Annotated in this window: 40 protein-coding genes and 1 tRNA gene (1 of these 41 cut by a window edge); 23 read left to right on the top strand and 18 right to left on the bottom strand. The window is 48.3% G+C overall.

Annotation, left to right across the window (positions count from 1 at the left end; all coding sequences use genetic code 11):
* Window positions 1-535 (top strand): T9SS type A sorting domain-containing protein (locus tag IEY24_RS26875; RefSeq protein ID WP_188938346.1); only part of this gene is annotated, 535 nt, incomplete at its 5' end.
* Between the two features lie 191 nt (window positions 536-726).
* Here IEY24_RS26875 and IEY24_RS26870 read toward each other — a convergent pair.
* Complete coding sequence (locus IEY24_RS26870; RefSeq protein ID WP_188938342.1) at window positions 727-1,341, bottom strand: response regulator transcription factor; 615 nt, start codon at window positions 1,339-1,341, stop codon at window positions 727-729.
* Between the two features lie 277 nt (window positions 1,342-1,618).
* Between IEY24_RS26870 and IEY24_RS26865 the strand changes: the two genes are divergently transcribed.
* Entirely contained in the window at window positions 1,619-2,305 is a 687-nt protein-coding gene (locus IEY24_RS26865) for a response regulator transcription factor (protein ID WP_188938339.1), read from the top strand.
* 75 nt (window positions 2,306-2,380) lie between these two features.
* Here IEY24_RS26865 and IEY24_RS26860 read toward each other — a convergent pair whose 3' ends face one another.
* The gene (locus tag IEY24_RS26860; protein WP_188938335.1) at window positions 2,381-2,938 is read right to left on the bottom strand and encodes a hypothetical protein; all 558 of its coding nucleotides are present in this window, start codon (window positions 2,936-2,938) and stop codon (window positions 2,381-2,383) included.
* Window positions 2,939-3,218: 280 nt separating this feature from the next.
* Between IEY24_RS26860 and IEY24_RS26855 the strand changes: the two genes are divergently transcribed.
* Window positions 3,219-3,407: a hypothetical protein gene (locus tag IEY24_RS26855; protein ID WP_188938333.1), complete on the top strand. Its 189-nt coding sequence runs from the start codon at window positions 3,219-3,221 to the stop codon at window positions 3,405-3,407.
* 112 nt (window positions 3,408-3,519) lie between these two features.
* Window positions 3,520-6,705 (top strand): sensor histidine kinase, encoded by a 3,186-nt coding sequence (locus tag IEY24_RS26850; RefSeq protein ID WP_188938330.1) that lies wholly within the window; start codon window positions 3,520-3,522, stop codon window positions 6,703-6,705.
* A 63-nt stretch (window positions 6,706-6,768) separates the two neighbouring features.
* On the opposite strand, the gene IEY24_RS26845 is transcribed toward IEY24_RS26850, so the two are convergent.
* Window positions 6,769-8,190, bottom strand: coding sequence for a sialate O-acetylesterase (locus tag IEY24_RS26845; RefSeq protein ID WP_188938328.1), 1,422 nt, complete (start codon window positions 8,188-8,190; stop codon window positions 6,769-6,771).
* 260 nt (window positions 8,191-8,450) lie between these two features.
* On the opposite strand from IEY24_RS26845, the gene IEY24_RS32985 reads away from it, so the two are divergent.
* Together IEY24_RS32985 and IEY24_RS26840 are read left to right on the top strand one after the other, a co-directional pair.
* Window positions 8,451-8,576 carry a hypothetical protein gene (locus IEY24_RS32985; RefSeq protein WP_262892438.1) on the top strand — a complete coding sequence of 42 codons (126 nt, stop codon included), beginning with the start codon at window positions 8,451-8,453 and terminating at the stop codon, window positions 8,574-8,576.
* Between the two features lie 245 nt (window positions 8,577-8,821).
* A complete protein-coding gene (locus IEY24_RS26840; RefSeq protein WP_188938324.1) occupies window positions 8,822-9,208 on the top strand; it encodes an AAA family ATPase in 387 nt (128 codons plus the stop codon).
* Window positions 9,209-10,034: 826 nt separating this feature from the next.
* Here IEY24_RS26840 and IEY24_RS26835 read toward each other — a convergent pair.
* The 3 genes from IEY24_RS26835 to IEY24_RS26825 form a co-directional block, all read right to left on the bottom strand.
* Complete coding sequence (locus IEY24_RS26835; RefSeq protein ID WP_229223209.1) at window positions 10,035-10,496, bottom strand: LuxR C-terminal-related transcriptional regulator; 462 nt, start codon at window positions 10,494-10,496, stop codon at window positions 10,035-10,037.
* Window positions 10,497-10,680: 184 nt separating this feature from the next.
* On the bottom strand, window positions 10,681-14,832 hold the full coding sequence (locus IEY24_RS26830) for a hybrid sensor histidine kinase/response regulator (RefSeq protein WP_188938317.1): 4,152 nt from the start codon (window positions 14,830-14,832) through the stop codon (window positions 10,681-10,683).
* Window positions 14,833-15,302: 470 nt separating this feature from the next.
* Window positions 15,303-16,049, bottom strand: a complete 747-nt coding sequence (locus tag IEY24_RS26825) for an NUDIX hydrolase (protein WP_188938309.1) — start codon at window positions 16,047-16,049, stop codon at window positions 15,303-15,305.
* Window positions 16,050-16,189: 140 nt separating this feature from the next.
* Between IEY24_RS26825 and IEY24_RS26820 the strand changes: the two genes are divergently transcribed.
* A complete protein-coding gene (locus IEY24_RS26820) occupies window positions 16,190-17,827 on the top strand; it encodes a carboxylesterase/lipase family protein (protein ID WP_188938305.1) in 1,638 nt (545 codons plus the stop codon).
* Window positions 17,828-17,954: 127 nt separating this feature from the next.
* Window positions 17,955-18,263, top strand: a complete 309-nt coding sequence (locus IEY24_RS26815; RefSeq protein ID WP_188938304.1) for a hypothetical protein — start codon at window positions 17,955-17,957, stop codon at window positions 18,261-18,263.
* Between the two features lie 8 nt (window positions 18,264-18,271).
* On the opposite strand, the gene IEY24_RS26810 is transcribed toward IEY24_RS26815, so the two are convergent.
* From IEY24_RS26810 to IEY24_RS26785, 6 genes are all read right to left on the bottom strand, one after another.
* The gene (locus tag IEY24_RS26810) at window positions 18,272-19,651 is read right to left on the bottom strand and encodes a serine hydrolase domain-containing protein (protein WP_188938303.1); all 1,380 of its coding nucleotides are present in this window, start codon (window positions 19,649-19,651) and stop codon (window positions 18,272-18,274) included.
* 592 nt (window positions 19,652-20,243) lie between these two features.
* Window positions 20,244-20,315 (bottom strand) — tRNA-Arg (locus IEY24_RS26805).
* Between the two features lie 97 nt (window positions 20,316-20,412).
* A complete protein-coding gene (locus IEY24_RS26800; protein WP_188938302.1) occupies window positions 20,413-21,084 on the bottom strand; it encodes an NUDIX hydrolase in 672 nt (223 codons plus the stop codon).
* A 20-nt stretch (window positions 21,085-21,104) separates the two neighbouring features.
* Window positions 21,105-21,785 carry a hypothetical protein gene (locus IEY24_RS26795; protein ID WP_229223200.1) on the bottom strand — a complete coding sequence of 227 codons (681 nt, stop codon included), beginning with the start codon at window positions 21,783-21,785 and terminating at the stop codon, window positions 21,105-21,107.
* Between the two features lie 132 nt (window positions 21,786-21,917).
* Window positions 21,918-23,924 (bottom strand): 1,4-alpha-glucan branching protein GlgB, encoded by a 2,007-nt coding sequence (gene glgB / locus IEY24_RS26790; RefSeq protein WP_188938300.1) that lies wholly within the window; start codon window positions 23,922-23,924, stop codon window positions 21,918-21,920.
* Window positions 23,925-24,063: 139 nt separating this feature from the next.
* Complete coding sequence (locus tag IEY24_RS26785; protein ID WP_188938297.1) at window positions 24,064-25,272, bottom strand: dipeptidase; 1,209 nt, start codon at window positions 25,270-25,272, stop codon at window positions 24,064-24,066.
* Window positions 25,273-25,486: 214 nt separating this feature from the next.
* Here IEY24_RS26785 and budA point away from each other — a divergent pair, with 214 nt between their 5' ends.
* The 7 genes from budA to IEY24_RS26750 all read left to right on the top strand — a co-directional run bounded on the left by budA (window position 25,487) and on the right by IEY24_RS26750 (window position 33,172).
* Window positions 25,487-26,314, top strand: a complete 828-nt coding sequence (budA, locus tag IEY24_RS26780; RefSeq protein ID WP_188938294.1) for an acetolactate decarboxylase — start codon at window positions 25,487-25,489, stop codon at window positions 26,312-26,314.
* 92 nt (window positions 26,315-26,406) lie between these two features.
* On the top strand, window positions 26,407-27,414 hold the full coding sequence (locus IEY24_RS26775) for an alpha/beta hydrolase (protein ID WP_188938291.1): 1,008 nt from the start codon (window positions 26,407-26,409) through the stop codon (window positions 27,412-27,414).
* A 65-nt stretch (window positions 27,415-27,479) separates the two neighbouring features.
* Window positions 27,480-28,157: a response regulator transcription factor gene (locus IEY24_RS26770; protein ID WP_188938288.1), complete on the top strand. Its 678-nt coding sequence runs from the start codon at window positions 27,480-27,482 to the stop codon at window positions 28,155-28,157.
* Entirely contained in the window at window positions 28,154-29,407 is a 1,254-nt protein-coding gene (locus tag IEY24_RS26765) for a sensor histidine kinase (RefSeq protein ID WP_188938286.1), read from the top strand. Before IEY24_RS26770 ends, IEY24_RS26765 begins: the two co-directional genes overlap by 4 nt.
* 168 nt (window positions 29,408-29,575) lie before the next feature.
* Entirely contained in the window at window positions 29,576-31,099 is a 1,524-nt protein-coding gene (locus IEY24_RS26760) for a Do family serine endopeptidase (protein ID WP_229223198.1), read from the top strand.
* 56 nt (window positions 31,100-31,155) lie between these two features.
* Entirely contained in the window at window positions 31,156-31,734 is a 579-nt protein-coding gene (locus IEY24_RS26755) for a DUF4136 domain-containing protein (protein WP_188938283.1), read from the top strand.
* Window positions 31,735-31,837: 103 nt separating this feature from the next.
* A complete protein-coding gene (locus IEY24_RS26750; RefSeq protein ID WP_188938279.1) occupies window positions 31,838-33,172 on the top strand; it encodes a hypothetical protein in 1,335 nt (444 codons plus the stop codon).
* A 323-nt stretch (window positions 33,173-33,495) separates the two neighbouring features.
* Here the strand turns inward: IEY24_RS26750 and IEY24_RS26745 are convergent, their stop codons facing one another.
* Window positions 33,496-33,789: a hypothetical protein gene (locus tag IEY24_RS26745; protein WP_188938276.1), complete on the bottom strand. Its 294-nt coding sequence runs from the start codon at window positions 33,787-33,789 to the stop codon at window positions 33,496-33,498.
* A gap of 175 nt (window positions 33,790-33,964) precedes the next feature.
* On the opposite strand from IEY24_RS26745, the gene IEY24_RS26740 reads away from it, so the two are divergent.
* Window positions 33,965-34,606, top strand: a complete 642-nt coding sequence (locus IEY24_RS26740; RefSeq protein WP_188938273.1) for an HAD family hydrolase — start codon at window positions 33,965-33,967, stop codon at window positions 34,604-34,606.
* Here IEY24_RS26740 and IEY24_RS26735 read toward each other — a convergent pair whose 3' ends face one another.
* Window positions 34,607-35,107 carry a DinB family protein gene (locus tag IEY24_RS26735; RefSeq protein WP_188938270.1) on the bottom strand — a complete coding sequence of 167 codons (501 nt, stop codon included), beginning with the start codon at window positions 35,105-35,107 and terminating at the stop codon, window positions 34,607-34,609.
* A 97-nt stretch (window positions 35,108-35,204) separates the two neighbouring features.
* On the opposite strand from IEY24_RS26735, the gene ybiA reads away from it, so the two are divergent.
* Window positions 35,205-35,756 (top strand): riboflavin biosynthesis intermediates N-glycosidase, encoded by a 552-nt coding sequence (ybiA, locus tag IEY24_RS26730; protein ID WP_188938268.1) that lies wholly within the window; start codon window positions 35,205-35,207, stop codon window positions 35,754-35,756.
* A gap of 47 nt (window positions 35,757-35,803) precedes the next feature.
* On the opposite strand, the gene IEY24_RS26725 is transcribed toward ybiA, so the two are convergent.
* Complete coding sequence (locus IEY24_RS26725) at window positions 35,804-36,598, bottom strand: class I SAM-dependent methyltransferase (RefSeq protein WP_188938265.1); 795 nt, start codon at window positions 36,596-36,598, stop codon at window positions 35,804-35,806.
* Window positions 36,599-36,797: 199 nt separating this feature from the next.
* Between IEY24_RS26725 and IEY24_RS26720 the strand changes: the two genes are divergently transcribed.
* The 4 genes from IEY24_RS26720 to map all read left to right on the top strand — a co-directional run bounded on the left by IEY24_RS26720 (window position 36,798) and on the right by map (window position 39,877).
* Complete coding sequence (locus tag IEY24_RS26720) at window positions 36,798-37,613, top strand: AraC family transcriptional regulator (RefSeq protein WP_188938263.1); 816 nt, start codon at window positions 36,798-36,800, stop codon at window positions 37,611-37,613.
* A 170-nt stretch (window positions 37,614-37,783) separates the two neighbouring features.
* On the top strand, window positions 37,784-38,167 hold the full coding sequence (locus IEY24_RS26715; protein WP_188938261.1) for a VOC family protein: 384 nt from the start codon (window positions 37,784-37,786) through the stop codon (window positions 38,165-38,167).
* A 144-nt stretch (window positions 38,168-38,311) separates the two neighbouring features.
* A complete protein-coding gene (locus tag IEY24_RS26710) occupies window positions 38,312-39,091 on the top strand; it encodes a DUF3050 domain-containing protein (RefSeq protein WP_188938259.1) in 780 nt (259 codons plus the stop codon).
* Window positions 39,092-39,112: 21 nt separating this feature from the next.
* Window positions 39,113-39,877: a type I methionyl aminopeptidase gene (gene map, locus IEY24_RS26705; RefSeq protein WP_188938256.1), complete on the top strand. Its 765-nt coding sequence runs from the start codon at window positions 39,113-39,115 to the stop codon at window positions 39,875-39,877.
* Here map and IEY24_RS26700 read toward each other — a convergent pair whose 3' ends face one another.
* The 3 genes from IEY24_RS26700 to IEY24_RS26690 all read right to left on the bottom strand — a co-directional run bounded on the left by IEY24_RS26700 (window position 39,878) and on the right by IEY24_RS26690 (window position 44,096).
* Window positions 39,878-40,567 (bottom strand): ferredoxin reductase domain-containing protein, encoded by a 690-nt coding sequence (locus IEY24_RS26700; RefSeq protein ID WP_188938253.1) that lies wholly within the window; start codon window positions 40,565-40,567, stop codon window positions 39,878-39,880.
* A gap of 135 nt (window positions 40,568-40,702) precedes the next feature.
* Window positions 40,703-41,551: an AraC family transcriptional regulator gene (locus IEY24_RS26695; protein WP_188938251.1), complete on the bottom strand. Its 849-nt coding sequence runs from the start codon at window positions 41,549-41,551 to the stop codon at window positions 40,703-40,705.
* Window positions 41,511-44,096, bottom strand: a complete 2,586-nt coding sequence (locus IEY24_RS26690) for a M1 family metallopeptidase (RefSeq protein ID WP_229223193.1) — start codon at window positions 44,094-44,096, stop codon at window positions 41,511-41,513. Before IEY24_RS26690 ends, IEY24_RS26695 begins: the two co-directional genes overlap by 41 nt.
* Before the next feature lie 108 nt (window positions 44,097-44,204).
* Here IEY24_RS26690 and IEY24_RS26685 point away from each other — a divergent pair, with 108 nt between their 5' ends.
* A complete protein-coding gene (locus IEY24_RS26685) occupies window positions 44,205-44,507 on the top strand; it encodes a hypothetical protein (protein WP_188938247.1) in 303 nt (100 codons plus the stop codon).
* Between the two features lie 27 nt (window positions 44,508-44,534).
* Window positions 44,535-44,563, top strand: the beginning of a protein-coding gene (locus tag IEY24_RS26680) for a S9 family peptidase (RefSeq protein ID WP_188938245.1). It continues 2,338 nt past the right edge of the window; only the first 29 of its 2,367 coding nucleotides appear in the window; its start codon is at window positions 44,535-44,537; the stop codon falls past the right edge of the window.

Below are 44,563 nucleotides of genomic sequence, written 5' to 3'. Positions count from 1 at the left end.
CAACCTGCCCGTCACACTGATCTCATTCTCGGCAGCAAAAGAGGGCAAAACCGCACTGCTTTCCTGGTCGACCAGTGAAGAAACCAACAGCGACCGATTCGAGATCGAACGCAGTCCCAATGGCAAACAGTGGAATAAAATAGGATCGGTAGAGTCCGGTAAGGAAAGCACAACAATCAGAAAGTACTCCTTCACCGACGAGAACCCTCTGACAGGAAGAAGTCTTTACCGCTTGAAGATGGTGGACCAGGACAACACGTTCGCGTATAGCGTCATCCGTCGGGTCAACACGGAGGGCAGGGGAATTGCCCTTTACCCCAACCCGGCAGCGGATTTTGTCAAACTCGACGGCGTTGAACCAGCCTCGGTCAAAAATGTCGAAATCCTTAGTCACAACGGGACTTCTGTTTATCAATCCGCCGCTGTTTCTACCGAGGGTATCGATGTCAAAAAGCTGGCACCAGGTGCTTATCTTTTGAAAATCACCGACCTGAACGGGGCACTAAACACACAAAAGCTGCTTATTGCAAGATAAGTTTTAGTTGATAATCAATGCCTTTTCTAGTATTACAAAAACCGACAGTCCGGCAGATTCCTGCCGGGCTGTTTTGTGCTGATGGCTCGAATAACCAATAGTTGGCGAAACTCAAATAAAAAAGTCGCCCGCGAAGATTTTCGCGGGCGTGCCTGAATTCACATCACTAAGTAAACTATCCTCTCAATTATTCAATCGACGCTAACCTTCTTGGCCAGGTCCAAAACGTTGTTAACTCGCATCTTGCGAAATATGTTTGCTTTATAAGTGCTCACTGTATTGCCCTGGATCTGCAATATCCCGGCAATTTCCTTGGTTAATTTACCTTGAAGTATCAACTGCATCACTTCTCTTTCACGGTCTGAGAGTCGGGGTTCACGCACATTGTAGACAGGGCGCCCATTAAGCAGTAGCTTGTGTACATTATTGCTCACGTAGTGTCTGCCATTTAATACAGCGGACATCGCCCCGACCACCTCCTCCCGTTTCGCCGACTTTTGAATAAAGCCCTTGGCTCCCACGAGCACATAGCGTTCGGCGTGCACATGTTCGTGCGCCGAGGTGAATATGATGACGCTGGTCAATATAGAGATGCGACTAACAAACTCTATCATTCTTATACCCGTGTGATTTTCGATCTCGATATCCAGTATAACCAAGTCAAAAATCTCCGCTCTGAGCAGCTCTAACGCTGAGCCGATACTTTCTGCCTCGACGATTTCGCAATCCGTGTACAGCTCTCTGAGGACCGTTTGCAAGCTAAGTCGGAACAAATACTGCCCATCGATGATTAGAATTCTTTTCATATCTGGAAATTCATCTCTTATGGTGTAAAAAAGAATAATCGACCCGGTCTTTCGCCAGCCGAACGATAAACAGTATACGCTAATATTAAGCGCTCCTGTTCAAGCAAGATATTTCCTCATTTATAACAAAAGTAACTGGTTGCCAGCATAGTGGTGCCGCTCGAATGCCAAGCGAAGAGATAAATGAATTCTATCGAAATCTCGAATTATTGCCAGCATGGCTTTTCATCAAGTTTTTTTATTTTTGTAGCTACTTCGCCACAAAAGTATCCTTATCATGCAGGAAGACGAGCAGACAAAAATTCTGTTGATCGATGACCACGAAATTGTTTTGTGGGCCCTCACAGCTATTGTTAGAGAAAGCATCCCCGAGGCCTCGCTATTTTCGGCTTCATCATTTGACCAGGGGCTCGGTATAGTTGCTAAAAGCTCGATAGACTTAGTTGTATTGGACATCGACGTTCCGGGAGGGAATAGCCCCAAGATGATTGAAAGCCTAAGAAATGTCTACGCCCCTGTTCGAATTCTAGTGCATAGCGCAATGAACGAAGAAGATTTTTCTGTCAAATACTTAAGCGCGGGTGCTGACGGCTTTCTTTCAAAGTCAGCCCCCTTCACCGCGATCGCAAGAGCAATGCGGATGGTTTTGAACGGAGAAAAGTACATGAGCTCACAAACGCAAAGCTACCTGGCGCATAACTACCTCAAGTCTATCAGTAACCCTAACAAACACAAGGAGGCGGCGGTGATTACACCACGGGAGGCTGAAATCATAAGATTACTTCTGCAAGGCAAGTGGACAAAAGAAATAGCGGGGCAGCTGGGCATCAAATGGAGCACAGTCAGCACACATAAACTTAGCATATTCGAGAAGTTTGGTGTGACCAACGTGATCCAGCTCTACAAGAAAATCGAAAAAGAAAATCCCGAACTACTCAATATTGAAGCTCCAAAAAAAGCATAAACAACTCATAGAACATAAATTTTTACAGCCCGGTGCAAGTTTGTGCCGGGCTGTTTTCATATACCAATGCAAAACTCAATAGATACTCATCTGCTTTCTGACTGTCAGCATCGCGCCAAACGTCTGAGGAAACAACTTCCCGGTATCCAGACCAAAACTGGCCCCGATATCTGTCGGACCGGCAATGCTGACACGCGTCTGCAAGTTCAGGACCGCTGAAAATTGCCTCACAGAAGACTTGAAAGGCGCATTGTAAGTTCCCCAATTACTCGAATACGAACATTTGCCTGCCCATTCCACTCTTCGAAAGAGCTTCCCTCGCACTCCCAGGTGATAGACCGACACCCGGTTATTGCTCGTAAAGAAATCCGCATACTGAGGCTGTGCCCAAATGGTTTCTGTGGTTGGCGTCCCCAAATGATTTCCAACCCGATTTCCATCATCGAACGAATTGGGTGTGCTACTAGCATCCCCGGGCTTCCCTGAAACAATCCTGAAATAGTTCTTTATCCCATTGGGCATTCTGCCGTCTATTGTCTCATGGGAACTTCTGCCTCCCCACTGTACCTGATGATTGAAGCCTGCCAGCAGTGTAACCCTGGAATGATCCCGGCCGATCCGGAAGTAGGCCATTTTTTGATGGAGTTTAAGCCGGCACATTATTAATTACAAGTAGTCCGGACCACGAAAAAGGGCTTTATCAAACCAGGAACTGTGAACTGTATCTGTATCGGGGACGCTACAATGATCTTCGAAGAGCTTACAACGTTTGCATCGGCTCACAGTACACCCCGGAGCAAAAATTTCTTGCTACACTATACTACTTTACGGCACTGGTTATCACCAATAAAAACGCCACCGAAAAGCTTGCCGATCTCAATGAAGCATCGCAACACTGTGGATTTTCACAACCTTGTTCTGCACTGGGCAACTGGCCGATTGGATTACCAAAAAAGAAATTCAGCTCGAAAAGCGGGAGCGTATTCTGGCTGCGATCAACCTTACTTTCGATAGTCAGATCGTCGTTTCATCAGCAAAGACCGAGAAGGGTAATATTCCTGAAAATTACCCTTCTGCAACGGTCGTCGGTTTTGATCACTAAAAATCCGACCCAGGACACATCCAACGCCGGTTTTACCGCTGCCCGTCCGGCATATTCAATTTCAAATGGTTTCATCAGTTAAATTTGCCGGCTGATACCAAAACACCACCCCATGATTAAACATTACTTTTTAAGGTTGATAAAACCCGGTTACTGGCTGCCCATTTTCGTTTCACTTGCGGTGGTGATGCAGGTCGGGCCCGCTCACGCACAGGTCGCCTTGAGAGTCAACCACTACACCTCAGAAAACGGCCTGCCTCAAAACAGTATCAAAAGCATCGCTGCCGACAAAGAAGGTTATGTATGGCTTGCAACAGAAGCGGGTTTGGTCCGTTTCGATGGACGAAACTTTGTCTCACTGAGTGGGAAGCTGAATACGAGCGTAGACGGGATTGTTGGTATACAGCCTGTGTATCAAAACAACGGCATTTTAGCCAATGGTCGCGCGTCGAAAATGTATGCAGAGACGAATGCCGGCGACCTGATTCAGATCAAGGATGGGAACGCTGAAAAGGACGATAACGCATACAATTATAAACAAGCTCTGACCTCGGCCCAGCTTCAATCGATGAAAGGAGTAAACTGGATCAAAGGGATACCGAATATATCTGGTTTTCCCGATGATGAGCGTCCTCATGGATTACCTGCGGCCAGCCGAGACGGGAATTACTATGTTTTCAACAAAAACAGCGTGATATACTACCGAGGCTGGAAAAAAAACTATGAAATTTCAGTTAATAACCTGGTCGTTTCAAAAGCTTTTGTCTGGGACGGAAACCTGTGCTGGGTGAAAGATCGTAATACCGTCTCCCAGGTTGTCAATGGTCGGGTACAGGATCTTCGAATAATTGGCGATATTATTAATGATCCTTCCTACAACGACCTGACGGCAGAGATGAAACTGCTGTGGAACCCCAACTCGGAGCAGGCTTTTTTGCATCAGGATAATGCGACATACGTGCTCGAACGGTATGGTAATGGCATGGTTTACGCCAGGCTTCTGGCGAAAGATTTTGATTTTCACGCCAACGGCATAACGGTAGCATACTACGATGCAATTAACGGAAAACTACTCGCAGGAGGCCTGGCAAAGGGCCTTTTTGTTATCCATGTACCTCAGTTTGAGGTTGTAAAAACCGGGGGCAACGAGATCTCGAATGTGTTTTACGCACAAGTTGCTTTTGGGGAAAACACGGTATTGACTCCAACGGGAAACATACTCGGAAAAGACGCCCGCTCCGGCCAGATAATAGATCAAAACTTTTCTATGCTGGCTGAGCTAAACCCTGCGGACAAGTGGGTGATATTTAGGAGCAAAGATGGGAAGCTCTGGATCAGAAGCTGGGAAAAACTGCTTCTGTTTTCAAAGGGCGCAGAAACGCTTGAAAAGACGTGGGAATTTGAAAAACATATTTCTTCTGTCTGCCAGGACAAGAGTGGGAAAATTTGGGTAGGAGTCTCCAAAGATATTTTCCTGCTGGACCCTGAACAGCTCGAAATTGCTCCTAAACAGCTTAAATTCAAACTTCCCGCGAATATCACTTGCATGGAAACCGCTCGGGACGGCTCGCTATTGGTCGGCACGGAGGCCGGCCTTTATAAGGTAGGCACCACTTCCGGAAGCGGCACGGTACTGCCAGGCACAGACAGTACCAACATCAAAAGCATCCGCCGGTCAGGCCAGAATCGCTTGTGGCTTACAGCCAGGGGCAAGGGGCTAATGCTTTTGGTCAACGAAAGTAAACTTGCTACCTTCCCGTTAGACAAAAACCAGTTCCTGGCATCGGCGCACTGCGCTGTCGATGACGAAGCTGGCTCTTTGTGGATACCTACCAACAGAGGACTTTTTCAAGTATCCGAGAAAGAATTGCTCGACTACGCCAATGTAATATCAACCTCACCCCAAACTACCCCAAAGCCACCATTCTTTATCCATCATGCACTCGATGAGGGTTTTGCCAACAACGAGTTCAATGGAAGTTGCCAGCCGTGCGGCCTGAAACTCGGCAATGGGTATGTTTCACTCCCATCGATGGAGGGCTTTGTCTGGTTTAGGCCGGAACAAATACGCAAGTACAACGACCAATCCGCTATTAAGCTTGATCAGGTATTGGTAAACCAAATCCCACTTGAACAGACCGATGGGGGATATTCGTTACCCATCAACCCGCAGAATGTCGAGTTTCATTTTTCAACCCCATTTTTTGGAAACGTCAGCAACCTGGATGTTTCTTATGCGCTGGTTGAAAAAGGAAACAATCAGACAAGCCCAAACTGGAATGAAATCGGCAATGAAATGGTGATCCATTATTCGAGCATCCATGCAGGTGAATACGACCTCGTCGTTCGCAAGCGCAGCAGCCTGTCCGCGGATGGCTATGTTTATAAACGAGCCCATTTTTTCGTGCCCCAGGTTTGGTATTTGACGAATTGGGTTCTCATAATATTTGCAACTGCAATCTCGGCTTTTTTGGTCGTTGCCGGACTGATGCTCAACCGGCTCAAACTGAGGGCAATCCAAACAGAAAACACGCAACTAGAGACTCTTGTGGCTACCCGAACAAACTCACTTCGAAATACGATGACCGAGCTGGAAGCGTCGAAAACAGAACTTACCGGCCAGGTTCATCTGATGTCTCGTCTTCTGGCGTCGATCACACATGACATTCAGACACCTTTGAATTATGCCACCTATGTGTCCGCAGACATTGTTGACCTTTGCAAAGATGGCAGGTATGATCAGGTTCAGAAAGCCGCAACGATCGTATCTTCCATATCGGAGCGGACCGCAACGTTGCTTCGCGACTTGCTTAATTATGTCAAAATGCAGATGTATGGTAAACAAATTCAAATTAAGCCCCTAAATATTCATGCGCTGATTCAGGAAAAGATTGCGCTTTTTGAAAAAGTAGCACTCGCCAAGAACAACACAATTATCAATGACGTTGCCGAGGGCATTTTTGTCGATTCCGACGAGCAACTTTTAGCGATCATCGTTCATAACCTGCTTGACAATGCGTCTAAGTACACCTACCAGGGCACGATTAGTTTCAGTTTTCACGATGACGTGGATGGAAAGGAACTAATCATTTCTAACACGGGAACTGGTCTGCCGCAAGAAAAAGTGGATTTCATCAACGATCGGGAAGTAGTAATCAGTACGGATCCGATGGGTCCAAAAGGAAGGGTCGATGAGCTCGGACTATTGATTGTTAAGGAGGTTGCGGCTATGATCCAGGTGCAGGTGAGCGTCTCCCAAACTGATATGGTAAACTTTCGCCTCAGATTCAAGGCCTGACCTTACCAGCACAGATGAGGCCTTCGAACTAGGCCTGATCTGTGCCACCTAGGTTTAGCAATATCACTCTTTTATGGCATACAGCCTGATATGCGTAACCGAGTTCTGCCCGTCATCTTTAATGGGCAAATGGCTCTGAAAGTGTTGGATTGCCCCCACAGAAAGCCACCAGCTTGCATTGCGGTATCGGATGTCCCCGTGAAAAAGTGTGGTCGTTGGGCCGCCGGATCTGGTCGAATAATATACCAATGAGGCAAATCCCTGCGAGTTGATAGTTGTATCTATACCCAGGGTATTACCAAGAATCTTCTTATCCGCCCTTTCCTCTACAAAAGCATCGCTCATTGCAAATGGGCTGTACCGCTGCTTCCACTCAAAATATGTGTTAGTGAGGCTTCCTCCCGCAACCACCACCAATTTGAAATGGTAGTAGCCATCGCTGTTTTTGAACTTCCATATCTCGCCCAGTCTTGAATGAACATTATGAGACGGATTATCGTCGTTTTGACCTATCGCGTCCAGCACATTAGTGAACAAGCCGCCAGCCACGTTGTGGTTAAGCAACAGGCTCTGACCACTTGGTGGCACCATATAACCGGAAGGGCTGGAATTATTCTGGGCTGACAAAAAACCATCGTAATAGCGTTTCCCCAGCTCATACTGAGCCGCAGCCGAAAAATGTATCAGGTCCCCATAGTTAGAGCTCAGGTTGTTTGCCGGCACTGTATAGGTATAGGGCACCTGGTTAGGAATACCATTAATGACGGATTGGTATCCAGCTCTGGCGGGATCCTCCGCCACCCAGGCAGGCATCATCTGTCCCAGCACGAAAGGCAAAGCAGGATTACCTACGTGCTCGCGCATGGATTGTATGAAGTTGCACAAGATCTGGTGGTAATAGTGGGTACCCGCGGCCGCGTCCGCTTCTCCCTGATGCCATAAAAAACCATCAATCTGATACCCGGCATTTTTTGCCCATTTGATACGGGTAACCACATCCCTGAAATAGTTAGTATCTGTTCTCCATGAATTGTACGGATACTGCGAGTCACTCCAACCCGAACCGCCAGCCCCAGCAGGAATAAGGAGCAATTGAATATCCGCCCCAGGATTTTGGCTTTTTAAAAGGTCATAATAATAATAACAGAACATGGACGCAAATGAGGCGCGGTCCGTATACGTTGTAATGTGATGAACGCCATAAAATGTAAGTGGGATCTCATTGAAGTTTTCATTACTCCGCCCTAGCTGGGACATTCTCCTTTGGGCAAAATCAGGGGGGAGTATCACATCCCCGGCCCCCGAGCAAGTGTTACTTTGCCCAGCGACTATAATCGCTCGTTTTATCAAGGGAGCCGCCTTTTTCTTCGCCGCAGGGGCTGCCTTGCTGGTTTGACTTCCCTTGGGATATACTTTTGCCTGCGCCGGGTTATACGAGGAAAAACATATTCCCAGCAGTAATAGCAATACTGAATAACACTTCATATGATTTGAAGATACAGGTTCAATGGCAATGCCCAAATCCACGAAGATTTGGGCAAACGCCTATGGTTACACGGATGTATCAAATGTAGATAGGGAATGAGAAAAAAATAATAGCCGGTGTTCGAGCAGATACTAGAATAAATTCCGTTCAGGGCAGTTTGGGGTTATGCGGAGCGAACATTCCATGGGAATTTTCTAATTCTAACCAGGCATGCAGGGTCCATAAATTAAACTCGGTGGTATCCGGTAACTTCGTGGTCATGACCCGCAGTAATTGCCTTTTTCAAATCCCGGTATACGATTACCGATTGGCGCACTCGATCCAGTTCCTGCTCGACCACATCCGGCAGTTGCTGTTTGCGGTCTTCTTCGTTGCAGGAAACTAGGATAAAGCCCATCATACAGGCGAGCGAGCAATGAAGGATATTTTTGAATAGACGTTCGCAGTTGTTGAAATTCCCGGTAATTCGCATGGATTTATTTTTTAGGATGAATTAATTTTTACCAGAGCAAAACAAGCCAGAAGGCAGCATGCCGATATCGGAGTTTCTACCTATTTTACATTAATCATCCCCTATTTTCTTTTCGTAGTCAACCGCTTAACCACAAGAACACATTTATTTTGACCGCCATGGAATTAGTAGAAAGGTCGGATTTTTTATCAGCGTTAAATCATCAGTTTGAAGAATCCGTTAGTGGCGATGGGCATTGCATGCTCATCAGCGGCGAAGCTCGGATTGGAAAGAGCTCGCTGGTGAAAGCCTTCTGCGACAACCACAGAAAAGGCAGCAATATATTTAAAGGTAATTGCGATGCGCTGTTTACGCCCAGGCCGCTTGCGCCTTTATACGATGTTCTGTGGGAGTGGCGCAACGGCGATCTTTTAGCGCTGGCGGCTGCCGGCCATCGAAACGAGCTTTTCATCCGTTTTCTTAGCGAACTGAAAAAACTGGCATGGCCGACCATTCTGGTTTTTGAAGACATTCATTGGGCAGATTGGAAAATTCGGAGTCATTGACCATCAGATTACGTGGCAGATTGACCATCGATAGGTTATTGCTTTGTACGAGTGAAGGAACTATCAGTCATTTACTTACACTGGTCAGTTTTTCCCGAAATAGACTGTCCTTTATTTCCGAATTGGGGTGATCAGCGGCTCCGAATTCTCCACCAAGGAAGTGCCTCCCATATCACAGGGAAAGCATTTTGCTCAACAGGCCCAAACTGGCGCATTTTACAAAATCACCCAATTGACACAATTTTCATCGATTATTCTTATTTAACAGAAAATTAAATCAAAAATACCCAGACGATACTCGAACCGATACCAATCTCACAATCAGCACCTTAATCAATAAATGGTTTTTAGCATGAGATTAGTTCGAACCAATAAAAAACCCAACCTAAACTACACAACAAGCTAAAAATCAACCATTTAAAGCACGAAAAAGAGCGATCAATATGTGAAAATTGATCGCTCTTTTTCGTATTGTGCTCCCTACGGTACAAAAGTCGAACCTTTTGCTGGAAGATTTGAGGAGGTTGGCGGCGTTATTCGAGAACTCTGAAGGGTTTACTAAGCGATTTTCTTAACTCTAAACTGTCTGTATTTTCGGGACACTACGAACCTCCCAGACTGATCTCTTCTGACTATACGCTAACCAACGCTGGGCCATAAATGTGCCATTATAGTTTTCTATATTACCAGTGAATTCCAATTTAAGAAGGCAGATCAAAGGTGAGCAGAAATATTACCCGTCGCGCCATCGAAATAGCGAAATCGCTTGTTTATCTGCGGTCGCAGTGACTTTTCATTCCGTCATGACAGAATCAGGATCGGAATCCTACATTCTGGCCCTTAGCTGAAAAATGTCATTTACACGGAGCTTCTTGAATATACGGGCCTTAATCTTGCTGACCGTAGATGCCTTACGGCTTAGCTCAGTAGCAATCCAGGACGTTTTCTTACCTTCAACGAGATATCTCGCGATCTTATATTCGTGGGTTGTAAGGACGGCCTTCCCATTAACTCGGCCTCTATACAAATCAAGTAAGGTCCACAATACTTCTTGACTAATATATTTTTTCCCCTCCCGAACTTCTTCAATACACTTTGCTAATTCTTCCGGTTCGACCTCACTGGAAAGATAGCCGCTAATGCCTGCCTTCAGGTAACCTATCACCGTCTTGGATTCGGACCTATCTCCAAAGACGACAATCCTTGCGGTAGGATACAGTACACTGGCTCTAAGGATACCGTCGATTTCACTGGATTCCAGGGCAAGATCTACGCTTGTAACAATCAAATCTACGGTTTTGCCCGGATTGTCACCACGATAAGAAGTGATACTTTCCGACTCAATTATGCTGATGGAGGGCCAGGAGTCTGGGGTACACAAAAAGTCACCAATTCGGGTGATATGTGGCATCTTATTATTTCTTTACCCGAGCAATGAGACATTCTTTTTGTTATATGTCAATTTCACCGTACTAGCTTTGTATTTTTTGTGACAATTCTTCCAGCATTTCCATTAGTTCTTCCAGGTTTACCGGCTTGCTGATATAATCATCCATTCCTGCGGCAAGGCATCGCTCCCTATCTTCCCGCAGAGCATTAGCCGTCATAGCGATGATATAGGGCGTGGTTGGGTTAGTTGCCCTGATCTTTTTAGTCGCTTCAAGACCATCCATACCAGGCATTTGTACATCCATTAATATTAAATCAAATACTTTTTGCATTGCCCTTTTCACGGCTTCCAGGCCATCGGTAACCATCTCAACCTCGTAACCGAGCTTGCCCAGCACATTCAGGATCACAATTTGATTCACTTTGTTATCCTCTGCAACCAATATCTCCAATGGATACTTTATGGAAAAATTTGAATACAGTACCTTACCGGCAAGCTCAGCTTGCTGCACTGCCGGCGCCATGTCCCCCTGTTTAAACTGATCGTAGATACTATTGAAAAAAGTCTTTTTACAGACCGGTTTTTTCAATAAAGCATAAAAAAGGTCTTTCTGATCTTTCGGCAGCTCATTGCCCCTGGGACTCATAAGTACGACGGGAAGTTGAGGGTAATTGTCTTTTATAAGCCTTCCAAGCTGTATCCCGTCCATAGAAGGCATATACAAATCGGTAATGACCATCTTTATACTTTTATTTTGAGCCAGTATTTCAAGTGCATCGGTACCGCTGCTTGCACATAATGGCGCCAGCCCCCACTCTTTCAGCTGGTCCGCAATGATTTCCCGACTATTCCGGTTATCGTCCGTCACCAGGATTTCGATTCCCCCAAAATCGTGGCGATAGTCCGGAAGCGTTTGATCCGGCGAAATTTGCCTTCCTGCAAGGATCGAAAAATAAAAGGTGCTGCCCTCGCCTGCATTGCTGGTTACGCCAATAGTTCCACCCATCAGGTTTACCAGCTTTTGACAGATCGCAAGACCCAGGCCTGTGCCGCCGTATTGTCGGCTTGTAGAAGAGTCTACCTGTGAAAATGCCTTAAACAGGCGGTCCCTCTTGCTTTCGGAAATACCAATCCCACTGTCCCTGACTTCGAAGTACAGTCCGACCTGGTTGTCATCAGACCTGCCATCCAGGCTGACAGTCAAGACCACCTCGCCGTCCTTGGTAAACTTAATGGCATTTCCTATCAGGTTGACTAAGATTTGACGAAGCCTTTGTCCGTCGCCAACCAGCTGCTCGGGCACATCGAGACTGATTTTATACAACAAATCCAGCCTCAATTCGACCATTTTTGGCATAAAAACATCCATTACATCTTCGATGCAGTTCCTAAGATTGAATGCCCTTTCTTCCAGTTCCATATTACCGGACTCTATTTTGGAAAAATCAAGAATATCATTGATCACAGTCAGCAAGCTGCTACCGCTCAACTGTATATTTTTTGTGTAACTGAGTTGTTCTTCGTCCAGGTCGGTTTCCGCCAACAGCGAAGCCATACCAATCACCCCGTTCATAGGAGTTCTGATCTCATGACTCATGACAGCCAAGAAGGAGCTTTTTGCGTGGCTGGCCAGCTCTGCCTGCTGCTTCGCTTTTTTCTCTTCCTCAATCGCTATTTCCGCGAGGCGTTTCGCTTTTCTTTCTTCCTCGATCGCCACTTCGAGTTGCATGGTGCGCTGTTTGACTTTTGTTATAAGCCGTTTCTTCTGCCTGCGGATGGAATACGTGCGGAGCCTGTGAATAAGGATCAACAGACCGGTAAAGCCGATCAGTGAAATCAGCCTGAACCACAAGGTAAGCCAGAATGGCGGGGTGATGGTAATTTTTACAAAGTTGCCTTTATTGTTCCATACGCCGTCATTGTTGGATGCCTTGACCCTGAAAGTATAAGTCCCGGGATCAAGATTCGTGTAAGTTGCCGTTCGCTTGTCCCCTACATAGCTCCAATGCGGATCAAATCCTTCCAATTTGTATGCATACTGGTTTTTCTCAGGGATTGTATAACTGAGCGAAGCAAATTCTAGCGTAAATACGGACTGTTTATAGGAAAGGGTAATGGACTTCGTATCATTGATATCGCTTTTCAGAATGGCGGATTTATCGCCTGCTGAAACCGTTTTGTTAAAAATCTGGAAGCTGGTAAGATAAACCGGAGGAATGAAAACATTGTACTTGATACTGTCGGGAAAGAAAGTGCTGAAACCGTTCACCCCACCAAAAAACATTTGCCCGGCTTCGGTAACAAAGCACGAGTTATCCCTGAACTCATTGCTTTGCAGCCCGTCCTTCACCCCAAAATTCCGGAAGGTTTTATTTGCGATATTGAGCCGTGAGATTCCTTTGTTTGTACTCAGCCACAGGTTTTTATGATGATCTTCCAGCATTGCAAAAACAACGTTGCTGGCGAGGCCGTCTTTTTCGGTAAAGGCTTTAAATGTTTGTTTATGGGTATCAAAGTAATTGAGGCCGCCCCCCACAGTACCTATCCACAAATTGCCTCCCTCCGCTTCCCGAATGCACTGGACCTTATTATGCGACAGGCCAGAGATATTGTTCGGGTTACGCTGATATCGGGTAAAATGCCTACCGCTGCTGTCCAGTTTGTTCAGCCCGTTATAAGTCCCTACCCAAATTACCCGATTCTTATCCTGGAAAACAGTTGTCACAATGTCCGAGCTAATGCTGGTGCTGTCAGCGGGATCGGTGCGATAATGTTTGAATTTCTTGCTTTTGATGTTGTAATAATTCAATCCACCTCCCCAGGTCCCAATCCATAAATTGCCGTCAATATCCGTAAAAAGGTTGTTGACATCCGCAATGGACAGACTGTTGGGATCCTTGGCATTTGGCAAATGATGTTTTGCAATGCCTGTTTTGGTATTAAAAAGATCGAAGCCGCCTTCGTGGTATCCCAATGCCAGTATATCGGCAGAAACCCGTACGATAGAAATCACATAGTCATTACTGATTGAATTTGCATTTCGAGGATCGTACCGGTAACTGGTAAAAGTGTTGTTACCATAGTTAAATACGTTCAGGCCGCCGCCATCTGTGCCAATCCATATTTTATTACCTGAACTGTCCCCACATAATGAAAGCACCACATTGTCGGTCAAGCTGCCCGGGTCTCCCTGTATGTGCCTGTAAGAAAGAAATTTCTCCCCAAACTTCGGCAGGAGATCGACGCCGCCTGCATAGGTTCCCACCCAAATATTTTCAGCATCATCCTGATAGATCGTATATACAGAATTATTGCTTAGCGCGGCAGGCTCGTTGGACTGGTGTTTGTAATTCATAAACTGCCCTTTTCGCTTGTCATAAACGCTGATGCCCCCATTTTCAGTCCCTATCCAAAGCTTGCCGTCTTTGGCTGCGAGAATAGAAAGAATGTCGTTGTGAGCAATCGAATTCGGATCCGTTGGTTCGTGAAGAAAGTTGCGGAAAGACCGGTCCCTGAGATTGTAAAGAAACAAGCCTCCGCCCTTCGTACCCATCCACAAATCCCCATGATGGTCCATACGCAAAGCTCTGATGACCGGTGCCGGAGAACAGTTTCCGCAGTTTACATCAATACGTCGGCTGGTGTATCTGTCATTGTTGATCGTGACCTGGTAAAGCCCATTTTCGGTTCCCAGCCACAGCGAGCCGTCGTTATTCTCTTCAATGCGGTAGATAGGATTTTTAGTTTTGCTACCCTGGGTTTGCCCGGCTTGCAGAAACAGTCTGAACGTCTTGCTCTGCCGGTAAAACAGAAACAGCCCTTCCTGAGTAGCCAGCCAGATCCTGTTTTTACTATCCTCAAAAAGATCGCTGATATCCTGGGTTATGTAGTGTACAAAACTATTTTTGTTTCTGTCAAATCTATCCAGTCCATTAGAAGTCGCAACCCACAAATCGCCCTGCTTATCTTCCAGTAGATCCTGTATATAACTATCTGAAATGCTGCTTTTATCGTAAGCATCATGTTTGTAGTGTGTAAAAACGTAACCGTCATATTTATTCAAACCATCTTCACATCCAAACCACATGAATCCCTTTTTGTCTTTCAGTATCGCCGAGACGTGGCTTTGGGCCAATCCTTCATTTGTGGTAAGGTGATTGAATTTTACACTTTGCGCTTGCACGAGGCTATGCAGCGCCCACCAAATAAACGCGATAGCTACTGCGTGTTTCATTTTATTCGGACGTGAGCGTCTGATCTGGTGTACAAAACATTTATTGATCCAATCAATTGCTCCACTGTTGGAAAATGAAGCCGGTCATTAATAACTCATACAATATAAAAAAATAATTCTACAGGAGGAACCCTTTCGAGTAATTCGGTGCCCTAGACCACCCAATTCCCTGGTCAGCCCGAAGCGGAATTGGGTGGTCAATTTTTTTGGATCCTTTTGGAGTGAGAAAGGACTCATACTGCTGCTTTTCGGATCAATTTTCCCCTTTGAAGGGCTCTTTGACAAGCTTTCGTTTCTGATCAAATTCATCGGACTGACCTAAGACAACAATTCCGTTTATCTTATCATACTCCACAATACGTACCCATGTATACGTAATACGGAATCCCCAATACTAAATCGGTTACTGAATAAGGAAGGCTTTCCCTAGCTCTTCCGACTCATCAGTATGCAAAATGCTGACAACTAACTTATTTATCCATGATAAACTGATATAAATACGGGGCTTTATGGGCGCCGCCACTATATTGTTTTTCAAGTCTTTCCAAGATATCAAGACTAAGCATCTTGCGCTGAAAACTCGACCGGCGCAGCTGCTGTCCAAGAATCGTCTCATATAATTTTTGAAGTTCTCCCATCGTGAAAGCTTTGGGCAACAATGGGGCCGCCCAGCTGTCGTAGCCACCTAGCTTCCGGTCAAGATCCGCTCTTAACGTCTCCAAAGCCTTTTGCGCAATTGCTTTATGGTCCAGCATGAGCTCCGGTAGATTTTCCAGCGTATACCAAATGCAATTATCCGAAAGCGGGTCCGGTGTAGGGGCTGCCTTTCGAAAATCAATCAGCGCATAATAACCCACGGAAACAAAACGTCGGAGAAGCCAGTGATCGTCGGTCGGATTCAATCCTTTGGCCTGCATGATCGTGCGAAGCGGCGCCTGATCATAGCGGGCCAAATCTCCAAACGTGTAAAATTGGTCAAGGTAAATATCCGAAAGTCCGGTACGCTCACTGAGCACGCGCCGGGCCGCATCATTCATATTCTCATTCTCTCTCACAAACCCGCCGGGTAATGCAAACAGGTTGGTATTGCGATATTCCAGCAGCAGGATTTTTAGCTGGTATTGATCAAAACCAAAAATCACGAAGTCCATGGCCAGTCCGGGCAGGTAACCAATTCCTTCTGGATTTTGCTCTAATGGGGTCAATTTCTCACTCATTATATTAAAATTCAATGCACAAGTTAGAAAAAAGAAAGATTGTCAAAGTAATTTTCTATTATTGTTCCATAATGAGACAATATGGGATTTATTCGTCAGATTGTCTTTCCTGCTATTATGGACTTCTATATTAATTGAAAATGAAAACAATCTTTATTACCATGCTGCTCGCTCTGCAAATGATGCATGTGGCGACGGCGCAGTCTAAAAAAACGAATTTGGCTCCCCAGGCCAAAACAGCGAACGGAACTGTCGAAGGTGTTGTCGAAACCTCAGGGGTCAGGGCATATAAGGGAATTCCTTTTGCCGCTCCCCCGGTCGGCGAATTCCGCTGGCGTGAACCACAACCAGTTAAAAACTGGAATGGCATTCGGAAAACCGATAAGTTCGGTCCCCGCGCGATGCAAAATCCTGTTTTTGGGGACATGGGTTTTCGTTCCAACGGCATGAGTGAAGATTGTCTGTACCTGAATGTGTGGACGCCAGCAAAGTCTGCCAGCGAGAAACTTCCGGTACTTGTCTATTTCTATGGAGGCGGTTTTGTGGCCGGAGACGGTTCTGAGGGACGTTATGATGGCGAAAGTATGGCTACAAAAGGTATCGTGAGCCTGACTGTAAACTATCGTCTGGGCGTGTTCGGTTTTTATGCCTCAGAGGATCTTACGAAAGAATCTCCACACCACGCCTCGGGTAACTACGGGTATCTGGATCAGGCGGCAGCACTTGCGTGGGTTAAGCAAAATATTGCAGCCTTCGGAGGCGATCCTAACAGGGTTACCATTGCGGGAGAGTCGGCTGGATCGCTTTCAGTGAGCGCCTTAATGGCTTCACCGCTTTCCATGGATTTGTTCTCTGCTGCTATTGGTGAAAGCGGGTCCGTTTTGGGCACACTTCCTCCGGTCCCTCTGGCGCAAGCCGAGCAGGCAGGCGCCAAATTCAATGAACAGGTAGGCAAAAAAACATTGGCGGAAATGCGTGCGATATCTGCTGAGGAGTTGCTAAAAGCGACGGCTAACGCGGGTGTTTCCAGGTTTCTTTCCGCGATTGATGGCTATTTCTTCCCTGAGGCGCCTTTGAAAATATTCAAGGCAGGGAAACAATCACAGGTACCGTTGTTGGCTGGATGGAATTCTGAGGAAATGAATTACCGTATGATTTTGGGCAAGGAAACGCCGACGCTTGATAATTATACGAAGGCAGTCCAGAAGCTGTACGGAGCAGAGGCGGATAAAGTTCTAAAAGAATATTCAGCTGCCTCTGATGCAGAGGTCGAGCAAGTCGCAACTGACCTGGCAGGCGACCGCTTCATTGGTTTCGGTACTTGGAAATGGATTGACATTCAAAGTAAAACCGGTGGTGGAAAGCCCGTTTACCGCTACTTGTACGGTCGTCCACGCCCCGCAATGAATGCTGAAATGGGAAATGTGTCTGCGAACCTTGCCGGTGGAGTTTCCAAAACCACAGAGCCTGTTGCGAAAGCCCCATTACCCAAAGGAGCAGTGCATTCGGCCGAAATTGAATATGCTATGGGCAACCTCTCGCTGAATAAAGTGTACGCCTGGACGCCTGAAGACCATAAAGTGTCAGCAACGATGCAGGAGTATTTTGCCAATTTTGTTAAAACAGCAAACCCTAATGGCAAAGGTTTACCGGAATGGTTACCTGTGAAAGGCGACGGTGATGCGCACTACATGTACCTCGATGTCAACAGCCGCCTGGAGACTGAAAAGCACAAAGGTCGATACGTTCTGATGGATGCTATGGCTGCGAAGGATTAATGAAAAAATCTCACTGATAATGCAGTGAAAGCACTCAAAAATGTTCCGGGTGCGCATATTGACAACGAACCGCGCGGCCGCCAGAGTTTCTGGCTGAAAATAATTAGGCAAGACCTATCTAGAAGACGTGTTAAATGCCTATTTGTTTGAATCGCTTGAAGAAGCGGCCGCCGCTGCGGTTCGTATTTTATCCGTTGAGTGGATGGATAACCATAATCGCCTACACAAATATCAAGACCTAGCGGAAATGCTCGTGCCCAATTTCCAAGACCAGCGTTTAGCCCTAGCCAACCAGTTTTCAGGGATGAGTGCCGAAGAAAGGATTTCCTTCTCAGTTTTAAAAATACAGAACCCGACTGGTCAATTTACGATTTTGAGAAATTTCCTTCAATTCAATGAGGCGGGCGGAATCTGTGGAAAATTGAAATCTGCCTGATAGGTAAGTTATCGGATTTTCCTGATCATAGCGCGCATATCCTCAATTTGTATCTCAAAGCCGTCCACTTTTCCGGAGGTGTCTTTGGTGAATACATGCTTGTTCGGAAATACTTCGTAACAAATAAACTGATCAGGAGAAGTGAAATGCATCTGCCACGCATCAGACATCCTGCTGTCTTTAAAGTATAGTTTGCCATCCTTTTTATAAATTTCAATTTTTGCCGGAGGGCCATCTTCGGGGAAACCATACTGACCAACATATTGGCCCATTTTATGGTCGCTGATCGCTGTGTCCTTCACATTTGCCTTTTGGGCGGCCAGGCTGGCGGCTAAAAGCGAGGGGGTCATAGTGTTCTTGTTAGACCCATTGCTCAGCATGGTTACATACACATCTTCGGTCGGCAGGTATATCTCAAAAGATGAAAAACCGTTGATACTTCCGCTATGCTGCCATGTCGGACCACCCGCAAGCGGCTGTAATCCAAAGCCAAAACCGTAATTTGTTTTTTCGCCATTGCTTAATGTAAAAGGTGTAACTGCCTGTTTGAAAGTTTCAGGTTTCAATATTTTGTTTTCAGTCAATCCCTTTTGCCATTTAAAAAGATCATCCACCGTCATCATCAGAGCACCGGCCGAATAAGCTGCTGACGCATTCAGGTAATCAGCATTGTTTATAGCCGTATCGGACATTCCGGAATAGCCTTTTACCCTGTTTTTTACGATTGTTGAGGGGTAGTCGAAAAATGCGTGGTCCATTCCAAGAGGTTTGAAAACATTTTCCGTAAGGTATTCAGCGTAAGAATTTCCGCTTATTTTTTCAATTATAAAACCAAGTAAAATGTATCCCGAGTTGCTATAGTGATATCCTGTGCCGGGAGGAAAATCGAATGGTTGATTTTTGAAAATCGCTATGATATCAGCCGGTTTATTGTCCTTTTTACCCAGGTCCACATCAGGGTTTTGAATCTCCGTATAGTTTTTAATTCCGGAGGTATGCGACAGCAGATTTGCAACTGTAACTGTCTGGCCATTTGTGGGGTAATCGGGAATATACTTTTTGATGTCATCGTTCAGATCAAGAAGCCCTTTTTCGGCCAATTGTAAAATGGCCACGGCGGTAAATTGTTTGGTCAGCGACGCAATGCGAAACACGTGGGCTGTCGTCATGGGCACATTCAGTTCCAGGTCAGCCATGCCAAATGCTTTTTTGTAAATAACCTGCCCTTTTTTGGACACCAACATTGCACATCCAATGCCGTTGGGTTTAAACTTTGCAGCCAACAAGTGATCCAGCGTTTGCCTAAGCTGCTTATCTTCTGGGGATGATTGTGCGCTTGCCCAAAAGGCAATGCACATGAACAGCAGGAAGTTTGGTAGAAATTTCATGGACGTCGCGTTTAGTTTGTAAGCCAGTTAACGACCAATGAAATACATGCCAAGCACAAAGAGCGCTGATTAACAATACATTACGAGTCCACATTTCAAAAAAAAACGTCCGTTAATGTACAGCATGTGTCCGCTTAAAGCTGGACTTTTCTTTACCTGAATTCCTGCGGAAGGAACAATCTCCGTCTGCACATCCTACCGTAACCTGCGTTCTAGTATTGACGACCCACGCCTTGACGTCGCGTTGTTGCATATAGATGGGTAATTCACCGCTCGAATAATTGGCTCTTCGTTTTAGATAGAATAACAATGTGAATGTTTTAACTAGCATAGTAAACCATTTTTTTGTGAACGAAATAGGTTTAAAGCTTCGAAAAAATCAAGATGTTTATCTGTCGAACAGGTTGATAATGAATAACTTGCAGGCGACCTGGTGAGCACTTTGAAAACTTGCCTAAAAAAGGCGGTTTGCTCTCGATTTGCTCACCAGAATATTAAGAAAATTTGCACGTTTTTACTATATACGCACAAAAAGAAAACCCTGCAAATGGCTGATTTGCAGGGTTTTGCTGAATTTTGTTGTATTATATAGTGCTCCCGAAGGGATTCGAACCCCTATCGATGGTACCGGAAACCATTATTCTATCCATTGAACTACGGGAGCGTAGTGGACTTTCGTCTCTAATGGGGTGCAAATATAGCTCGTATTTTGAATTTTGAGCAAATCACGCCCGATTTGTTTTCAGATTTCTGACCGGAAATCATAACTTTTTTAGCAACTCCCAGTCGCCCACGCTTTTCAGATAAAGATAATCCAGCAACACCCCGTTCACATTCGTAATGAGTTTGTGCCCCTCTTCGAATGGAACCACGAAGGTCTTGATGTATTCGTGGTCGGAGAGCAGGCCCTGCACGGTATTGTGGTACGATTGGATTGCCTCCGAGGTAAGTTCCAGTTCACAGTAGAACATGTACATTGCCTCGTCACTGGTGCCGGTGGACGGGTAAAAAGGCTCGCTGTTGACACTGATCAATTGCGATTTGTCGACGGCAATGCCGGTTTCTTCGAAGACTTCGCGTGCAGCTACGGACGCGGCGTCGCTTTCGCTGTCAAGCATGCCGGCGGGGTGTTCGTAGGTCATGGAGCCGTCGCAAATGCGGCGTTGCTGCACCAGAAGCAAGTATTTTTCTCTTGTAACAACATCAATAAAGCAAACAAGCACGCTTACCACCTCGCCTTTCAGAAAGCAGATCGGCGGTATTTTATTGCCTTCCGGCGTGGTAGCATCCGTGTACAGGAGCGAAAACAGTACTTCGCCATGACCATTACGGCGGGTGTAAAGTTCATCTACACGATGGATATCCAAACCGTTCGAAACCAGCCGGTTTTTCCAAAGATTAAATTTGTGCGAATCCGTCAGATTCTCTGCCATGAGCTAGTGTGTCGGTTAAATCAATTATACAACGGGAAGGATAATGCTATATAGGGAACACCGTAGGTTGTCGAATACCGCGTCTGGCCGTTGATTAGCTTTTCAGGCGCAGCATATGTTACGCGGCCGTGCACGTAGGCGACTTTCAGGCCGATTTGATCGGTGATCCAAAACCGGACGTAGGCTTCGGATTGCCCGTTTTGTTTGTCCATAAAAAGAGGCAGCGCATTCAGCGTGGCAGGAGCACTTTTCAGATAGGCGTTGTAATGCGCACCGCCTTCTCCGTAAAGTTTGCCGCCTGCGTACAACGCATTACGTTTCAGACCGAATGCAAGGCCAAAAAGGTCGGTGTTAGCCCCGATATCGAATTTCCATAGCCTGACATTGGCTCCAACCAGGAAGCTGACACCATTCGCGGAGAGTTTTCCAAATTTAAGTGTATCGGCATTGAGGGCGCTGGTCTTCGGAAGCATGTCGGTACGCCCTGCATAATAACCCCAGGTACGTACGCCCCAGCCTACTCTGAACCACGGAAAGTTGGTGAGACTCAGCTCCTGGTGATAGGTGGCGGATGGCACCCAAACTTTGTCCTGATAGCCCAGACCAAGGTCGATACCGGAAGTAACGCGGGACAAATCCTGAGAAAAAGCTTGTACTGAAACTAAAAAAACAAAAAGTACTATTAATCGAATGCGCTTCATCTGATTCGTGATGTTTTGATCGGCAAAGGTAAAAAAATAAGGCAGAGACCCCAGCCTCTGCCTCAAGATCGTCTATGAATTAAGTAAACGGTAGACACGCTTTCGTTGCTTCACCGTTGCCTCTGTTTACAATCATTTTCGTTTAGCAACCACTTTTTTGAGAACGACAGCACCCAACGGAGGCAGATCGAGCATCAGCGAATGCGCTTTCCCGTGCCACTGGTGGTTCTCGGCCGTTACAGCATCATAATTGATGATTCCGCTGCCACCAAATTGCGCCGCATCCGAGTTGAATATCTCCTGCCAGCTTCCTTCCGAGATAACTCCGACCCGGTAGCTTTTTCGGGGAACGGGCGTCAGGTTAAGGGCGATAATGAGGTTGCGGGCCGGATCGATCGATTTGCGCGCGTAAACGAGCACGGAATTCTCCCGGTCCTGTGTATCGATCCATTCGAAACCGTCGTGGGAAAAAGAGAAATCGAACAATGCCGCTTCTTCCTTGTACAGTTTGTTCAGCGCGATCACGCATTCACGGATGCCTTTGTGAGCCGGTTGTTCCAGCAAGTGCCAGTCGAGACTCTGCTGGAAGTTCCATTCCGAAGTCTGGCCGAATTCTCCGCCCATGAACATGAGCTTCGTGCCCGGGTGCGTGAACATGTACGTGAACATCAGTCGCAGGTTCGCAGATTTCTGCCATTCGTCGCCCGGCATTTTATTAATGAGCGACTTTTTCCCGTAAACGACCTCGTCGTGCGAGAACGGAAGCATGAAGTTTTCGGAAAATGCATATACGAGACTGAAAGTAAGCTGGTCCTGATGCCATTTGCGGAACGCGGAGTCTTTTTCGAAATACTTCAGCGTATCGTTCATCCAGCCCATCATCCATTTCATGCCAAAGCCCAACCCACCTACAAAAACAGGGCGCGAAACGCCCGGGAATGCCGTCGACTCTTCGGCGATGGTCTGAACGTCCGGAAATTCGGTATAAACAGCCACATTCATTTCCCGCAGCAAAGAGATCGCTTCCAGGTTCTCGCGGCCGCCGAATTCATTCGGTATCCATTCGCCGTGTTTACGCGAATAATCGAGGTATAGCATCGACGCCACCGCATCCACGCGCAAGCCGTCCGTGTGATAACGGTCGAGCCAAAAAATAGCGTTGCTGATCAGAAACGATCTTACTTCATTTCTTCCATAATTGAAAATATAGCTCTTCCAATCGGGATGGTAACCCTTCCGCGGATCTTCATGCTCGTAAAGCGAGGTACCGTCGAAGCGGAACAGGCCATGAGCATCACCAGGAAAATGTGAAGGGACCCAGTCCATATACACGCCAATGCCCGCCTGGTGCAGCTGGTCGATGAGGTACATCAGTTCCTGCGGCGTACCCATACGCGATGAACACGAAAAGTAGCCGGTGATCTGGTACCCCCACGACGGCGCGTACGGATGTTCCATAATCGGCATCAGTTCCACATGCGTGAAACCCATTTCCTTCACATAAGGTACCAGGCTTTCGGCGATTTCCTTGTAGGTAAGATGTCGCTCAGGATCGGAAGGATCGCGTTGCCAGGAACCCAAATGTACTTCGTACACCGAGATCGGCGCATTCAGCTTGTTTTTCTCCTTCCGTATTTTCATCCAATCCGCATCATTCCACTCATACCAGGTATCCCATACGATGGATGCCGTGCGCGGCGCTACCTCGCACCAGAGTGCAAACGGGTCCGACTTTTCGAGGTGCTGCCCGTTTTGGGAAATAATGTAGTACTTATAAACCTCTCCCACCCCAATGTTTGGCACCCAACCTTCCCAGATCCCGGAGCTGTCCCAGCGGGGTGCCAATGCGTGGGCACCGTGGTTCCAGCCATTAAAATTCCCGATCACCGACAGATAGGTCGCATTGGGAGCCCACACGGCGAAATACGTTCCTACCACTCCATTGACTTCCATCACGTGCGAACCCAGCTTTTCATAAAGCTTGTAGTGCTTGCCCTGACGGAACAAGTGTATGTCGAAGTCTGTAAAACGGCTAATGGTTTCCACCGCATTCACCGGCTGGGCCGCCACAGGGGTGCCGGCATCCTCGGCAGGATCAATGGTTGCGTTTGTTTTTTTCTTTCCGGTTGACTTAGCCATTTGTAATTCTTCAATTAATGTGTAATCTGTTCGAGGACGTAAGATTTACAATTTTATTAAACTATTTATTAAAATGTATATATTTTTTAGTCCTCCTATATCGCTTCGGGTTCCATCCGGGGCGCCACTTGAAGGCAAATCAGATGTTGCCTGCGGCCTTTTCTACCTGATCCAGAACGCGCATGATGTTGCCGCCCCAGATCTTTTCGATATCGTTCGCAGAATAGCCTCTTTTGACCAACTCTTCGGTAATTGCGCCGATCTGGCTCACGTCCTGCAAGCCAACGACCTCCCCGCCCCCATCCATATCCATGCCAATGCCCACGTGTTCGACACTCGTGAGCTTGATCACGTGCTCGATGTGGTCTACTGCCTCCTGCACAGTGGGTTTATCAGCTTTGTATTTCTCGTCGATCGCCTTCATTTCATCGCGCAAAGCTTTCTTATCGGCATCTGAAAGGTCAGTCTGGCGAATTTTAAGGCGCAGTGCTTTCAACGACATTTCGTGCGGCTCAGAAGGCTTTTTCACAAAGCCGGGCACAAAATTGATCTGAATCACGCCCCCATTTTTAGCCAGCGTTTTGATCATATCGTCGGTCATGTTGCGTGGCACATCGCACAACGCCCGGCACGACGAATGTGAGGCGATTACAGGCGCCTTCGTGAGCTTGATCACATCGTAAAAAGTGGAATCGGAAACGTGCGAAATGTCGACCATAATGCCCAGCCGGTTCATTTCCTTCACCACTTCTTCCCCAAATGCGCTCAGTCCATTGTATTCAGGGCCGTCTCCGTCGGTGGAAGAATCGCAAATATCGTTGTTCAGCGAATGCGAAAGGGTAATGTAGCGCAGGCCGAGGTCATAATACAGTTTCAGGTTGGTCAGATCCTTCCCTACCGGCCAGCCATTTTCCATACCAATGAAAACGGCGCGTTTCCCCTCTTTTTGAAGGCGATAGGCATCTTTGGAAGTGATTGCCAGGCCGGCGGTTTGCGGATTGGCTTTTACGGCTTCGTGGATTTTGTCAAAAATCGCCAATGCCTTTTTCTTTGCCTCGGCATTCGCAGCTTCCGTGCGCTTGCCCTGCCCGAGGTAAACGGCAAAAAACATCCCGTCCATTCCGCCCCGGATCATCCGCGGAAAATCGATCTGTGAGCGTTCCTTTTCAAAATCGTGTTCCACGGCCACATCAAAACCGGGTTTCATCATATTAATAGGTACATCGGCATGGGTGTCGATGGTCAATGCCGCCGCGTGAATCTTTTTGGCCTTGTCCGACATCACGGGCGGTGCGAGTTGCGCATGCGTAAGCGCAGGAACGAGTAACAGGAGTAAAAACCTTTTCATTTTCAGGAGTAATTGGTGATTGGTAAAGGAATATAAGCTGTTTTTAATTTGGCCTTTTTTTCGCGGATTGCCAACTAACACGATGCATTCCCTCCTATTCTCCAAAATATCCCATGCCAGGTGCTATAATCCTTTGAATAGAATGTCACCGCGCGCTTTGCAAAGAACCGGCCATATGTCGTCTTTTGTAACCATTCCAAAACCCTTTCCACGCATGGTTCGTCTTTCCGCTTCCAACAAAAGAACATTCAGCAGCCTCCTGGCAATCTTTCTCCTCGCCTTTTCAGCAAGCTGCGCGATAGCCCAATCAGCCGAAAAACGGCCCAAAACGGCACCGGAGAACGATTTCATGTACCAGTATTCGATCATCGATGCGCTCATGGCAGGCGTTTTTGACGGTGACCTGACGATCGGGCAGCTGAAAAAGAAAGGCGATTTCGGCGTAGGCACATTCAACAGGGTCGATGGTGAACTGCTGATTGACAAGGGGCGCGTTTACAAGATCGCCTACGATGGCTCGGTCAGGGAAGTCCCCGATTCCGACAGTACTTCCGCTGCATTCGTCAAATTCTTCAAAGCCGACACCGTGATTCATTTAAACGGCCCGGGCCTGACCTACGAAAAGGTACAGGAGCAAATCAAGCATGTGTTGAACCCGAACGGCATTTACGCGCTGAGGATTTCGGCCACGTTCCCCACCATGACTACGAGGGCCGAAAAACCGGCCAGCAAGCCCTACACCTCGCTACCCGAGCATTTGAAGCACAATCAGGTCGTTTTTGAATTGAAAAACACGAAAGGCATTTGCGCCGGCTTCCTGCTTCCGCCCTATCTGGCGCGCACCAATGTGCCGGGGTTTCATTTGCATTATCTGGCGGACGATCACAAATCAGGCGGGCACATCTTCAACTTCACGGCCGACGCGCTTACTATTGAAATAGATAGGGCCAAAGGCTTCACCATCGAAAACAATACCAATGCCGAATTCAGCAAAGTAAACCTTCAACCCGACCGCGGCGCCGAATTGAAAAAGATCGAGTAGCCCCGAGGGACTTGCCACAAGGGACTTACCGCAAGGGACTTGCCGCAAGGGGTTACAGCATTTATATTTACGCCTGATTAGTACCTATTTCCATGAAACACAGCCTCCTGCTCACGCTCCTCCTTACACTTTCCGCCGCCGCCAACGCGCAGGTTACCTATTTTGCGGATTTAATGGGCAAAGGCCTCAGACAGGCGACGATCGTTCAGCCTTCCGATTATGAAGGCAGCGTTACCTGTACCCTGGTACGAAAAACGGCGACTGAGAAAAGCACCAAAGCGGTACTGTACGTCCACGGTTTCAACGATTATTTTTTTCAGGAGGAAATGGCCGAGCGGTACATCAAAGAAGGCTTCAACTTCTACGCGATCGATCTGCGGAAATACGGGCGGTCGTGGCTCAGTCATCAGAAGTTCAATAATGTGCGGGACCTGGCCGAGTATTACCCCGATATCGACACCGCGCTGGCGGTTATCAAAGGCGAGGGTAATGAAAAGGTCCTTTTAAGCGGACATTCACTGGGGGGATTGGTGATTTCGCTTTATGCCAGCGAGCGGGCGGGCAGGGAAAAGTTCGATGCACTATTGCTCAACAGCCCGCTTTTTGCTTTGAATATCAAATCAGGTCTAAAGAAAACGGCATTACCGCTACTGTTGAAAAGGGCCGAAAAACATCCGGAATCGAATTTTGACCTGGGCCTGAACCCACTATATGGAGAGAGCCTGCACATTACCGCGCACGGCGAATGGTCGTACAGCCTGGGTTTGAAGCCATTGATCGCCCCGCCGGTTAATGTGGGGTGGGTAAGGGCGGTAGTGAATGGCCAGGAACGGCTCGCGCAGGGCCTTCAGATTAACAAGCCGGTACTGGTACTGCATTCGGCCAAATCCATCGACGAAAAGAAATGGAGCGACATTTTCTTTACCGGCGACGCGGTGCTGAACGTCGACGAAGTTGCGCGCCAGGCCCAGAATATTGTCGGCCAATATAGCATACAGGCTGTTCAGGGCGGGATGCATGACCTTGTTCTCTCTAAACAGCCCGTTCGTGACGAAGTATATTCCACAATTTTCAACTGGGCCAAACGGACAGTTAGGTAAGCCGCATAGGGCGACTTCAGATTTCCTCCAAAATTTGTAGTTTCATTTGCACAAACAACAATGCTATGAAACTGCTGCTCATTGAAGACGAAAAAGCGCTGGCCACCAGCATTCAAACCTATTTTCAGCGCGAAAACTTCATTTGCGAATGGGCGGCAAACTACCGGACAGCGGTGGAGAAGATCAATATTTACCGCTACGATTGCGTACTGGTTGACCTGATGCTACCCGATGGTGACGGTCTCGAAGCCGTTCGGGAGCTGAAACGGAGCTTTCCGGAGACGGGTATCATCATTATTTCCGCCAAAAACTCGCTCGACGACCGCATTACCGGCCTCAACCTGGGCTCGGACGATTACCTTACCAAGCCTTTTCACCTCTCTGAGCTCAACGCGCGCGTGCAGGCGGTCATACGCAGGCGAAGCTTCCAGGGCAGCCAGCAAATCCGTTTCGGCAAAATCCAGATCGACCCCCAGGAGCATCTTGCGCTGGTGGATCAGCAGGAAATCGTCCTTACCCGCAAGGAATATGACCTGCTTGTGTACCTGATCGCCAACAAAAACCGTGTGCTCACCAAGGAATCCATCGCCGAGCACCTCTGGGGCGACGATGCGGATTTAATGGACAATTTTGACTTTATATACACACATATTAAAAACCTGCGGAAGAAGCTCATGGACAAAGGCTGCCCGGATTACCTGAAATCCATTTACGGCGTGGGCTATAAATTCAGCGAGCAATGAAACTGCTGGAACGCATCCTCAAATACCAGATTATCACGTCGCTGTGCGTGCTTACGTTGGGCGCCGTATTGTTTTATTTTTCAGTTAATTATCTTATTAATCAAGAAGTTAACAAAGAACTAATGCGCAGCAAGGCGAAGGTAAGCTGGCAGCTGCGGCATATCGACGAACTGCCGGTGTACATCCTGCAACTGGGCGACAGCCTGCAACTCGACCCCGTGCGTTATCCCGGACAGATGGCGCTCGTAGAGCGGAAATTGTTCAATGATATTGAAAACGAGTACCAGCCCTACCGGCAACTGGTCTTTTATGAGCGTGTCGAGGGAGCGTGGTACCGGGTGACAATCAGCAAGTTGCTGGCCCAACGACAGCAGTTGCTAGAAGCGGTGGTGATGACCGTGACATTCATCGTGGCCCTGCTGCTGATATCGCTGCTCCTGCTGAACAGCTGGCTTTCCCGCCGCCTCTGGCAGCCCTTTTACAAGACGTTGCGCGCATTGGATTCGTACCAGGTCGAAAAACATGAGGTACTTACGTTTTCCAAGCAACATACCGTCGAATTTGAGCAATTGAACCAGTCGGTCACCCAATTTACGGACCGCCTCGCGGCAACTTATCAGAACCTGAAAGAGTTTACCGAGAATGCCTCGCACGAAATACAGACGCCGCTGGCGGTGATTTTGTCCAAAATTGAAAGCTTGTTCCAGGATGAGAGTCTAAGAGAGTCGCAGGTCCTGGCACTTTCGGAGATCAGCGAAGCGGCTAACCGGCTTGCGAAACTGAATCAGGCACTATTATTGCTTACCAAAATCGAAAACCGGCAGTTTCTGGCAGGTACCGAGCCTATTAACCTCGTTCCGATCATCAACCGGAAGCTCCGCGACCTGGAAGATCTGATCGAGCAGCGCGAGATCACCGTCAAGACTGCTATTGAGCCGACGGGGCCGGTGATGCACCCGGCATTAGCCGAAGTGCTGGTCAATAATTTACTGACCAATGCAATACGCTACAATATGAATGGCGGAACGATTGATATTACGCTTCATGCTGCCAGGCTGGTGGTCCGCAACACAGGAGCGCCTATCCATATCGACCCGGAGCTGATGTTCGAGCGGTTCAGGAAAGAGGGCACGCATTCGGCCTCGCTTGGGTTGGGGCTTGCATTGGTCAAAACGATCTGCCAGGTGAACGGGCAGACGCTCACTTACGAAACCGACGGTCCCTGGCACATTCTCACCGTAACCTGGTAACGATATTCAACATTTTCATGGCTAGTAGTGAATAAAGGGAGGGTTTCTGACCCTCCTTTTTTTATGTATTCCAAAAAAGTGTTCAACTACAAAATGTCTTCAGAATCCATACAGAATTGCAACAGGATCGCTATTGAAATTTGAATACACTTAATCAATTTAATAGCGATGACAACAACCCGTAATTTCAGAAAAATAACCGCAGTAGCCCTCGCATCCGCATTACTGGGCGGAACCTCCTACGCTACATACGAACATTTTGGCAAACCCGATACGATCTCGACCTGGGTCAGCAATGCGACCCCGTTCATGAAAGCCAGGCTGGACGGCAAGCCCGGCGGTTCTACGGCCGACGCGCCCGCCACGATGATCCCCGCTGATTTCTCATTTGCCTCCAAAAAAGCAACCGCTGCTGTGGTACACATCAAATCGACCTTGAAACCGGAACGTACCGTGAGCCAGATGCAAATACCGGAGGAATTTCGGGATCTCTTCGGCGGCCGCAATCCATTCGGCCAGCAGGCACCGGAAGGAAAAATGGAGAAACCACAGGCCACAGGTTCCGGTGTGATTATCAATCCCGACGGTTATATCGTGACCAACAACCACGTGATCCAGGGGGCCGAAACGCTCGAAGTAACTCTGGCCGACAAGCATACCTACAAAGCCAAAGTAATCGGCAGCGACCCCAATACCGACATTGCATTGATCAAGATCGACGCGAAGAATCTCCCGGCATTGTCTTTCGGAAACTCTGAAAACGTGGAGGTAGGACAATGGGTACTCGCAGTGGGTAACCCCTACAACCTGACATCGACCGTTACAGCAGGCATTGTGAGTGCCAAAGGGCGCAGCATCAATATCCTCGGCGAGAATGCCAAGGCACCGATCGAGTCGTTCATTCAAACCGATGCGGCTGTAAACCCGGGTAACTCCGGCGGTGCATTGGTGGATTTAAATGGTAACCTGATCGGCATCAACACCGCCATTGCCAGCCAGACGGGCTCCTTTGCGGGGTATTCATTCGCGGTACCTTCGAGCATCGCGCACAAAGTGGTAGAGGACATTTCCAAATTCGGTTCCGTGCAGCGTGGCTACCTGGGAGTGGGCATAAGCGAAGTGGATGCGGCAAAAGTCAAATCGTTTGACTTGAAAGTGGATGAGGGCGTACGCGTCGAGAATTTTGCGGATGAAAGTGCCGCGAAAGAGGCAGGCATCAAGATCGGCGACGTTATCACCAAAATCGACGGCCATGCCATTACCAGCGTGCCGCAATTGCAGGAAGCCATTGCCCAGCACAAACCATCCGATAAAGTGACCGTGACTGTGAACCACGACGGAGCCGAAAAAGTAATTTCCGTGTCGTTGAAGGGCATTTCCGAACCTTCCGTCGCCGACCGTTCCTCGTCGGCGGTGATGGAGCAACTGGGTATTGAACTCAAAGACCTCACCAACCAGCAGAAAAAAGAATACAGCATCGGTTCCGGCGCGCAGGTGACGGCGATCAACGCAGGCAAAATCCGCCAGAATACCGATATGGAAGAAGGTTTTGTAATTACAAAAATTGATAAAACACCGGTTGCCAACGCCCGCGAAGCCGTGAAAATGCTTCAAGGCAAAAAAGGCGGGGTAATGATCGAAGGGCTTTATCCCGGCAACGACGAAACCCAGTACTTCGCAATTGGTTTATAAAGTAACCCGGGGCTTTCCGGGTGCAAGCCCGGAGGCCCTCCAAATGATTTATTCAAATGAAAAAGAACCTGCTTTTGTTGGGAATGCTGACTGCGCTGGGCAGTGTAGTGCTCGCAAAAAGTCCCCAACAGCCGGTAAGTACTACCGGCAAGGCATTGACCTATAATTGGATCGTTCCCGACATGAAAACCAACCAGAACCCGATGTACGCCAGTTCGTTTTCCCGTCATCGCATTCAAACCGCATTCGATAAAGCATTGGAAAGCAAGGGCCTTACCCGTAACGCCCAGCATCCCGACCTGCTCCTGCAATTTCACACGTACACGCAACGCGTGCGCAAGAACTACTACGGCGGCGGGGCTTATCCATTCGGTGCTTATCCGATGATGGGCTGGGGCCGTTTTGGCTGGGGATACCCTTACTATGGCAGCTTCGGCGGCTACGGGTACGGAGGTTACCCGTATTCGAGCACCGGCACCGACGGCACGCTGATCCTCGATGTGGTGGATGCCAAAACCGGGGACATTATCTGGCAAAAAGCTATTTCCGGCGATGTGAGCAACCCGAACCGGCTTGAAAAACAGATTAACAAGGGCGTTAAAAAGCTTATGAAAAGCTTTCCGGTGCAGGGATAATATTTTCGAAACCTGCCCGAATCTTCAATATTTCGACAGAATCGCAGGATACCTTGGTACCATAATAAGTCAAGAAGCTATTCAATTTTAACAGTTCAAGACCATGAAACCGCTTCATCTGTTTGCCACTATTCTGCTCTCCGCCGCTAGCCTCACCAGCTACGGCCAGGATGATCAAATGGTTAGTAACGCGCAACAAAATATTGTCACTGACCAAAGCCTGCTTAAAGCGATTGCACCCTACGACGACGGTGTGCGCAATGATATTCTTGTAGCTACCCAATACCCCGATGTGCTGGCCAAACTCGCGCAAATCCGGGAGAAAAGCAGCGCAGGATTCCAGCAAATCATTCAAAATTATGCCCAAAAGAAACAGGGATGGTTTTATGAAGTAAGCCGCTATCCGGATTTGATGCATAAACTGGCTATCCTTCCGCGTAAAACTTCCCGGGAAACGATCGACGGTATGCTGGCGAATGTGAACCCGTCACCCGAGCTGAAAGAGGCTGCCTGGAAGTTGTACAACAACCATCACAGTGACCTGCTGAAAGTGGATAACCTGAACGAAGAAGCCGGTGCATCATTCCAAAGCATGATCGCCCTTCTGAACCCCGATGCCCAGCAGGCGTTCAGAACACTGGAAGAAATGCCGGACGTACTGTCGCTCCTGAACGATCACTCCGACCTTGTAACACGGCTCGGCGAGCGTTTTAAAGACAGCCCGGCCGATGTCCGCAACGATCTCGCAACCATCCACGACCAGATTGAAGCACAAAACAAGGACGAACTCGCTACCTATCAGGACGAGTTGAAACAAAATCCACAGGCGATGCAGGAACTTAGCCAGGCCTCGCAGGAATATGCGTCTCAGGGCGGTTACAGCTACCCCGCACCAACCGGCGACAAGGTAGTCAACTACGGCAGCCCTTATTCATACTGGTTTGGCTATCCCTATTGGTATGGTTCGCCGATGTGGTACCCTGGTTTGTACGGCTATGGTTCCGGCTTCTATTTAGGCCTGGGCGGTTATCCGATGATGTATGCAATGCCTTCTCTGGGCTTTTCGAGATGGTTTTTCGGCGGCGCCTACCGATATTATCCGCACCTGTACCGTCAATACGGTAACTATTACCGCACCATCGCCCCACGACATTATGCCTATTCACCACGAACCGCTTTCATCGGCTCCGCTGCTAGACATTTCAATCCGTCGGTCGGCTCGCGTTCCTATCTGTTCGACAGAGGTCAATCGTTCCGTACAGCGCCGCGTGCAGCAAATGCACAAGGTTACCGTTCAATGCCACGTAGCAATTCGTTTAGTGCTCCTTCCCGGTCATATGGATCTTTTGGAGGCAGGACTTTTAATGGCGGTGGCGGTGGCGGTGGATTCAGCCGCGGCGGGTTTAGTGGTGGTGGTTTCCGTGGGGGAAGACGGTAGTAGCTCGAATTAGAGTTAAAAGCCGGTACGAATTTGTATTCGTACCGGCTTTTACTTGGGTGGAAATGTCTTGTAAATATCTCCACGGACAGCAATCGTAATTACCAGTACATCAGGATAAATATATTTGATACCGATGCGATAGTTACCAACCCGAATTCTATAAAATTTCTGTCCTTTGCTCCCACCCCGCATTAACGCATAGTCAAGCTCTGACGATTCGAGGCTGCTCGCGTCTCCGAGTTTTATCAAGGTATACCTTATCGACTCCTGAATCCGGGCAGGCAGTTTTTTTAGCTCTTTAAAAAAGCCCTCTTTGTAGATTACTTCCACCCCATTCGTCTGAATAGCTCTTCATGGGTAATGGTTTCTTCGTTCTCCCGTTCCTCCATCTCTGCAACCATCAGATAATCCTGCACATCATCATTATCGATAATATACGCGAGTTTCCTGATCTCCTCCAACGTGAAGGTCTTGCGTTTTTTCTTTGCCGAGAAATTGACGGTCGTCAATCCCAACTTGCCGGCCAGGTAATCATTCCGATACCCTGATACCTCAATGAGTTCTCCGATGTTCATAACAATGCGCTCGTAGCGTTTTACGGTTTCATTCATCATGATCAAGGAACTTTGAGTATAGATTACAATACAAATATAGATACCAATTTAAACAAAATTGTTTCATTTACTTTACAAAACGATCCCTTAAATTTAATCTGCCTCCCCGGAGACGCGGAAATCACGAATTATCCGCGCATCTTTACCCCCGAACCTTTACATCTTCTACATTACCATGCAGATCAGCGATCTCAAAATACTCTTTTTCGACATTGGCGGCGTCCTTTTGAGTAATGGATGGGGACACGAATCCCGCGCCCTGGCGGCGGAAAAATTCGGTCTCAATTACAAGGAAATGGACCAGCTACATAATTTCATTTTTAATGTCTACGAAATCGGGAGCGTCAATCTCGATCAGTATCTCGACACGGTGATCTTCAATCACCCGCGCGATTTCGTCCGGGAGGATTTCAAGGAGTTTATGTATTCGCAGTCGGTTGAGCTGCCTGGCATGCTGGCCTGGCTCAAAGAGTGGAAAAAAGACTGCGGTTTCCGGATCATTTCAATCAACAATGAGGGAAAAGAATTGAACGATTACCGGATACAAAAATTCAAATTACACACCTGTTTCGACGCATTCATTTCTTCCTGCGAAGTCAAGATGCGCAAGCCCGACCCGCGTATTTTCGAACTGGCGATGGGCATCGCACAGGCAACACCCAGCCAATGCGTGTATTTCGACGACCGCATTATGTTTGCCAATATGGCCAAAACGCTCGGGCTTAGGGCATATCAGCATACCAGTTTCGAATCGACGAAGGAAATCCTCGAAGAGTTAAAAAAAGAACAGTTCGACCGCTTTGGCCCTCCGCGTTGATCAGAACGTGGGGTCGTCGGCCGAAGGCCCGTAAATCGATGGAACGGCAATTTCGTTTAGTCGCATATACACGGTAAGCTGGCCACGGTGGTGTATCCAGTGGTTAATCGTCGAGCCGACGCCCTCCCGCCTGGGTTGGGTAAATAGCACCTGGCCCTGGCGTTTCAGGTAGAAAGGAGCGTCGAGGTCGTCGTCGGTAATGCCGGCCAGCGATTTTTTGGCGCCATTAAAAACTTCCTCAAAATGGTCAAGCAATTCCTCGCTGGTGGTGAACTCGAAGCGCTTGTAGGTAGCAAAGTCAACTTCGCCTTGCTCGACCATGAAAGTGATCCAAAGAGGTATTTCGGCCACCAACAGCATGAGATAGCCCAACTCCATCGAGGTGGGATGCGGTTTGTATTTAAATAATGTAACCGGAATGCGTTCCAAGCATTTGCGGGTCGAAGTATACTCCGCTTCCAGTTCTTTGATGTAGGCATCGACTAAGGTTCTGTTGCTCATAGTATTGTTCGTTTTTTCAGCAACATGCTAAAAAATAATGCCTTCGCACACCCGGCCTGAAATCCGCAACAACCACGGATGTTATTTTTATTATAGAATGAAGTATGACCTTGACTGGCTCTTGAAGGAATGGCAAGAGCAACCGAAAATTAAATTCCTCCATTTTTGGGGCCATCAACCTGCTCGCGACGGCCATATTACGCAATCGTGCCTGAGCCAGTGGTGGCCGTCGGCAATCACGATCGGTGATGTGGTATACCGCACCGCCGAGCATTGGATGATGGCCGAAAAGGCGCGGCTCTTCGGAAATGATGTTCTGAGGGAACGAATCATCGCCTGCACTTCGCCCGGCGAAGCGAAAGCACTCGGCCGGATGGTGGAAAATTTTGACGAACAAACTTGGATAACGTACCGCCAATCCATCGTTCTGACGGGCAGTGTTCAAAAGTTCACCCAAAACCCTGAGCTCCGTTCGTATCTTTTGAATACCTCGGAAAGAATTCTCGTGGAAGCGAGCCCCGTCGATCCCGTTTGGGGAATAGGATTGGCGGCCGACGACTCGCGTGCCCACGATCCCGCACGGTGGGAAGGTCTCAATCTGCTTGGGTTCGCGCTAATGGAAACACGGGATTTGCTGGCGAACCGCTAATTCATATACGTCGGCACCGCAGCAGCGACAGGGCACACTGCCAATTATCAAACGGTAAGTATCGCAATGCTGGTACCACCGATGTGCCGGATGCCCCTGAACCGGGCGTCCTTTTCATAAAGCTCGTTCAATGCCGTCCAGACGCCCGGCCAGTTGGTGTAGTCGTGCCAGATGATCAGGCCGCCTTTCCGCATGACGGTGAACACTTTTTCGCTGTCGTTCAACACGTATTCATAGGCGTGCGACCCGTCGATGAATGCGACATCGACCGAATCAGCATAAGTTTTAAAATCAAACGAAGCCGAATCTCCAAATACCTGCCGGATTTTCGACGCTGCCGGATGACCGATAAACCGCTCGCCGGAAACTTCCTTTTTAACATACCGCACCTCCCCTTCCTCGATTTCCATCTTCGTCGAAGCCAGTTCGTCCGCGGGCAAGTCTAATGTAACGATCTCGGTATCAACACCGCTGTTCAATGCCATATTCAGCGTGGTGCGCCCCTGAAATGTGCCGATCTCAAAGATCCGCCGGGGATTCCATTTTTTGACAAGGTTACTGATGACTTTGAGTTCAAACTCCGTGGTGTGCCCGAAGCCACATTCATAAACACCCTCATAAGTGGCATTGTCATTGCCGAAAAGCTCGAAAACGTCGGTTTTAGGAATGATAAATGGATCGACCGGCGTGCTATCTCCGGGTTGTTGATGGCCATTGTAGCTGTTATACAATTTCAGCAGCTCGTCCCGCGAACCGGGAGCCAGCATACCTGCCGTGAGGGTGTACCCAACCCTTTTTACAACACCTGCATACAAGCGGAGATTATCCAGTGTTTTGCTCATAGATATGTTAAATTGAACGGTTCGGGGTGTACTACAAAATTTGCACAAGCTCAAAAAACGAGGCTGCGCCCACAAAAGATTGCAGTTCAAGATGAAAGAACATTGATTTACAAATACGTATATATTTGACAAATTTCAAAACCCGTGCGATATAAGCGAGTTAACGTATATTGGCGGATTTTTAAACGGTCGAAACTGAATGGATAAAACGCCGGACATTCGCGGGCTCTATGTGCCTGTCCAACCAACGGTGAAACAATCGGCGGAGCGGGTGACCTATCAGGAATTCCTGCCCGATACGGCCTTGCAGGGCATCATATACTGTTATTGGAGGCTTCGGACCTCGCTTCCGCTCGACGAGCCTTTCGTATACCGCGTCGTCGCCGATGGCTGTATCGACATTTTTTTCGAACTGAAAACCCCCTCGGAAAATTTCGTGATGGGCTTCTGTAAAAAATATACCGAGTTCCCGCTCGAAAACAGTTTTGACTACGTCGGCGTACGGTTTTTACCCACGATGTTCCCACAGCTATTTAAAATCAGTGCGGTGGAGCTGAGCAACCGTTTTGAAAATCTGGAAGTTGTACTGCCCGGCACCGCGCAATTCATCGCCTCGGGCTTCGGCGAGGGCTTGTCTGTCGCGGAAATAAAGCGGCGGTTCGACGAATACTTCCTGCATTTCGCAGCAGGGGTTGATTTCAATCACGACCCCCGGTTTTACAATGCATTGTCCATTATTCTCCAAAACTTCGGCGTGCTGAATGTCGAAAAAGACCTCGACACCGGCCTAAGTGCCCGGCAACTCCGCAGGCTGTTCGAATACTATGTAGGCGACTCGGCCAAAACTTTCAGCCAGGTCGTGCGTTTTCAGAATATCCTCCGTGCCAAACCCTCCCAGCAAAGCCTCCGCGAGAACAAGCTTTTCTATGACAACGGCTATTACGACCAGGCACATTTTATCAAAGAATTCAAAAACCTCTACGGCGTAACGCCCGGCAGAGCGTTCGGAAGGTGATTTTGTCCGTTTTTTACAATGCTATCCGATGAGGTGAACCGACATTTGCAACATCAGATTCACCAAAAACGAACAGTAACATGAAACGGCTCACCACATTACTTGCATTGGCGTGCGTCTGCGTCAATGCATTTTCCCAAACCAGTCCATCAACTCAAACCAAACAAAAAATGAAACTGAACGCAGGCATCGTCACTTCTAAACTCGCTGAAACCAAAGCATTTTACACCGAAACGCTAGGGTTCGGCGTGACATTCGAAAACGAATTCTATCTCCTGTTGCATACACCGGGCGGCGGCTCAGAGATCAGTTTTCTGCTCCCCGATCACCCCTCGCAGCAACCGCTGTTTCAAAAGCCGTTTCAGGGCCAGGGAATGTACCTGACCATTGAAGTCGACGACGTTGATAAACTTTATAGTGACTTGAAAAAGAAGGGTACCGAGATCAAAATAGCGCTCCGCGACGAACCCTGGGGCGACAGGCATTTCGCTATCTCCGATCCCAACGGGATAGGCATCGATCTCGTGAAATATTCGCCGAAACAAAGTAAGTAGCTGCCGCATTGAGCGATAGGCCGTTCCTTCGCCCACCTAATGCGTTCAGTAAACCGTTACGGCAATGACCTTGCGAGGCTTTTTATTTGCGAACGCTGAACAAACCTTCCCTGACATGGGTTTACCCAAAGAACAACGCAAATCATGAACGATCACATTACCAGAATCCAGCACAACATCGAGCCACTACGGCAACAGATCATCCGGCACAAAGTTTATTCCGTTATCAAAGACATCGACGATCTCAAAGTATTCATGAAATACCATGTATACGCAGTCTGGGATTTTATGTCGTTGCTAAAATCACTTCAAAACGGGCTAACCTGCACTTCTGTTCCCTGGTTCCCCACCGGTGACAGCGAAACCCGGCATCTCATTAACGAAATCGTGGCCGGTGAAGAGTCTGACGTCGATATGGACGGAAATTTCAAAAGCCATTTTGAGCTCTACCTCGATGCTATGGCGCAATGCGGTGCCGATACCACCGAAATTGAGAGGTTTATTGCCGTACTACGCGAAACGGGTGACCTTGAAAGAGCATTCAATACAGCGGGAACCCCTGAGAAAGCCCGTGAATTTGTCCGTTTCACATTCGAAACCATTGGTACTCGCAAAGATTACCTGCAGGCCGCCACATTCACTTTCGGTCGGGAGGACCTTATACCAGGTATGTTCATGTCGATCATCGAAGATATACACCGAAATTTCCCTGATAGCATTTCCCTATTTAAATATTACCTTGAACGACATATCGAAGTCGACGGCGACCACCACAGTCACCTTGCCCTTCGGATGACGGCTAACCTCTGCGGCGATAACGAAGCATCCTGGCAAGAAGCTGAAAATGCAACTATCGCCTCGCTTGAACGGCGCATTGCGCTTTGGGACGGCGTTTACGAGGAGATAGCTTCCGTAAATGCCTGACAATAAAAATAATACTCAACCATGTCTATTTCAAAAGAATCCGAACTGACCGGAATGCAGGAGGCCAGCCGCGCAGTGGCCACCACTTTACGCGCGATGCGCGAGCATGCAAAGCCGGGTATGACGGCCAAAGAGCTCGACGATTTCGGCGGTGAAATGCTGAATAGCCTCGGGGCGAAGTCGGCACCTAAACTCACCTACGGCTTCCCCGGTTGGACCTGCATCAGCATCAATAACGAAGTCGCACATGGGATACCCACCGAATCGAAGGTTTTGCAAGAAGGCGACCTGGTGAACATCGACGTTTCTGCCGAATTGAATGGTTTTTGGTCCGACAATGGGGGTTCTTTCGTGTTAGGCGAAGACATTCACGGGCACAACAAACTGGTGAATGCCTCCAAGCGGATACTGAGCAAAGCACTCAGCCAAATCAAAGGCGGTGTGAGGATTGCCGATATCGGGCGGCTAATTGAAACGGAAGCCAAAAAGTCGGGTTATAAGGTAATTAAAAACCTCGCCGGCCACGGTGTCGGCCGTGCTTTGCACGAGGAACCGCACGAAATTGCAAATTACTATGACCGTTACAATACGACGCGCTTTCGCAAAAACAGCGTGGTTGCAATCGAAACATTCATTTCAACAGCCTCCACAAGCACGGCAACCGAACGCGACGGGTGGACGCTCGTAGGCTCGCGCGGCGGGTATGTGGCGCAGCACGAGCATACTATCATCGTTACGGACGGCAAACCCGTGATCCTGACGGCCATGAACGGGATCTTCGATTAACTACGACCAGAACCCCTGCACCTGAATCCCGAGCGGAGAATCGTCGCGCCTTTTGAGTTCCTTACGCAAACGGATACAAGTCGGGATATGCCCCGAAATATAGATGTTCGAATTGGCCAGCCGTCTATCGCTGGTCCATTTGAGCATCGAATGCAACCCGCCGTCGTCGTTCTTTTTCACCGGCTGGATATTCCAATTGAAATATTCTTTGAACTCCTCACGGTGATTTTCGTGGGCGATGGTAATGGCGCCGCTGATTTTACGCGTCCCGGCCAGTTGCTGCAATGCCAGGTAATGCCCGATGCTGCTCATGTCTCCCAAAACAACCATTTCTCCCGCATATGTGGGCCTGTGCATGGTCGCGCCCACGCCTACATACGTAATGCGGTCGCCCGCGCGCAGGGAACGTATCCATTGCGCACCGGGGCCGTCCTGTTCGGCATTGATGTACAATGTGCAGGTTCGGATGTCCTCGTCCCAGCCGGCAGGCGTGTAGTCACGGTAAATACCCTCTCCCACGCGCACCTTAATATGCTGGACGCGTTTCCAGCCGCTCATGTCCATATCGGGGAAATGGACGTCGACTTCAAAAAAAGTTGCCGGCTCCCACGCCCGGATAGCCAGCACGGTTCCGGTCTTTCCAAAGGCATTTTCAAGCAAGTGTAGCGCTTTCTGTTTGATGATGTTCATTTTACTGCGATCGGTGTTGTTTCAGGGCTGACGATCCAGCCGATTTTTTACTTTACAAAACAACGTGCACATATGCATAGAATAAAGGCAGGAAGAAGGGTAATGATTGGACTAATCGCGGTTTCTCCACAACTTCTATTTGCGGTATTCGTCCCGGAACTGCCCCGCCGACCTCCCCGTCACTTTTCGGAATAGCCGGGAGAAATAGCCGTGATCTTCGTAGCCCAGCCCGAATGCAATCTCCTTAATACTCAAATCAGTGTAATACAAAAGCCTTTTGGCTTCCATAATCACTTCGTTCTGGATCCAGTGGCTCACCGGCTGTCCGGACGTTTCCTTGACAACCTCATTCAGATACGACGATGTGATACTGAGCATTCCGGCGTATTCGGAAGGACTTTTCACAGTTTTAAAATGCTGCGACAAAAGTTTACGGAATTGTGAGGTAATGGCCGACGAGCGCGTCTGCCCGGTTCGCTGTAAAACTTCTTTTTCAAAAAGCGACGTAAAAATACCCAGACACGTTTTCAGCATCGACCGTACGACAGGCTGCCCATATTGCGATGGCGTCTGATAAAATTCCAGCAGTAAATGGAGACTCCGCATGAGCAGATCGGTCTGCGACGGATCCAGACTAACCGGAAAGCCATACAATGCATATTCATCCACCACTGCCCGGTGGTGCTCGTCGAGCAAGCTCATGTCCACAGCGAGAAACCAGCCATAGGACCCCGACGATTCCAGGGGATAGTGCACCTGGCCCGGCATAATACAAAACACACCGCTGCCTTTTAGCTCAATCTCCCGAAAATCGACCATCAACCGTGCATGGCCGTCCTCCTGAAAGAAGAAATTCCCATGATCGTCGCGGTGTGCGTCCATATGCGGCGCATTCATCTGGTTCATCCGGTCGATGCGGTGCAGGGAAATCCCCAATCCCGACTCATTGCTGAGATAATGCAGGGGAATGCTCTTTTTGGGCATAGGTATCAGCTAGTTTCACGGAGCGGTCGAGCAGGTCGGTCGCTTGCAATATTTTGTTTTTCAAGAAGTAGGGATAATCCGGGTGCTCTTTCAAAAAAGTTTTGGCAATTGCGGCCGCTTCCGGTGATGAATGCCCTGCGAAGGTATTGTGCAGCCAGCGGGTCGGGAAAAAAATATCGCCGGTAAGCTGTATCTCCTGCAAGAGGTCGAGCGATGGGCGCAGGTATTTCAGTGCGCTTTGTGCCCGCAATGGATGATGCAGATAGGTCAATGCGTCCAGCACCCAAGCTTCCTTCCCGCGGTTTTCCTCTTTTTTTAATGTTTCAAAAAACGCGTCGCGCTCCGCTTCGCTGGCGCTCAATGCAGGTATCACAAACTGCATTCTCGCCTTCCTGTCGGGGTTTTTGATTGCGCCGAGCTGCTCGTTCAAAATAGCCTTCCCATCGCCCTTCCCCTTCAATGCCAGCTCGTAAGCGAGCGAAATCTTGTCTTCTTCCGATAGTACGAGGCCCTCTACTTTGAGTTTTCCTGTCCAGAGCCCGTGCATTTTCTGCCATCCGTCGTCCGTCAGCGCGAGCGATTTGAAAGCCCGGAAATAGGATGTCTGAATGCCTTTGTCCTTCGTCGTATTTAAAAGCTGCCAAATCAGCTGTTCCGCCTGCATCTGGTACAAGGCACGCTGGTTAGCATTTAAAAACACCCACCAGCTGCTTTGCACGTTGCCAAGCAGATAATCTACCAAAAGAGGATTTCGTTCTTTCGGTAGTACATTCAATGTATACCGTACCAACTTCTCCGGCGCGGGGCCATCGCCGCGCAGCAATCCTTCCCAAATATTCACCAGCATTGCCCCCTTGAAAACCGGATCGGACCAAACCGCATTCGTACTGCCATAGTTTTCGAAAAACCAGGCTTTCGCGACCGTATCCATTTTAAAATAACCATAACCAGTCCCGTCACTATTCGGGAAAATCAGGTTTCGCGCGCCGCTTGGCATGGCTTTCAACACCAGCGGCTGCTCCCAGGTACGTCCCGATACGGAATCCTTCTCCTGCACCAGCTTGCCCGACTCGACGCGATACCCCGGCATTCCGGGCGTTTTCACCCACACATTGCTCCAAGCTGCAATATCCTGCGGCGTCCGCTTGTCGACAATGCCGATCAGATCGTCCCATCGGGCATTCCCGAACGAATAGGTTTTCAGGTACTCACGCAGGCTTTCCTGCATCATCTCCTCCCCGATCCTTCGCTCCAACTGCCGCATCACGATCGGCGCCTTCATATAAATAATCGCTCCGTACAGCGTCCCGGCATTCTTCAGGTTGCCCAACTGCTGCAATATCGGGTTCGTTCCAGCCGTCCTGTCCACCTCGTAGGCATTAGGGTAATGCGCCAAAAGAAACCTCAGCTCATGGTTAATCTCCGGAAAACTAGGATGGACGATCTTAGCGGCCATAAAATTCGCGAATACCTCTTTGAGCCACACATCGTTGAACCAATCCATTGTCACCAGATCGCCGAACCACATATGCGCCGATTCGTGCGCGATCACGCTCGCGCGGGCCATTTTGCGGTTCACCGAAGCATTCTCATCCAGAAACAACGCCGGTTCGTTATAAAAAACAGCACCGGGGTGCTCCATACCACCATATTGGAACGACGGCAGCAAAACAAAATCGAATTTCCCGAAAGGATAATCGATGGCCGTATACTGTTCGAGCCAGGCAAGGGATTTGGCATGCAATTGAAAAACCTCGTCGCGGTTACGGTTCACTTTCACCGTATCCGTTTCCCGGTAGTACATGGTCATCTCCCGGCCGTCTAAAACTTTTGTCTCTTTGAAAAATTTGCCGGCGGCGAATGCAAACAGGTAGGAGCTGATGGGTTTCGTCTCACCAAACTTGTAAACGCTCCTGCCCTTTTCGACAGTTCTGGCGCTCAGCTTCCCATTCGAAACCGCTTCCCAGTCCGCAGGCGCTTTTAAGGTCAGTTGATAGGAAGCTTTGAGGTTCGGCTGGTCGAAGAGCGGGAAACACGTCGAAGCACGATCGGGCACGAAAAGCGTGTACAGATAATCCTCGCTCCGGTTCAGCGACTGGTCGCCGGCAACAAAATCGATACCGACTTCATTTTTGCCCTTACTCAAATGCTTTGCATCTAAAACAATATGCTCATTGATAAACTGATACTCCACTTTTTCACCCCCCACACGCACTTCCTGCAAATGGCTGGCATCCGCATTGAAATCCAGTACAAGCGCTGAATCGAGCGCATCTATATAAAATGAGATCGTCTCCCGTCCCGAAATCTTCGCCGTTTTCTCAGCCGGAATATCCAGCTCGATCGTATAGCGGATGCTATCGATATGTTGTTTACGGTATTGATTCAGCGCAAATGAAACACCTTTTTCAGGGATGGGGCCTTGCGGACGGGTGCAGGCGAGGGAGGCCAAAAGTACGGCGGCTGTAAAAATCAGGGAGCGTGGTGAAGTCATCGGATTAAGGATACGCTCAAAAATAGCATATTCGAGTTCAATAGAAATCAAATCTCTTCGCCGATTCCGTTACGAAGCGTAACATTTTTGTATATTGGAACAAAAAAAGCACACTATGAACGTAATGGAGGTCCGGATTCGGATCGCTGCGCTACCAGTATGAAAACGATCACTGAAACAAGGCCTGAACAGCTCAACGAACTGCTTCAAGCCGCAAGGGAAACTCTGGCAACGGCCCAAAACTACCTTTCGAAAGACGGTAAGATATACGAGCTGCACGACTGGGTCACAGTCGCCGAATATTGCAGACGGTTCAACATCCCCAATACGCAAACTGTCAGCAACTGGATCAAGCGGGGTGTTATTCCGGCAGAGGATACGGTTGTAATTGAAGAGTATAACAATATTCGCCTGATCAAAGCTGTCCCCTACCAGGACAAAAAGGTTGCCCACGGCAACTAATTATATTGCATTTCCTAACCTTAAAACATGAAGCATCTTTACAAATTCGCATTTCT

The organism is Dyadobacter endophyticus, assembly GCF_014641595.1.
GTDB classification, from domain to species: domain Bacteria; phylum Bacteroidota; class Bacteroidia; order Cytophagales; family Spirosomataceae; genus Dyadobacter; species Dyadobacter endophyticus.
The sequence above is the reverse complement of the archived record's forward strand: the minus strand, read 5'-3'. Positions and strand labels throughout refer to the sequence as shown.

Coding starts and splice junctions, on each gene's coding strand:
- IEY24_RS26870 (WP_188938342.1), bottom strand. CDS start 1,341: ATGAAAAGAATTCTAATCATCGATGGGCAGTATTTGTTCCGACTTAGC.
- IEY24_RS26865 (WP_188938339.1), top strand. CDS start 1,619: ATGCAGGAAGACGAGCAGACAAAAATTCTGTTGATCGATGACCACGAA.
- IEY24_RS26860 (WP_188938335.1), bottom strand. CDS start 2,938: ATGGCCTACTTCCGGATCGGCCGGGATCATTCCAGGGTTACACTGCTG.
- IEY24_RS26850 (WP_188938330.1), top strand. CDS start 3,520: ATGATTAAACATTACTTTTTAAGGTTGATAAAACCCGGTTACTGGCTG.
- IEY24_RS26845 (WP_188938328.1), bottom strand. CDS start 8,190: ATGAAGTGTTATTCAGTATTGCTATTACTGCTGGGAATATGTTTTTCC.
- IEY24_RS32985 (WP_262892438.1), top strand. CDS start 8,451: ATGACCCGCAGTAATTGCCTTTTTCAAATCCCGGTATACGATTACCGA.
- IEY24_RS26840 (WP_188938324.1), top strand. CDS start 8,822: ATGGAATTAGTAGAAAGGTCGGATTTTTTATCAGCGTTAAATCATCAG.
- IEY24_RS26830 (WP_188938317.1), bottom strand. CDS start 14,832: ATGAAACACGCAGTAGCTATCGCGTTTATTTGGTGGGCGCTGCATAGC.
- IEY24_RS26825 (WP_188938309.1), bottom strand. CDS start 16,049: ATGAGTGAGAAATTGACCCCATTAGAGCAAAATCCAGAAGGAATTGGT.
- IEY24_RS26820 (WP_188938305.1), top strand. CDS start 16,190: ATGAAAACAATCTTTATTACCATGCTGCTCGCTCTGCAAATGATGCAT.
- IEY24_RS26810 (WP_188938303.1), bottom strand. CDS start 19,651: ATGAAATTTCTACCAAACTTCCTGCTGTTCATGTGCATTGCCTTTTGG.
- IEY24_RS26800 (WP_188938302.1), bottom strand. CDS start 21,084: ATGGCAGAGAATCTGACGGATTCGCACAAATTTAATCTTTGGAAAAAC.
- IEY24_RS26795 (WP_229223200.1), bottom strand. CDS start 21,785: ATGAAGCGCATTCGATTAATAGTACTTTTTGTTTTTTTAGTTTCAGTA.
- glgB (WP_188938300.1), bottom strand. CDS start 23,924: ATGGCTAAGTCAACCGGAAAGAAAAAAACAAACGCAACCATTGATCCT.
- IEY24_RS26785 (WP_188938297.1), bottom strand. CDS start 25,272: ATGAAAAGGTTTTTACTCCTGTTACTCGTTCCTGCGCTTACGCATGCG.
- budA (WP_188938294.1), top strand. CDS start 25,487: ATGGTTCGTCTTTCCGCTTCCAACAAAAGAACATTCAGCAGCCTCCTG.
- IEY24_RS26775 (WP_188938291.1), top strand. CDS start 26,407: ATGAAACACAGCCTCCTGCTCACGCTCCTCCTTACACTTTCCGCCGCC.
- IEY24_RS26770 (WP_188938288.1), top strand. CDS start 27,480: ATGAAACTGCTGCTCATTGAAGACGAAAAAGCGCTGGCCACCAGCATT.
- IEY24_RS26765 (WP_188938286.1), top strand. CDS start 28,154: ATGAAACTGCTGGAACGCATCCTCAAATACCAGATTATCACGTCGCTG.
- IEY24_RS26760 (WP_229223198.1), top strand. CDS start 29,576: ATGACAACAACCCGTAATTTCAGAAAAATAACCGCAGTAGCCCTCGCA.
- IEY24_RS26755 (WP_188938283.1), top strand. CDS start 31,156: ATGAAAAAGAACCTGCTTTTGTTGGGAATGCTGACTGCGCTGGGCAGT.
- IEY24_RS26750 (WP_188938279.1), top strand. CDS start 31,838: ATGAAACCGCTTCATCTGTTTGCCACTATTCTGCTCTCCGCCGCTAGC.
- IEY24_RS26745 (WP_188938276.1), bottom strand. CDS start 33,789: ATGATGAATGAAACCGTAAAACGCTACGAGCGCATTGTTATGAACATC.
- IEY24_RS26740 (WP_188938273.1), top strand. CDS start 33,965: ATGCAGATCAGCGATCTCAAAATACTCTTTTTCGACATTGGCGGCGTC.
- IEY24_RS26735 (WP_188938270.1), bottom strand. CDS start 35,107: ATGAGCAACAGAACCTTAGTCGATGCCTACATCAAAGAACTGGAAGCG.
- ybiA (WP_188938268.1), top strand. CDS start 35,205: ATGAAGTATGACCTTGACTGGCTCTTGAAGGAATGGCAAGAGCAACCG.
- IEY24_RS26725 (WP_188938265.1), bottom strand. CDS start 36,598: ATGAGCAAAACACTGGATAATCTCCGCTTGTATGCAGGTGTTGTAAAA.
- IEY24_RS26720 (WP_188938263.1), top strand. CDS start 36,798: ATGGATAAAACGCCGGACATTCGCGGGCTCTATGTGCCTGTCCAACCA.
- IEY24_RS26715 (WP_188938261.1), top strand. CDS start 37,784: ATGAAACTGAACGCAGGCATCGTCACTTCTAAACTCGCTGAAACCAAA.
- IEY24_RS26710 (WP_188938259.1), top strand. CDS start 38,312: ATGAACGATCACATTACCAGAATCCAGCACAACATCGAGCCACTACGG.
- map (WP_188938256.1), top strand. CDS start 39,113: ATGTCTATTTCAAAAGAATCCGAACTGACCGGAATGCAGGAGGCCAGC.
- IEY24_RS26700 (WP_188938253.1), bottom strand. CDS start 40,567: ATGAACATCATCAAACAGAAAGCGCTACACTTGCTTGAAAATGCCTTT.
- IEY24_RS26695 (WP_188938251.1), bottom strand. CDS start 41,551: ATGCCCAAAAAGAGCATTCCCCTGCATTATCTCAGCAATGAGTCGGGA.
- IEY24_RS26685 (WP_188938247.1), top strand. CDS start 44,205: ATGAAAACGATCACTGAAACAAGGCCTGAACAGCTCAACGAACTGCTT.